Origin of the sequence: Brevibacillus dissolubilis (assembly GCF_006170445.1) — a bacterium.
Lineage (GTDB): Bacteria > Bacillota > Bacilli > Brevibacillales > Brevibacillaceae > Brevibacillus_B > Brevibacillus_B dissolubilis.
Genome location: NZ_VCNA01000007.1, coordinates 1 through 57,671, shown reverse-complemented (window position 1 = coordinate 57,671; position 57,671 = coordinate 1). Strand labels below are relative to the sequence as shown.

Here is a 57,671-nt window from a genome sequence, read left to right as displayed (position 1 = left end):
CAGCAGCTTCTTCTGGAAGATGACGTTCTCCCACATCAGATTGAGGCGTGCGTTAAGGTCATCTTTTACATCAGGCTTTTTACCAAGCTTGATGAAAAGGTAGCGGCTGTAAACCACGTGTGCGGCCAAGTAGAGGCCATACGCTAAGACAGCGAAAAACGCTATGAGGTTCAATAATGCCAACAAGGCTCTCAGCTCCTTCTCCTGCTACTTAAATTTTTTGTTTTTCAATTTATTCATCTTGTTTTATCTTATCAGAAGTGTCCGAAAAAATGAATGACCATTCATTCAAAATGTGCTGGTTTTTTTATGCGTGTGAATGGCGGGCTTCTGACAGGGTTTGTGAGTCAGTTCTGAACGGTCGCTCAGAAGGATTACATGATTGAATATAACATAAGTAAAGCGCTTACGCTATGGTAGTTTTTTGAGAAGCAGATTTGATTTATTGTATGTGGAAAACGGGAGATATAGCATCATTTAGACAGGAGAAACTTTTTTAATGTGGGTTTACGTGCGAGAATCCAGATGATCATGAATAAAAAACCGACATCCCTATGTGTAGGAAAATGTCGGTTTTTAGTATGTCTTCTATTACTATTACTGCAAAACTACGCCTGCTTCGGCTCCATCTCTTTCACTTGCTTCTTCTCCTCCTGCTCCTTGCGCACATCCGCGAGCGACTTGACCTTCGTCGCCTTGATCCGCTTGTTGCGCGGCAGGTCAATCGGCTCGAGGTTGTTGGCTTCATCACTCATCAGAGCAGCGATCCCGACAGCTTTGCCTTTGGCGGCTTGGCAGTACTCGCAGTTGGCCTCGTCATGTTTGTGGTACTCTTTCGGCTCTGGGTACGAGGTGATGACACCTTCGAAGTTGCGGAGCACCACTTTGTCAGAGGATTGAGAGATGATGTAATTCGGTGCGACCGGGATTTTACCGCCGCCGTGTGGAGCATCGACGACAAAGGTTGGCACCGCATAACCGGAGGTATGGCCGCGGAGCTGCTCCATGATTTCGAGTCCTTTCGATACTGGTGCGCGGAAGTGGCCGATGCCTTCGGAGAGGTCACATTGGTAGATGTAATATGGACGGACGCGGATTTTGACCAGGTCATGCATGAGTTTTTTCATGGTGTTGGCGCAGTCGTTGATACCGGCGAGGATGACGGATTGGTTACCGAGCGGGACACCTGCGTTGGCGAGCATTTCACAGGCTTTTTTAGCTTCTGGCGTGATTTCTTTTGGATGATTGAAGTGGGTGTTGAGCCAGATTGGGTGGTATTTTTTCAGGATGTCGCAGAGGTTTTCCGTGATGCGTTGTGGGAAAACAACTGGTGCGCGGGTACCGATGCGGATGATCTCGACATGCGGGATCTCGCGGAGGTTGCTGATGATATATTCAAGGATACGGTCGTTGATCAAGAGGCCGTCACCGCCGGAGAGAAGCACGTCGCGCACTTCTTCGTGAGTGCGGATGTAGTCGATGCAGGCATCAAGCTGTTTTTTCGGGACGCCCATACCGATCTGGCCGGAAAAGCGGCGGCGGGTACAGTAGCGACAGTACATCGAGCATTGGTTGGTGACGAGGAACAGCACGCGGTCTGGATAGCGGTGCGTCAGACCAGGTACCGGGGAATCCTCGTCTTCGTGGAGCGGGTCTTCCATATCATATCGGGTGCGTACCATCTCATTGGAGAGAGGTACGGATTGCATGCGGACAGGGTCTGTCGGATCGTTTTCGTCCATCAGGAGGGCATAGTAGGGTGTGATGTTGAGCGGGATGGTCTGGTTGGAGATTCGGACGCCTTCCTCCTCTTCTGGAGTCAGGTTGATTACTTGCTTCAGCTCATCGACGGTCTTGATCGTGTGGGTGAGCTGCCACATCCAGTCATTCCATTGTTCCTCGGTTACGTCCTTCCAAAGCTCTATGGTACGCCAGTCGCGAAGTGTCGTTGTGGTTGTGGTTGTCATCATGAATCTCCCCTTTTTCAAATGGTAATGCCCAGCACATGACGTGCACTCGTGAATAAGGAGGATGCAAAAGGCGTGCCAACATCGTCTGAGTATTCAGGAAGTTGGTCGTGAACGGGTGGAAAATGGTTGTGAAACGTGCGATGTGGCGGTGGTTGGCGGTTACTGTGGATATTTTGATTTGTGGGGTCGTGGTGTATGTACGTAGAAGAAGGGACAGCGTGATACTGTGGGGTGTGCCGAATTTCCGGCAGCCGTGGTGGGATGAAGCTTCGAGATGTGGCTGGGTTCTAGGTTGTTAATCAGGTTCGTTTACAAACTGCGTGCCGTTAATTTGGCTCTGTCCGCTCTTGCTGGGACAGCTTATATTGCAGAGTCTGACGCGGAATGACCAGCAGCTTGGCGGCTTGCAGGATATTGCCGTTGGTCTGCTCCAGTGCCAGATTGATGAGGGCTTCCTCCGTCTCACGGATGGCTTCACGTAGTGGACGGATCGTGAGCGGCAACGTAGAGGCAGCTGTGTGTCTTTGCTCAACGGCAGCCCAACCATCTGCAGTGGTGATCCCCGCCGCAGTGTACACCTCCGCCAACTCAACACGTGACATCATATGCGCGGGCAAATGCTCCAACTGAAGCGTATCCCCCTCCACCATATTCATCGCTGCCTCGATCACATGCTCCAGCTCCCGCACGTTACCCGGCCATTCATACACATGGAAGAGTCGCTGCACGTCCGGTGCCGCACCGTTGACCTGCATGCTGAACTTACGGTTGAACTTGCTGATAAAATGACTGACCAACAGCGTAATATCCTCTTTTCGCTCACGCAGCGGGGGTAGCTCGAACGAGACGACATTGATCCGGTAATACAGGTCGGCGCGAAGATTGCCTGCTTTCACAACCTTCTGCGGCTCTTCATTGGTCGCGGCAATGACCCGGACATCCACCTGCACAGACTGGGAGCTTCCGATGCGGCGGATCTGGCCGTCCTCAAGCACGCGGAGCAGCTTGGCCTGCAGATCTAAAGGCATACTGTTGATCTCATCGAGAAAAAGCGTCCCGCCATTCGCCAGCTCGAACAGTCCTGCCCTGTCATCGGCACCGGTAAAGCTACCTTTGGTCGTACCGAACAAGATGCTCTCCAGCAACGATGCAGGCAGCGCAGCACAGTTCTGCGCGATAAAAGGTCTGTCACTGCGCTCTGAGGCTTGGTGGATGGATTGGACGAGCAGCTCTTTCCCGGTTCCGGTCTCTCCATAGATCAGAATTGGTGAGCTGGTACGAGCGGCACGCTTGGCACGCGTCTTGAGCACATGCATGGAAGCGCTTTCGGTCAAAATGTCGTCGAACTGAAAAAACAGACGGTCGGACGGCGCTTGCTTAACGCGCTTGGATTTGCCGATCTGGGCCTGTAATTCGATTAGACGCTCGGAGAGTTCGCGCAGCTTGCCGATATCCTTGGCAATCTCTATGGCTCCTACCAGCTTTTCTCCCACTTGGACAGGCAAGGTCGTATTGATCGTCTCGACCCGGACACCGCGCAGGTTTTTGTAGGTCTGCCGCTTGTTGTAGATCGGATGACCCTTTTCGATCACCTGGAGCAACGTGCTGGTGTCTTTGTCCAGCGAGGGGAACACGTGCAGGAGCGGCTTGCCCAGCACTTCTTCCGGGGTCAAGCCATCCAGCTTGGCGATCACATGGTTATAAAAGATCGTCATGCCATTGGCGTCTACCACATGAATCCCTTCGTCAATGGCTCCAAGAATGGCTTGCAGCATTTCCACTGTATCTGACATCGGAATTTCTTGCACACACAGACCCCCTTTTATGGAACAAGATGCCAAAAATTCGGTCAACGCACTGCCGGATTTTTGGCATCTGTCTTATTTTTCAATCTGGTATGTCAAAAACAACGTGTAGATGATGTGACCGATGAGCCAGATCAGCCAACCGGCTATGGTCATCGCTTCTCCGCTCAGGAGTGAAAAGGGAAAATACAGCAGGAGGAAGGCGAGCATCCATGCCCCTGCATACTTGGCCACCGTATTCCCACGCGGACGCGGGTAGAAGAACATATACAGAAACGTGACCAAGATCGAGATGAGGAGATGAATGCCCAGCTCTACAATCGGATGAAGCCCTTCGAGGTAAGGAACGTAGCTGGTGTCGATGAGGACCTGAAATGTGCTGGTCTGAAATATGCCGTCGCACAACGCGAGAAAAGCGGCAAGAATCATCCCGGCAAGCAGGCCGTTGACGAGGACGAAGTTCATAGACGGGTCGCTCCCTTCGTATTAGTCATTCCATTCAGCTTGCAGCTCCAGCTCAAACGATCCGACATATTGCTTGTTCATCCACAGCTGGTACGCGATGCTGATTCGCTCAGGACGCTCCCCCTCGCTTTTGACGCTCAGCTTGGAGGTGTGCGTCTCCATCTCGAACATGCCATAGGGACTGTGGTAGACGGATTCGCTGGTGCGGCCTTTGACGAAAAGCTGTTTCATCTGGAGCTGTCCTTGGCGGATTAAGCTGACCATTCCGTCTTCGATCTTATAGACGGTGTTGACCGAGCCCGCTTCTTCCAGCTCTTCTTTATAGGTGAAGTACCAGCCGTTGCCTTTGGCTGTACCTTTTCCTTCGTGTGTCTGTTTGGTTTCATCTGTACGTCCATCTGCGGTCTGCTTGATGCGTACGTGGAGAGTGACTTCTTGCATGGTAGTGAATCCCCGCTTTTTCTGATGTTTTTCCCTATTATAACATAACCAAGGGTGTTATTTTTGACCCTGTTACTGTGCTTGGCTATGTTGCTCAACTTGAACTTGTTCCTCCGCTTGCCCTCCTTGGAGATTCAACATACGCATGGACACCACAATCCCGCCTCCCGCAAGCAGCAACAGACCTGCCAGGATCAAATACCCCAGACCCGCTCCTGTGTAATCGAGCATCAAGGTAAAACCTCCGATCAGGATCAGGCGCATCACCATCCCGACCGAATTCAGAAAGCTGAGCACACGGCCCATGAACGCTTTTGGAATCAGACCCATGTAGATATTTTGCCGGATCAGACGTGAAGCGGCATTGGCCCAGCCGACACAGGTATACAGGGCGCTGAACACCCAGCCGTTCGGGATGAGCACCAGCAGGATCAGACTGATCGAGAACAACGCAATATTTACAAGTAACGCATTACGGTCCCCCAGACTGCGAGCTACGAAAATACCCAAAAACCCCGCAGATGTAGCCCCGATCGCATACGTCATGTCGCTCAACGAAAAGATCAGCACATCCGCCTTCAAGGTCTGGCTGACGTATACGGGCGCCAGCAGATTGGAGGCCATGACCGCAATGAACGGCATCAGGACGGAGACCCCGAACAGCAGGAAGCCGCGCCTTTCTTTGACGAACAGCCAGCTTTTGTGGAACTGATCCATCCAAGAGGTGCGGCTCGCCTCTTTGGCTTCTGCGCCCAATGTGAACGTGTAGTTCATCCCAGACAGCATGATGAAGGCGAACAGGTACGTGAGTGCGTCCAAAAGCAGCGCGATATGAAGCCCCCACTTACTCAGGACGATTCCTGCCAAAGCACCCGCCAGCACGGCCGCCGTCTGCCCCTCGATCTCCAGCCAGCTGTTGGCCGACTGATAATATTTCTGGTCAAAGGTCTCCTGCACCAGCGCCGACTGTGCCGGATAGTGAATCTGGTAAGACGTAATCGTATAAAAGTAGATGGCAATCAGCATCCACTCTTGGTACTCACCGACGAAGCCCCAGGCCGCGAACAGGATCAGCACGGTGAAGCCCACGATATTCTCCACCTGCAGCACCATCTTGCGGGAAAAGCGGTCGACCAGCGTCCCCAGATACGGCGCAATGAACAACAGCATCACCGCTGTGATAAACATCGTCGAGCCTAGCAGATCAGCCGAGCCCGTGCTCTCGACCAGATACCACGGAATGCCGATCATGCTCATGCCTTGCCCGAAGCTGGAAAATAGGTTCCCGACAAACAGTTTACGAAAATCCCGGTGTTGAATGACTTCTTTCATCATGAGGAAGTGCCTCCGCTTCGTTGTAGTTCCGTGACCCTTATTGTAGTTGGCATAGGATCAACAGTAAATAACGGTTTTGGAGGAAAAAGTGATGAAGGTATTGCACCTAGTAAAAACATAAAAAAGAGGAGGAAAATCACCCGAGAGTGATTCCCTCCTCTTTACCGTTCATTTCAATACGATTTCTATTTCACAAAACCCAAGATCAGCTCACGGATGATCTTAGATGCGACGATTTGCGTCATTTCGCTGTGGTCATAGATTGGTGCTACTTCTACAAGGTCACAGCCGATTACGTTGGCACCATTTTGGGACATGAAGTGGATGGTTTCGAGCAGCTCACGGGACGTGATACCGCCTGCTTCCGTCGTACCGGTTCCTGGCGCGTGTGCAGGGTCGAGTACGTCGATGTCAATGGTGAGGTAGATCGGACGGTTGCCGATGGTTGGAAGCACTTGCTTCACTGGCTCCAGCACATCGAATTTGTAGAGGTGCATGTTTTCTTTGGCCCACTCGAACTCTTCTTTCATACCAGAGCGGATCCCGAAGGAGTACACGTTTTTGCCGCCGATCAGGTTGCATGCTTTCTTGATCGGGGTGGAGTGAGAGTACTCATAGCCTTCGTAGTTATCGCGAAGGTCGGTATGTGCGTCGAAGTGGAAGATCACGAGGTCGTTATACTTTTTGTAGACTTCCTCGATCACCGGCCAAGAAACGAGGTGTTCGCCACCCATCCCGATTGGGAATTTGCCGTCAGCCAGCACTTTGCCCACGAAATCACGGATCTGCTGCAGGCTGCCTTCTACGTTACCGAAACCGAGCGGAATATCGCCGGCATCGAAGTATTTGACCTCTTCCAACAGACGGTCGAGGTACGGGCTGTACTCTTCCAAACCTACGGATACTTCACGGATACGGGCAGGGCCAAAACGGGAACCCGGACGGAAAGATACCGTCCAGTCCATCGGCATGCCGTAGATCACCGCTTGTGCATCTTCATAGTTCTGGTGGCTGCGGATAAAGACGTTACCAGAGTATGCTTCATCAAAACGCATCTTGTCAGCCTCCTTATTTTTCGTCGCGAGTCAGCTCAGCCACGAATTTAGGGAGCTTGAAGACGGAGTGATGGATTTCTGGGGAGTAGTATTTGGTTTCGAGATCTTTGATTTTGGATGCATCTACTTCCAATGGATCGTACTGCTTGGAAGCGATAGTGAAGCTCCAGAGACCGGATGGGTAAGTTGGGATGCTTACGGTGTAGAGACGGGTCACTGGGAAGATGGATTTCAGGTCTTTGAATACGCGCTTGATCAGCTCACGGTTGAACCAAGGAGACTCGGTTTGTGCAACCATGATACCGTCTGGTTTGAGAGCGTCGAAGATACCTTGGTAGAAGCCTTTTTCGAAGAGACCAACCGCTGGACCTACAGGCTCAGTAGAGTCAACCATGATCACATCGTACTCGCCTTTGTGGTCGTGGATGTGTTTGATTCCGTCGATAACTTGTACGTCAACGCGTGGGTTGCCCATCAGTTCGCTTGCGATTTGTGGGAAGAATTCTTTGGAGCGCTCGATTACGCCGCCGTCGATTTCAGCCAGAACCGCTTTTTCAACGGATTGGTGTTTTACGATCTCACGGATCGCACCGCCGTCGCCGCCACCTACAACCAGAACCTTTTTCGGGTTCGGGTGGGTATTCATCGCGATGTGAGTGATCATCTCATGGTAAACGAACTCGTCCACATCAGTCGTCATCACCATACCATCGAGCACGAGCATACGGCCGAATTGGTTGGTATTGATGATATCGATTTTTTGGAACTCCGTTTGTTCACTATGTAAAGTTTCGCTAATTTTAGTTGTAATCCCGTGATTCTCGGTTTGTTTTTCGGTGTACCACAATTCCATATCGAAAAATCCTCCCTTTACATGAAAAAATCTAATTAAGAATGAGTGCAGGCATGCCTGAACAAGCACTCATGGTAAACACACATCAACAAAGTAATTATAGAGTTTCGCTTTCAAAAAGCAAGTGAAAATTTCCTGTATGCGCATAAACTGCTAGATCACGTATAAACCAAGTCGAATAAAGCCATACTGGGTAACTAGGATAAACCGTTTTTTCGGTATTGCCATCTTCGCTGTTATAAGTTACCCAAAACTGCCTATTCTATGTAAATTCCTTAGAGAGAAAGGACGTGTCCCCTGATGGAAGTCGTTCGCGAAACCCCGCTCTTACGCTGGTTGCGGGTGGTGAAGCGGTCGGTCAAACTGGGTCTTCTCCTGTTTGTACTCGCGATTTGTGCTCTTTTTCTGATGATTCTATATCTACGCTCACAACCACTGCCAGCTGCATCGATCAACCAGACCAGCACCGTCTATGCCAGCAACGGCGAGGTGCTCGATACGATTCATCGCGGGGAAAACCGCATCGTCGTCCCGCTGAAGGATATCTCCCCTTATCTGGTACAAGCCACACTGGCGATTGAAGACCGCTATTTTTATAACCATTATGGCTTTGACATCAAACGTACAGCGATGGCTGCTTATATCAACATCAGAGATATGGACAAATCACAGGGAGCCAGTACAATCAGCCAACAGCTGGCCCGCAATCTGTATTTGACCCATGAAAAAACCTGGAGCCGTAAGATTAAAGAAGCACTGATCACGGTTCAGCTTGAGTTAAATTACAGTAAAGACGAAATTCTCGAAATGTACATGAACCAAATCTATTACGGCGAGTCTGCGTATGGTGCGGAGGCCGCGGCCCAAACCTACTTCGGCAAATCCGCCAAAGATCTGACCCTGTCAGAAGCGACCATGCTTGCCGGTATCCCAAAAGGCCCCACCTACTATTCACCGTTCAACCACTATGAGAACTCGCGCAACCGTCAAAAACTGATTCTGGACGCCATGGAGAGGGATGGCTATATCACCGCTGAACAGTCAGAAGCCGCATATGCCGAGACGCTTGCTTTCAAGAAAAAAGAACAAAACAAAAAGACAAGCCCAGGTCCCTACTTCAACGATTACCTCGCCACTCTGGTGATTGAGCATTACGGGATCGCAGAAGAATTGTATCTGCACGGCGGACTGAAAATCTACACCACGCTCGATTACGACATGCAGCAAAAGGCCGAAGAAGTGATAGACAAGTACCTCGGCAAAAGCAATCCAGAGCTGCAGACCGCACTGGTCGCCATTGAGCCACAAACCGGGCAGATCAAAGCGATGGTGGGCGGTCGTGATTACACCAAAAGCCAGTACAACCGTGTGTTCAGCAAACGCCAGCCGGGCTCGTCCTTTAAGCCATTACTCTATCTGGCTGCACTCGAAAACGGCTTTACCCCGATCACCATGATGAAAAGTGAGCCGACGATCTTCACCTATGACGGCGGCAAGCAATACATCCCGAGCAACTTCGGCGACCGCTACGCCAACGACTACATCACCTTACAGCGGGCTATCGCCACCTCGGACAATATCTATGCAGTCAAAACCATCGATCAGCTGACACCCGGCAAGCTGGTGGAAGAAGCGAAAAAGCTGGGCATTACCAGCAAAATGCAGGCCGTCCCTTCACTTGCTCTCGGGACTTCCCCTGTTTCCCCGTATGAGCTGACCGCCGCCTATGCGGCCATCGCCAACAAAGGCGAAATGGTCAAGCCGATTGCCATCACCAAAATCGTCGACAGCGAAGGCAACATCCTAGTCGAGGAAAAGTCGGAAAAACAGCAAGTCGCCGATCCCCAAGCGTCTTTCCTGCTGACCCATATGATGCAAAGCGTCTTCGAACCTAACGGAACTGCCTACCGCGTCGCCCATCAGCTCAACCGCCCTGTCGCTGGGAAAACAGGTACGACTGACTACGACGCTTGGTTGTCTGGGTTTACCCCGCAACTGGCTACAACCGTCTGGGTGGGTTACGACGAAGGAAAAAAAGTGGACCCGATCAAAGATGCCCGACTGGCCGCACCGATCTGGGCTGACTTTATGGAAAGCGCACTGAAGGATCAACCGCCTACCCTGTTCGATGTCCCTCAAGGCATCATCTCCGTCTACATCAACCCGGAAAACGGCAAGCTGGCAACCGAACATTGTCCAGCCCCGCAATTGCTGTACTTCGCTGCCGGGACCGAACCGACAGATTTCTGTACGGAGCATCTGCCAAATCCATCGGACAAACCACAACCGCTCAAGCCGACGGAGAACCAGTCGTTCTGGCAACGGATGGGTGGATGGTGGAGCAGTCCGTAAGTTTGAGTAGCAGTTCAGTGGCTTACGGTTCGGTGATATGTTTGTAGCAACCGTTACCGTGGCTGACGGTTCAGTGATATGTCTGTAGCAATCGTTACCGTGGCTTGCTGTTCAGTAATATGTTTGTGAGCAAACTTAGTCTGCAATTCTGAGGGGATCTTGTAGGCCGCTCCAATGATGTAGCTGGTTTTCCAGTTAAATAAGCAAGACAAGAAAAAGACCGAGCGAGACCGATCTTGGATTAGATCGGATCGTCGGTCTTTTTGTGTTCAGAGGAGTGTTGGTAAGCCGAGGCTCACAGTTATCTCGGGCAATCACCGGTCTTTTCCGTACTTAGTTATTCTTATTCTGTTCGTTCGTGCTCTCGCCACCGCCGATTGTACCGTGGCCGTCTGAGAACAGGTGGTCATTCACAATTTGGATCAGACCTGCTTGGCTCAGATGATCCAGCACCTCAAACAGGCTTTCGCGGTGACCGGCAGGCAGTTTACGGACAAAGTTATTAATTTCTTGAGGGGTTGCGTTGTTGCGGAAATGGACCCCACCATGGCGGGCAAAGTGATCTTCTGCCCCAACCTGAATTCCTGGGGCAACGGTTTGGCGAACTTGGTTATTCATCGGCAACGCATTCTCCTCCTTTGCAGAAGTGGATGAAGGACTACGTTGCTAGTGTGCGCCTCCCTTACGTAATCATGACCTGTAAATAAAGACAAACGGGGAAAGACATGAGTCCTTCCCCGCTTGTTGACCTAGTGTACCGTTGTATACAATTGTACACCCCTAAGTTTACCTTGTTTTTCGTCAAAGGTACAATTCATTTTTTTATTTGTTCACAGACCGTTCAATTTTATTTACGATAAAGCTTCTTTTAATTCGTCCGAGGAGTTGTTGTACATGGCTTCATTGTTGTCGACGAGAAGCTTTTTAAGCGCTGCTTTACTCTTCTCGTCTAATTCGCTGAGCATGATACGGCGCTTCATGGAGTAGTCCATGCGGTTCACGTGCTCAGGGAGCAATTTGTAGCCACGGCGTGCTTCACGATCGATCTCCATATAGCATGCGGTCGCCCCAGCATAGTATGGGCCTTGTTCATTGCGGTCAACGGTTACCCAGATCAGCCAATATGGTTTGCCGTTCGGTGTGTCTTCTTTATTTGGGGTGAATTTGATGCCCTTTTCCACCACGCTTTTTGCATGCAAAGCGCCCATGTCGATGACAGCTTCACCTGCTTCCACATCAATAATGATAGAGGAAACTGCGCTCAAATCAAGCATACCCGCACCGTATCCGCCATGAACTTCGGTCTTGTTGTTACTGCTCAAAATGGTAAAACCACTGTTTTTATTATTATTAAAAATGTCCATCTAAAATGACCCCCAACTAAGATCAGTCTTCCTTTTATTGTACCCCGAATCATTCATCTTGTGCAATTTACCAACGTGCTGAACCATCATGCTTTTACCCAAGGTGGAGAGACTAACAGGGAGAATGCACAAAAGGGGGAACTCGCAAATGGCAGACCATCCGCGTGAAGCAGATGTACAAGTGAACCGTATCCGCCAACTGAATGAACCTTATCCTGCAGCCGCCAGAGTCATCGACGAGATCGTAGCGGAAAAAGCAAAACAACGTCCAGCAGTGCAGCCACATAGAAGTGTGGACGGTATCGATGCCAGCCTGCTTGTAAATCTGGAAACCGAAGCAGGTGGATTAAAGACCGGGGTTCCTTCCAACTATGAGACCAATGTCGGGGGCGCTACAAAAAGCATGACTGACTTTGAGGTGAAAAAATCACCTGGACGTTTGTAAAGTAGATCTTGTTCTTCCTAAGGGAGCTTCTCCAAGTAGTTTTTTCTGGATAAACCCGCCCGCTGGTTTGAAAAAAGCAGGCGGGTATTTGGTTTTACGCTGATATGTTACCTTATAAGCGACTTCCCCACCTTACATAACGCACTATTTTCCTCGACATCCATTGAAAAAAGAGCACATATACCGCAGTCGGTATGGAGTAACCGATCAAAAACATTGTATCTTGACCGTAAAACATAAAGACAGGCATCATCGCACCGGTTAGGATGGTCACCCCAAGTAAGGATACCAGTCTTTTTCTCAGAAACAGAGCGAGCAAGACACTGGGGACAAGCAGGAAATAGGTTAACGGTGACAGGGAAAATAAGCCGTCCATTCCCGCAATGACCCCGAAGTAAAACCCACCGAGTTGGATGGTGATATCCATATGGGGTCTCCTTGTCTGGTTTTGGTTTTTGTGCATACGGTGGGAAATCCCGTCTGCAAAGCCTTTCTTAGTTTAGTGTAACTTGCAGCTTTTTCGGTTCAGCTCCGGGAACCAGTTGCCATTGGCGCTTCTGTTCCTGTTGGTTTGTATCAGCATTGGCAAAGACATGTTGGATGGTGATCGTTCCTGTTGTGTTTGTGTCGTGTGGTTGTTCTTGGGGGAGGCTTGATAGAGGTGATTTCTTAGGTGTGGGGGAAGATTGAGTAATTGGAGCGGTCTGTAGTTCAAAAGATTCTGGGTTGTCCTTCCACAGAATGACGATGACATTATCGTGGCGGTCAATCTGGAATGGTTTGGGGGTTGTTTCACGCGAGTTGAGTGAATAACTCTCTCCTCGATGAGTGAGCACCAGATTTGTCATCTCGTCGTTCACAGTGATAATGGTATAGTGATAATTTTTCACATTCTCTGCAGATGTACGCATGCCTTTCTGCACGTCTGTAATCCCCAGCAAAAGATGGGCTACCTGCTGGATTACGTAAGGATTACGCGGGAGCAGGGAGTGTCCTTCTTGGATGTAGTAATCTTTGATAATGTCTTTCATTTTGAAACTTGCACTATGAATCGGTACGGTGTCATCACCGCCTTGATTGCCGAAGACCGGCTCAAAATGATTGTTGGCTTCGTGGAATTCATACCCGGTAAAAGTGAGTCTGCTGTCGCCGATGATCCGGTACTGAGGCACATAGATTTGCTTCGTCTCCCACTTCTCTTGTTTCAGCCCGGCTGACTTGGCAAGGGGGCGGTAGCTTACTTTAACACGGGGATCGCTGTTGATTTCATCGTAGTTCAGGGCTCGTTTTGATTTGGCTGTAACAAGTGTGAGGTAGCTTTGTTTTTTGACATAGTTCTTGGAGGGGAGCAATTCATATACAGCGGGAGCATATTGAGCGATCAGGCGACCGGTCTCATTGCTGAGCGGTTCATAGCCATAGGCGGAAATATTGAAATTGTGACCGAATTTGATCGCACGGTACGCATACGGTGAGCCGAGGAACGGAGTCCCCATGTAAATGATCCGCTTGGTCTTCTTCTGGTAGGAGACACTCCCCAGCAAGGTTTCCCGCACCAGTAATCCACCCATGCTGTGGACCACGATCTGTACCTGCTTGGCCTGCGACTGCTGTAGAGCCTGGTCTATCTTATTTTTCAGGAATACGGCATTGTCAGTAGCGCTAAACCTCCAGTCATACGGTAGCGCAAACAGGGTTTTATTTTTTTGATAACCCATCCGTTCCAGATGAGCAATCATGCTTTGGTATTGCTCGGAAGCTTCCTTCGCGGGAGCCATGTACGATAGATAGGCAATCGCTTTAAATCCTCCTTCATCAGCTTCCGGGTAAACCGTGACACGGTCATCAGTTGGAACCATTTTGACACTGTTTGCGCTTTTCGGTTTGAGTGTAAGTAACCTGCGGTGGTTGGTGTCGTTGGGATTCAGAATCATGCCCCCGAGATTGGGCCATGCCTCCATCGTGACCATTACTTCCTGACCGCCATGTACCTGCATCGGTGCCTTGGCCAGTAAGCGGGAGCCGCCAATACCGGGAATCAAGATGACAGGAAGGGTCTGAACCTGGGCAGAGAGTTTGTATGTATGGGTTTTGTATGCGGAACGCGAGCTCATGGCCACTTTTAAGTAATGGGTCCCTGCATCGCCGTTATAGCTGATTTTTTCGTCCTTGCTGCCTGCATTTTCAGACTTGGCAACCAGTTTTTTATTGGGGTCATAGAGATACAGATCAAGGTCAATACCGGTTGGAAAATCCGTAAGTGTCAGATCGATGGTGGAAGATAGAGTCGGACTTATTTTGTAGTAGTCCACATCACTCTTTTGATGAAGGTTGGCTACTTGCGGGGAATTGAGCGGGAATGGTTTGGCGGTGTCAAACGTATTGTTGCTCTCAAAAGGGTCAGGCTGTGTGTCAGGGGCCGTCGGCAGATAGCTTGCATTCACATGATAGTAGCCGCTCTTATGCGAGCTGTTCCCAGCGCCCTTGACCACGAGGTAATACCATTGGTTTTTCTCCGTGGTGACCGGTTCGATCCCTTCATCGGCCGAGCCTGATTTTACACTCTTGGCCAACTCACGCTGCTCTGAGTCGTACAGGTAAAGATCATAGTTTTGTCCGTTAGGGATCTGGGAGAGCTGGATTTTGATTTTACCGTTGGATGGGGCTTTAATCTTCCAGTAATCGAGGTCACCTGATTTTTGAATGCGTCCGTATCCGCCTTTTTCCGTTTGAATCCAGTCTGCTTTGGCTTTGGTGTCGTTGGGTTCTACTTCGTAGGTGCCGAGTTTTTTGGAGGAAGAGGCAGAAAAACGCGCAAATAGCTCATCGGAGTCAGCTGTGCCATACAGTTTGAGGTGTTCTTCGGCGGCTTTTTGCTGATGGTCTGTTGATACAGATGAGGAGGCTTGAGATTGGCTGACAGCCTCTTCGGCTGAAGCAGTTGGTGTTGTGTTGAACATCCATGCTTGTCCGACTCCGGCAACAATACAGGACAGACTCAGCACGAGGCTTACCCACGATTTCCACCATGTTTGGTTCAAAAAAATCACCCTTCCTTATTTTCTTACTTTAAGCGTAAAAAAAGACAGAAGGGTGTGCAAAAAAATTTTCGGCTTTGTTCAGTGTGTCGCGTTGTTACGGATACCCTGCCGCTCCCATGCGTTCCCGATGATAAAGAGGGTTACGCGGTATGGGTTGGGGCTTGCTGTTGCAGCTGATTTGACAGGATAGGCTGAGCCTTTTTGTGCGCCAAAGCCAAATTGGACATGGAAATAGACAGAAGCGCTCTTGTTGTGCTGAAGCCCTTTTCGCTTGTCTCCCATGATCGGGGTATCGATGCCCTGCTCCCTCATGCCTAGTCTGTCGACATATTGCTCAGGCCCTGCCCATAGGACAGGGGAAACCGCCCCCAGGGACAAGGTAGAAATAAGCGGTGTAGCTTGTCTTCCGGTCTCCGACATCCAAGCTGTGGCAGCAGTAATCACGGGGTATTTTCCACTGACAGGATGACGGTGAATCGGGTTTAGTTTTACACGGGCTAAAATACGTTCTCCTGCATAAAAATCAAGCGGTTTGCTCTGCTGGTAACGGTCGCGTGCATGGTATTGGGCCCATTCAGCCGTATGTGCAAGCTCTCCGGTAGCGTTCGGCTCGAACACCTGAAAAGTGGCTTCCTCCCCTGTTACTTTGATCGTGAATTCTTCTTCAAGAGTGATCGTTTCACTACCGCTTGTGCAAGTTTTTGCCGCAGATGCAGAATCTTCTTCAGCAGATGGTTCACATTTTTTAAAATTCACGGTCATCTTTACCCGGTAAGGAGCATCAATGAGAAAATCCTCGACCTTAACCTTGTAGGGAGGGCGCCCTTCTATAGATGATCCCCATGTGGTAAGGTTGGGAGCCGTGGTCCTGGTAGAGATTTTTTGCTGGAGAGGCAGCTTGGGATTTAGCGCAAAGGTAGCGGAAATACCTGGTCCTCCCATTGTCATCGGTACGGTTGTCGGCCATTTGGTCAGTGGATTGGTTTTGGTTACCCATTCCGCTGGATCTGCCATTACCTCGACATCGCTGTATTCTGGTTCTTGGTATTTGGCCAAAAACTCCTCTTCCTGCTTCTCAACCGCCTTCATTATCTCATCGTCAACCGCAGAAAAAGCCTGTTCCAGCTTGGTTTGATCAATCTCTACTTCGATTTTTACCGGTTCTCTTTCCCAGACTCCATCGGCTTCCCCCTGCAGCAGACGGTTTTCTGAATCATACAGCCTCAGCTTTAATTTTCCTCCATCAACTTCCCCGCCCGGTTGGCATGTAGGGCAGGCAGAAGGTGGTGGCTGCGGGGTATCTGTTCCGACGACCACCGTAGCGCTGAAGGTACAGCCGCCCGAGTTAGGAAATGCTACAGGATCATCTACTTTGGCCGTGACCGTATACGTACCTGGTGCAACGTTTTGCAGGACGTACGCCTCTTTTTCGTTAGGGCCCAATGAGTTGGGGAGTGTCCCAGACCATAATGCGTCGATCAGCTTGGACTGCCAATCAGCAACGGTCGGCGCGAGGCTAAAGCCCAGTAAATCGACTTTATCGGCTTGGATCGTCACGGTCTTGCCGTTCACATCGTACGTCCAGTCGTCTCTGACCGAATCAAACATATGCAGATAGATACCTGAGCAATCCGCGTGATTATCCACAATCAGCTTGAAGGTAAACGTGCAGCCCTGAAGCGAGGGATACCGTGGGTCTGTTACTTTTGCCGTCACTGTATAGGTTCCTTCTGGTGTATGGCGGCCCACAAACATGGTTGGAGAGGCTGAGTGATTGTAAATGACAGAAGTCCATTCGGCTTGCAAGACATGGGTCTCGTCATTTTCTGTCATGACAGAAAATCGGTTGTCCGTAATAGCCAGACGCCACTCAGCGAGATTGACTGTGCGGATTCGTTTGGTCGTGCCATTGACATTTGGCGTGATCTCACCGCTTACACTGTCATAAAGATGCAGGTACAGATCGGCACAGGTTTTGCTTTTGAGCTTGATCACCAGTGTTTTTGTGCAGGTGACACCGTTTATTTTTACCGCCGCTTCAAGGGTATATTGGTTCTCTGTTGCTTCGTTGAAGGTATGGGTAAAAGGATTGGCTCCGGCAACATACCGGGAGACTTGACCGTTATGTTGCAGTGACCAGTTGACGGTAATATTAGCCGCACTGCCTTTGTAGGTCGCATAAATTGCTGCAGCATGAGCTTCCCCCGTCTCCAGCTGCAGCTCATAGGTGTCACTGCCTGTTGCAGATAAAGCAATCGGCTGACCATTGATACTTGCGACCAGTTGGACTTGCTCACAGGGGTTTCCTTCTATCAAAACCGTATATGCTTTCGTGCATATCACACCATTTAACTGAATGCGTACCGTTAGTGTATACATAGTGTCTACCGTATCTGCAAACGTGTGCGAAAAAAGGTTGCTTCCCGTCCCGGTCTTAATTGGTGTCACCGCGCCTTCTTTGGTTAACGTCCAATCTGTACGGATTCCTACCAGATCTGCATCGTTTTGAACTACCCAGCTGACACTTGTTGGGACATCTTTTGTCAGTCGCAGAGGCTCTTCTGGCAGCAACTGCTTCGTCTGCCCATTTACCGTTGCTTCCACGTGCGTTTGCGAGCACAGGACATTTTCTACCTCCACAGTAATCTTCCAGCTGCAATCAGACGGCCAATCGCTGTTGCCCAGTGCTTGGTAGTCAATCCATACCTCGTATGTACCCGGCATATCAAACTCAACCACATACTCCGCCGGGTATGCTTCTGAGGTTGGCAAATACAGATGGTCGGTTGTTCTCTGTACCCATCTGATTCGGTCCCGTCCTCCACTTTGGTAGTCTTCCGCTTCCATGTTCATCGTGAAAACAGTTCCGTCCGGCTTCTTAATCTTCCAGTAAACAAAAGCATTTTCACGAGGATTCTCTTCTGTTCGATAGGTGGCATACAGGTCTAAGCTTCCGTTGAAGGGTAAAAGAATCTTTTCCCCCGAGGAAATTAGTTTTTCTCCCGGTCCATCCAGCCAGACTTTTGGACATTCGTTTTGCTGTTGTGTCTCCCAGGTAAATGTTTTTTCCCAGCACTGTGCTCCATCGCTGCTTTTGAACTGGATCAGGAAAGGGCCAGAACCGGAGGAAACCGGAAGCTCCAGATAATGTTTCGGCTGACTGTTCTGCGCAACACCGTTAAGATAGAAGGTTCCCGTTACCCCATTGGGAGGTTGAAACGCGATCGTATCGATATCGGTGTCAAGCCCGTAGCTTGGCTGTCCAGTGGAAAGCTGCGTGTTTTGAGAGGTTCTTCCCATGAGGATGATACCCATTTTCCACGCTACAGGTGTACACTCAACCGGAGGCTGGGCTGGATTCAAAACTTTTTCCCAACATTCTGTGCCGTCTGTAGATTGGTAGGACAGCGTGACCGGACTTGTGACAGTGATGTTGGCAAACGACAATCCGTTTCCACGCTCAACTCCATTGACAGTCAGCTTTCCTACTTTGGCAAAAGCAAGCGTCACTTCGCTTTTTCCCACTGGCATGGTGTACGTCCCGACACTTGGCAACACCAGCTCGCTCTCCCCTAATATCCGCAGGGTTGCTGTCGTCGGGATGCACGTTCCCGCTGTGCCCACGGTAAAAACTTTGCGGACAGGATACGTCGCGGATGCCCTTCCCTGGTAATCACTCACAAACAAGGTCACCTCGTACATACCTGGTTCGGGAGGGATAAAGGTATAGGGATCGCTCGTGTTGTCCCAAAGCTCTCCCTTTTGACCTGGGGGCTCTATGATGGTGTAGTGAGATACTTTGTCCGGGTTTGCAGGGTCTGCCGGGTCGATTTTTCGCACTGTAAAGTTGTCAATGACGACGAAACGGGCGTAGGCGGAATACGCCTGGGCTTGCCCTGTGATAGCAACCGATTGATTGAGAGGATAATTCGTGAGCAGAGGGCCGATTGTTGCTGTCGGGACAGGGGTTTGTTCAAAATTGGCGTATGCTCTGTAACGCTCGATGCCTGTGGAACTGACTGGACGCAGCCCGTTGTCAGCCCCCTTGCCGCCGCAGAGATTGATGAGCTGGGCAAGGGAGACGACTTCGAGGGTAGAGCCATCTTTGAGCGTAATGATGTAGGCTGTGATCTGGCTGGTGATAAAGCTGAAATTCCCGCCCAGCTTGTTGATCCAAGCGGGCATAGTGTCGACGCGAATCATTGGGTAGCCGTTATTGGCGCTGCCCTCTTGTTGGAGGGAATAATCGACGAGTGCGATTGCGTCTTCGTTTTGGATGGTGCCGTTGGGAAGCGGGCCGGTGACGGTGATGTCCATGTGGTGCATGACGAATTGGTGGCGGAAGTCTAGATTGATGGGGTTAAGGCCATTCCCTGAGTCAATTGCCTGAATAACCCCTCCATTGCTTCTGTCTGGAAGTGAACCATCTGGCATCAGAGACTCTTTGTCTCGATTTATTACGAGAGCTACACCAGACCCTAGAAACTGATTCGGTATTTCTGAAGACGCTTCTATAAAATTTATGTTGAATAATTCTTCAACTAGAATTAATAACGAACAGATAACAATAATAATTCTCCACTTACTTGTTCTCATTTATTTCTATTGTTCCAGATATTTGAATTACTATATACCCGATTCTGCTCATCAATGGCTTGTAGATTAGGAAGATTCCAAACGAACAATACAGTTGGTCTTCCTAAATGCCCTCCCTGCATGATAATTTTCCCGTTACTAGGAACAGAAAATGCTTGTCCACTATTTAAAACAAGTATGTTCGAGCCGTCTGGTTTTACGTTTACCGGATGAAAACTCACACCCACTCCGTTTTTACTTGCTTCTTTCGGTATATTATTGGGCACTTTGCCATATACTTTCCCTGATTTTACGTATAGGGATTTTTGAAACTCTAAATACCAATTTTGTGCTTCAATTAAGTCTTTACGGATATCATTAATCAAGAATAAAGTATGAACTGCCTCTCCCCTCGTAAATTTATCCCCTGGCAATGCCATTTTAAAATAATAATTATAATCCGAACTAGCCTTTCGATTACCCGAACTATACAATCCCCGCTGAAACTTATAGCTTGCCTCCATCAAATTGCGCTTATAGGTAAATTGCAACGGATCATACGTCTTATGCCCCCACGCATTCGTAATCCACGCCGCAGCCTCATACCTTGTAATCCTCCCATCCGGATTCACCTTGATATCCGGCGTAAACCATCCTGCTTTTGCGACCATCTCATACACATCTTTGGCCCAGTGTTTAGCCGTTGGAGGATGCGGGGACTTCTCTTTCAACCCCTGCACTTTTACCAATGCAGAGAGAAACTGTGCTTGGGTCACGGTCTCATCTGGTCGGAATGTACCATCGGCGTACTTCCACATCAGCTTGTTATTAATCGACCAATCGATCCAATCCTTCGCCCAGTGTTGGCTGTAGTCAGAGGGCTTGGCAACCGGTTTGGTCGCACTCGCGGTAACAGGCTTCCCCGCACTTGTTGCCCCCGTCTTGGATGGAACAGCGGCTTTTGCAACAGGTACTCCCCCTTCTGACGTAGGGTCAATCCCACCTAGCCCGCCAATCCCCAGACTCCCTACCACCAGCGCAGTCACCACCAACATCCTTGCCGTCTTCGTAACCCACTTCATTCGTTTCATCCTACTTCATTCCCTTCGATTCTTTTTCGTTGTCTAGTACCTCTTCTAATCGTTGCATCATATGTATCGCCTCTTCTGTCAGCAGGCTCTTTTGTTTCCCTAAACCAGGTGTCTGTCCTTGCGTTTGGGTTGGGGCTCTCCCCACTTCTTTTCCATCCGAAGCATCCGAAACATCCAAATCATCAGACCACGACACCCATGCGACCGCGTCCCGCAGTCCGAGCACCTGCCGCTTCTCCCGGCCATTCACACCCAGCATGATGAACCTGGCTGCCTCCTCTGCCGTGATGGGCTCATCCGGCTTGATCTGACAGGAGCAGTCGATCAGCTGATGGGCCTTGGCTGTCGCGTAGATGCTGGCGGCTTTGTGGTTTTCCGCACCTTTTGGAGTAGCTCCCGGCGTCTCTGGGATCTTCAGTGTCATCAGCACAATCCGTAAAAATTCAGCCTGCGTAATCGGCTCATGCAGCTGTTCCTCCCCCCATGTCAGCCCGTGTAACCTGACCCACGCCATCTCAGCAGACCCGTTGGCAAAGACCGAATCGATCCCCACACCATAGCCGCTCCCTTCGCTGCCGTACCAGAGACTGGTCACGACACTTCCGCAAGCAAAAGACAGCATCGTCACGGCAACGAGGAGCACCCATTTGCCTACACTGCGTTTCCTATTATCCTCTCTGTTAACAGAATCCCTATCAGAATTCCTATCAGGATGCCTACCAGGAATAACAGGAGCGACTCTCACAATCCGTTCAAAATCAGTATCGGACGGAACGACTGCCTCAGCCTGTCCTGCAGCTGACTTGGAGGCCGCATCTGAATCCACGTCTGAATCCGAATTGAATCTGATACCCGAACCAGCCGCCACCAATACAACACCCCTTTCCATTCCCTCCACCACCGCTCCTGCGGGCTCACAACCACTTCCATACCGTGCTTTTTCCTCCATGCAGAACCTCCCCCTCTGCCAGACCGCTCTTCATCTGCAAAACCTAACCCACCTCACGAACCATCATCATATGGAAAATCATAAACAAATTCCCTGTAAGTGACCACCCCATTCTCCCAAGTTTTTTCTTTCGTCTCTATTATGGCGCATCATGTTGGGACAAAAAAACAGATTGGCCGCGTTTGACCAATCTGTTTTATCCTAAAAATCTATCTTCTATGATGTTATTGGACGATAGCCTGTGACATCTGCTTGAGTTCTTCGATGAACATGAGACCTTTTTGGATCTCTTCTTCTGTATACTTCTGTTTGCTCTTGAGGGTGAACACCTTGTTCTTCATCTCTTCATAAGACAGGTGCTCGAAGTAGAGGATCGTAGAGACCAATTCGAGAAAGCGTGAATTCTCTCCATTCATGCGGGTGATCAGGGCCTCGCCCATACCCAGCTCCACTTCATGAAAGCGTAAAAAATCGTGTCCCACGTCGCTGAGCGTGTAACGATACACCTCGATGGCTCCTTTGGTTTCCCACTGCTCGTCCACCAGCCCGAGGCTGCACAGCTCATCCATCCGAAGCGTCAGCTCCTCAGAATAAGGTCCGAACATATGAAACTCGAAACGCTCCTCAAAATCGACCTGCATCTTCTTGGCGATATACACCATCTTCTGCAGCTTCTTGCGTCCCTTCACCTCGCCGACAATTTCGACAAGACGCATGATTTTGGCGTGTTCTTTAAGCATCCGACATCACAACTCCTAGACGTTCTCTGATCTTCATAGCCACTTCCACCGGCAGTTCATTCAATGTATCTTCAGGGTAATACAGCTTGTAGTCAAACCTGCGCTTACCACAGATCGATTCGACGATCTCTGATTTTCGGGACAACTCTGTCAGCTCACCATTGGGCATGAGCAGCATAATCGGGATGCGCTCCTGATCCTTGCCCGGACGGTAAAAATCATACGGCAGATCAGACGTGGAATCTACCTCCACATAGTAGTCGGTGTCAATGCCCGCTCCACGGAACAGCTGCCTGATCTCTTCTGCTATCTTAAATTGCATCGGATTAAATTCGACGTATTGTAAGAGATTCCTGTCTAAAAATCTTGCACACAGGTCGGCCAAAATCTGGTCGGATTCCATCCGCCATTGATGCATATAAAAGTATACAACCGACTCGTCCAACGCCAAATAGTCCGAAAGTTTTATCTTCCCGTCAAAAAACGGCAAGAAATTCTTAGGCTCAATGGCAAACGGATAGCCCTCTTTATACAGCTCCTGCGCCCGTTTGAAAATCTTGCGCAGCACCACTTCTGCACTGCGGGTAACCGGATGAAAATAGACTTGCCAATACATCTGATAGCGGGACATGATGTAATCTTCCACCGCGTGCATCCCGCTGGCCTTGATCACGACGCCGTCTTCATGCGGCCGCATGACGCGCAGAATCCGCTCGATGTCAAAATTCCCGTAGTTCACCCCGGTGTAGTAGGCATCGCGCAGCAAATAATCCATACGGTCAGCATCGATCTGGCTGGAAATGAGGCTGATGATCAACTTGTTGTCATGGGTTTTCGCGATGACATCGGAGACCTTTTGCGGGAAATCATCCCCCATCTGACGCAGGATCTGGTTGATCTTGGTCTCCCCTGTGATAATCGCGCGCGTCCAGTCCTCATGATGAAAGCGGAACACCTTTTCAAAAGAATGCGAGAATGGACCGTGACCCACATCATGGAGCAGGGCAGCGCACATGCACAATAGCTTCTCTTCGCGGCTGAGCTGAGCCCGTCCCTCAAACGTCTCCAAGATTCGACGCATGATTTCATAGACTCCCAGCGAGTGGTTAAACCGGCTGTGTTCGCCTCCATGAAAGGTCAGATAGCTTGTCCCCAACTGCCGTACCCGGCGCAAGCGCTGAAACTCAGGAGAATCGATCAAGTCCCAGATCAGCTTTTCCCGAACGTGGACATAGCGGTGTACAGGGTCTTTGAATACTTTTTCTTCATGTAAGAGCTGCGGTTCTTGCATAACGATACTCCCTCCTTCGTTTCGCATTGCGTATCATTTTCCAATACCCATCATTATACCAAATCATCGGGCGAAAAAAGTCCCCTACCCTTCGACAAAGAAGGAACGAGGACTTTTTGCACAGATGCAAAATGACTTATGCTTCGAGATTGGACTCAGCGTAACGCTCTGGATATTTCGCCATTTTCTTCTCCAGCTTCTTCTGTTTGCGCTGGGCCATTACCGTATAGAAGGACGGTACGACGATCAGCGTCAACAGTGTAGAGAAGAGCAGGCCCGAGATGATGGTGACCGCCATCGGGGTAAAGAGTGCATCCCCGGAAAAGGCCAGCGGCAACAGCCCGGCAATCGCTGTCATCGAGGTCAGCAGGATCGGACGCAGACGTGCTTCACATGCTTGGATGACCGCTTCCTTGAGCGGTACACCTGCGTGGCGTGCCTCTTCGATGAACTCGATCAAGACGATCCCGTTACGGACGACAATCCCCGCAAGCGAGATAACACCCATCATGGTCATAAAACCAAGCGGAGTGCGGGTGATGAACAGACCGATCATACTTCCCGCTGTAGCAAGGTAGACCGTGCTCATCACCAGAATCGGAATGCTGAGCGAGTAGAACTGCATCGCAATCAGGATGATGATCAGGAAGAATACAATGACAGACAGTTTGCCCATGTCGATAAAAATATCGGTCTGCTCAGAGGTCTCCCCGTCGAATTCATAACGGAAGCCTTCCGGCAACTCCATCTTGTCGAGCATTGGTTTAATCTCATTGATGACTTCTGTAGCAGTGCGGTCTCTGACTTGGCTTGTGATCGCCACAGCGCGAGCCAAGTCACGGTGAGCGATTTCACTGATACTAAAAGAAGGCTTCACATCAGCCACCTGGGAAACAGGGATTTGCTGCCCCATCGCATTAGTGACGGTCAAGCGTTGGATTAGGACGGACGGGTCTTCATCCTGCTTGCTCAGATAAAGATTGATGTCATACAAGTCTTTTCCGCTGTCAAACTCACTTACCTTAATCCCATCTGTCACCAGACGGAGGGTGCGGCTGAGTTCGGTATAGTTGACCAGCTTCTGATCCATCATTTCTTGATTCACTTCAAATTCAAGCGCGTATTGCTCAATCCCGAAGCTGTCTTTGACGTCATACGTACCTGGGATTTTGGCTACTTTATCTTTTACTTCTTGCGCTACGGTGCGAAGCTGTTCAAGCTCTTCTCCATAGATGCGGATGACAATCGGATCACCAACCGGCGGACCGGCTTGGAGTGCTTCTGGATAGACGCTGGCACCAGGGAACATGGTCTTGAATTCTTGGGTCCACGGCTCAATCAGCTCGCTTACCTGGGTACCCTCTTCGGCGATGACAACAAGCTGTCCAGCATTGGCACCTGAACCATTGGCAGTGTCTCCCCCGAACATTTTGGGTGCGTCGCCACCTGCGTAAGAAGCTACTTTTTCAATCCCTTCCTGCTTTTGAATCCAAGCAGACACTTCCTGTACAAGACGGTTGGTCTCCCCGACGCTGGTACCAGATGGTGTCGTTACGTTCACCATGAACTCTGGACGCCCTGCATCCGGGAAAAGCTGAACCGGGGTAAATGGAATCAGCACATACCCGGATGTACCGATAATAACCCCGATCATCCCGACGAAGAGCGGGCGCTTGAGCACCTTCGGCATGACGCCGGTTGCGTACCAGTTGGTCAGGCTGTTCAGCTGCTTACCCAACAGACCTGCTGGCTTGCGGTAATCTGTTTTGCCTTTTTTGCGGCTCTCATGCCATTGGCGGAAGATTGGGATGATAGTCAGTGACATGATCATCGACGCCAGCATGGTCAGCGTGATGAGCATCGGTACCGGACGGATAAACTGTCCGGAGTTGCCACTTAAGAACATCAATGGGCCAAATGAAGCAATCGTCGCAAGAGTTGCGGTGATGATGGAGATGGACACCTCTTTGGAACCGCGCACCGCTGCTTCAAATGGCTTCTCTCCCAAGACAGAGAGTCGGCGCTCGATGTTATCGTTGACCACCACGGCGTCATCGACCAGAATCCCCAGTACGATGATCAACGCGACGATGGAGATCATGTTGAGCGTGATGCCAAGCGACGGAAGGAAAATCATCCCTACCGCAAGCGAGATCGGTATCGCCAATGCCACCACAAAAGAAGTCGTCAGGTTCAGACCCAGTGTACATACAATCAGGACGGCGATGACGGCAATGATCATCTCGCGGGAGAGGTCACTGAACAGCTCGTGTACCCGTTCGTTTTGGGTATAGATCAACTCTTTTTTCGCGTAGGCTGGCAGATTCTTCTCAAGACGGTCTGTCATGTCCATGACGCGCTGGTGGACACTTGGCACGTCACTTCCGGTCTCTGCGTTGATGCTGATCGTCGCAGAAGGCTTGCCGTTGTAGTAGGAGTAGTACTCCATCTTCTCAGGAACGAACTGTACGGTTCCGATGTCCCGCAGATAGATCGGGTAGCCTTGCTGACTGCGGGAAATGATCACGTTGTTAAGCTTCTCGACCTCATTGAGATCTTTGATCTTCAACTGATAGCTGCGGTTTTTGGAGTCAAGATTGCCGAGCGGAATTCGCTCATTCTGTGCCTTGACCGCCTGCATGACTTGACCCCAGGAGAGCCCGTATGACTGAAGCTTCTGGGTGTCGATATCGATGCGGACTTCCATTTCCGGAACCCCTTGCACCGTTACGTCTGCCACCCCTTTGATCGTGCGCAGCTGGTCCTTCCATTCCTTGAACAAATCTCGCATCTCAACGAGCTGCTCAGGCGTGTCGGTGTAAATTGCAAAGCTTTGGATAAAAGAACGGTTCAGGTCATCATTGATGATCGGCTGGTTGGCATCATCCGGCAGGTCAGCCTCGGCATCCTTAACCTTTTTGCGTACTTCATCAAATGTCTGCTTATAATCCACATCGTCCGTAACCGCGATGATGATCGAGGAGATCCCAAGGCTGGAGGTGGAGTTGATGTACTTGATGCCTTGGACTTCTTTGATTTTGGACTCGATTTTTTTGGTGACGGTCTGCTCCACTTTTTCAGGAGATGCGCCCGGATACGGTGTAACGACCGTCGCCATGTTGACGATGATATCCGGGTTCTCCTGCTTCGCCAGCTGGAAGAAGGTGAAAGCGCCCATAATCACGATCATGATAAAAAAGAGAACAGTGATTTTTCGCTTTTTGACGATATATTCGATCACTTGTTGGTACCCCCTGCCACTTGCACGAGGTCTTCGTTAAACAAGCGATCCATGCCTTTTACAATCAGTTGGTCTCCTTCGTTAAGACCAGAGACAATCTCTACTTTGTTATCAAAAAGTTCACCCAGCTTCACTTGCGTCTTGATGGCTTTCCCGTCCCGCATCACGAATACATACGGCTCTGTTCCGGTGCTGATCACAGCTTCGATCGGCACGTAGATCCCAACAGCCCCTTGAATCGCACGGCTGGCTTTGACCACTTGGCCGGTGTACCAATCCTGCTTGGTGTTCGGTACGGTTACTTCCACACCGATTGTACCTGTGCTTTGGTTGGTCGCTGGATGGATCTTGGTTACTTTGCCTTCACGGCTGTCTCCGTAGAGGTTGAGGATGACGGCATTGCCCACTTTCCATTCAGAGATGTCACGGTCTGGCACTGGCAGGATCACCTTGAGCGTATCTACCTTGGCGATCTGATAGACAGGCGTGCCGACATTGATCAGTTGGCCGACAGAGGTCTGCTTGGCGATGATGGTGCCGTTGATCGGTGCTTTAAGCTGGGTTTTTTCTAAGGTGAGTGCGGCTTGGTCTTTGCTGATGACAGCCAGATTGTAGCTGGAGCGGGTCTGGTCTTTGACTTCCTGACGAGCGCCCTGGGTAGTCAGAGAGAGTGCTTCCTTGGCGGTTTGCAGGTCTTTTTCCGCCAGCTTGAGCCGGTTCTCAGCTAGTTCGTAATCGTTTTGTGAGACAGCCTTTTCTTGGAACAGCTTGGCGGTGCGGTTGAATGCGTCGAGTGCCTGCTTGTAGCCGATCTCTGCTTTGGAGACGGTGGCTTGGGCGGTGGCGATCTCTTGCTCACGCGCACCGTTCATCACCTGCTCCAGACTTGCTCCGGCTTGGTTGACACCTGCATTGGCTTTCGCCAGCTGGAGGTTATAATCAGCAGAGTCGATGCGGGCCAGAACCTGCCCTGCCTTGACATTGTCCCCTTCGTTGAACTTGAGTTCGGTCAAGCGTCCCCCCACTTCAAACGAAACCGTCGCCTCCTCGAACGGCTGCAAGGTTCCAGACAGCTCCGAAATTCGTGACTGCTGTTCCTTTTTTACGGCAAGGACTGCGACGTTCTTCACCTCTGCTGCCACTTGTTGCCCGGCCGCCGGCTCGCTTGCATTGCTACAGGCTGATGTAGTCCCCAGTACGCTGGTCAATAAGACAACGGTAAGCCATTTCTTATTCATCTCGTATTTCTCTCCCCAATTACTATTTCGTTTACTTAGGTAAATACGTTGTAACCATTACATTATTTCACTGATTTTCCAAACTCATCACCAAAATATCTGCCACTTGCTCATGCATCTGTTCCTCGGTGATCGGAAAACACTGATCCTTCATGCGGTATAACACGATGAACGCAGTAATGTAAGAGGCTACAAACATGTGGGCCAGCACGACATAATCGGCTTGGCGAATCAGTCCGCGCTCCTGATACTCTGTCAGCTTCTTGACCAGCTCTTCCTCGACCATCATCGGCAACCCGGTAAACGCACATCCCAGTTCAGGACGATTCAGCGCTTCGAGCATGCTGATCATCATCAGTTCTTTTTCATCGTTAAGCTTTTGCACAAAGGTCTTGCCGTACTGGATCAGCATCTCTCGGAGGGTCGGGTATTCGGCCTCAAGGGTCTCTTGCAGCAATGGACGAATTGCCGTCATCTCCTGCACAATCGCAGACAGAATCCCTTCTTTATTGCCAAAATGGCGGAAGACCGTCACTTCATTGACCCCGGCCATCTCAGCAATCGCACGCGTCGTTGCTCCCTTGTAGCCACGCATGGCCATCAGTTCGCGGGCTGCTGTCAGAATGCGGTGTCGGGTCTCCTGCTCTTCCCCTCTCCCCTCTGGAGACGAAATTGGTCCTTCGTGTGACATGTTTAGCTCCTCCAAACATGCAAGCACTTACTTGCTATTGATTTTCACAGGAGAATTATATCTCTGTACGTGGATGCATGTAAATACTTGCACTCACAAAATATTTCGACACGCGAAGAAAAATCTGCTGATGAAGGTATGAGGATCAAATGAACCACAGCCATTATTTTTATCCAACGATTGACAATGCATATTATAAACTAATACAATTACGATATAAGTTGTCGTAATTTAAAAAGGGGGCGTTGGTGATGGCCAACACACGTGGATTTTGGATGCAGAGATGGCACTCTTTACTGGGCTTGGTTCCTGTTGGGGCTTATCTCTTGGTGCATTTGATGATTAACTACCAGGCGACTCGGGGGGAAGAAGCCTTTAACAAAGCGGTCGAGATGGCCGAGAGCCTGCCGTTTTTGATCGTGCTAGAAACCGTACTGATCTATCTGCCGCTCCTGTATCATGCGGGATATGGACTGTATATCGCGTTTATCGCCAAGCATAATACCAGGGCCTATGGGCATTTCCGCAACCGGATGTTTTTCTGGCAACGGATCACCGGGATGTTCACGCTGGCTTTCATCGTCTGGCATGTGTGGGAGACGCGGATTCAATACGCACTTGGCAACAAGTCACTGGACTATCAAATGATGGCGGATATTCTGCAGAATCCGTGGATGGTGGCGTTCTATCTCGTCGGGCTACTCAGTGCGGTGTTTCATCTCTCCAATGGTCTGTGGTCGTTTCTCGTACACTGGGGGATTACGGTGGGGCCGCGTTCCCAGCGGATGGCGACTTATGTGACGATGGGGCTGTTTGTCGTCGTATCGGTGATCGGGGTACGTGCTCTCTTCGCATTCATTCCTTAACGACAATACACGTCGTAATTGTCGGATTCTCTTCGCTTTGTTACAATGACGGTAATTGGATGAGGAGGGAGACAAGCACCCGACGATGAAGAATTCCTTGAGTCTTGAGTATGCGCTGCACAGTCTCGTCTTTTTGTCCCTGGTCCCGCGGGGAAAGACGCTGACGATCAAACAATTAGCCCACCTCCTAGGAGTCACCCCTACCTATCTGGCCAAAGTCTTCACCCAGCTCACCAAAGCTAGTCTGGTCAACAGCACCGTCGGCAGCAAAGGCGGCGTCCATCTGGCCCGGCCTGCGGAGGAGATCAGCTTCTATGATGTGTTTCTCGCGATCAATGGACGCTCTCATATGTTTCAATGCGCCGGAATCCGCACCAAGGGAAAAGGCTATGTTCCCGTTCCCGGCATGTGCGAAGTCCACATGACCATGTGGGAAGCCGAGGAGAAGATGTATGAGCACCTGCGCGGCAAAACCGTGGCAGAGATGGCCGATGTGGCGATCAAACGGTTTCAGATCGAGGATGAGGAAGTCCGGCTGAAGGCAATCGAGCAATTGCTGGGCAGCCCGCTGTGATGCCGAGCAAGATTCCGGGAGCATCTGATCTGATCCGCAAAGGCACGGCACCAGAGAGCCGATCCCGCACAGCAAAAAACCCGTTCCCTCTATCCCCTGCACCATAGCACGGGAGGCGTGAACGGGTTTTTACTTGTACGAAAACGGTAATCCGATTACACAGACACCTGAAACACATCCGTGATAAAGCTCTTCATATCCTCAGGCAATCCAGCGGTAAAGGACAGCTCCACGCTGGTGACCGGATGGACAAAGGAAAGCCGCTGCGCATGCAACGCCTGACGCTTGAAGCCAAGCTTCTTGCCGCCATATAGCGTATCCCCCGCGACCGGATGTCCGAGCGACTCCATATGTACGCGGATCTGATGCGTCCGGCCCGTTTCTAAGCGAAGCTCCACCAGAGAGCAGGCTTGGGATCTGGCAAGCACACGGTAGTGGGTCACGGACGGCTCACCTGCGGGGTGTACCTGACGCTTGGTCGGATGCACGGCATCTCTTGCAATCGGCTCATCGATTGTACCTGCATCCTGTTCAAGCGAGCCTGTCACCACAGCCAGATAGCTACGCTCCAGACCGCCTTCCCGCAGCACCTTGTCAGCCAGCTGATGGGCATAGCTGCTTTTGGCGATCAGGACAGCACCGGTCGTCTCTTTGTCGAGGCGGTGCACCGCATGCGGCTTGATGATCTGTCCATGCAACAGCCAGTGATGCTGCAGGACGTGTACCAGCGTCTCCGTCTGCCGTTCATTCACCGGATGTACCATCATCCCAGACGGCTTGTTGACCACGATGAAAAAATCATCCTCATACAGCACATCCAAGGCCACATCCAGCTTTTGACCCGGCAACGGTGGTGGTGTCTCTTCCGGGAACCGCTCACGCTGATCGGCAATGCGTACAGAGACCGTATCTCCCGCTTTGACCTGACGCTTGAGGAAAGGCGCTTTGCGGTTGAGTTGGATCCCCTTGCTGCGTGTCAGCCGTTGCAGCATCCGTCCAGAGACAGCAAGCTTATCACGGGCAATCTGTTCGACAGTCATACCTGCTTCTGCATCGGTGACAACGAATTCCAGCCATTTTTTCTCTGCCATGTTTGAATCGTTCCTTTTATCCTTTGAGGTTTTCTGGATTGAGTGGTTGCAGGGATTCTGGGACGAACAGGCCGTCTTTACGGATTAGGACGCCGTCAAAATAGATTTCGCCCCCACCGTAGTCTGGACGCTGAATGCTTACCATATCCCAGTGAATTGCACTTCGGTTGCCATTGTCGGCGACCGTATAAGCCTGACCCGGTGTGAAGTGGAAGCTGCCCGCGATTTTTTCATCGAACAGGATATCGCTCATCGGGTGCAAGATGTATGGGTTGACTGCAATCGCGAATTCGCCTATGTAACGTCCACCCTCGTCGGTGTCGAGGATTTCATTGAGACGCTTGGTATTGTTGCTGGTTGCGTCGATAATTTTACCGTTTTCAAACGTCAGACGGACATTTTCAAAACGGGTTCCCTGATATTGGCTTGGTGCGTTGAATGTGATCGTACCGTTGACGGAATCACGCACCGGCGCGGTAAAAATCTCACCATCCGGAATATTCAACTCACCCGCACAGATGATGCTTGGAATGCCCTTGATCGAGAAGGTCAGGTCGGTGCCTGGGCCCACGAGACGGACTTGGTCGGTTTTCTCCATCCATTCTTTAAGTGGCTGGAAGGCCTTTTCCATTTTTCCATAATCAACGGAGCAGACATCGAAGTAAAAGTTCTCGAATGCCTCGGTGGACATGTTGGCATTCTGCGCCATCGCGGACGTCGGATAGTTGAGCAACAGCCACTTGGTATTGTCGACGATATAGTCGTTGTTCGGTCTCAACACGGTGCGGATGATACCGGACTTCTCCGGTGGTACGTCGGACAGCTCGGCATCGTTGGTCGGGCCGTTGATGACGATATAAGCCTGGATGTCCTTCCACATCTGCTCTTCCCATTTGCGCTGGAACTCGACGCGCGCTTCGTCGGTGCCAAGCGCCAATTGGCGTTGCAATCCTTGGTGGAGGTAACGGACGAACGGGTACGCCCCGATCTCATAGGCTTGCTTGATCAATTCCTTGGCAAGAGCCTCACCTGTCCCACGGATATCTATCATCAAATTTTCTTTTGGTTGGAGCTTTACTGAATGTGCAAGAATATTCTTCGCTAACGTTTGCAGACGGGGGTCGATCATTGGTGTACACCCTTCCTTTCCAGTCTTTCCTTGTCACCCTATTGTAACATATTACCGCTGTCTGCGTAGAAATCCGCGGAACCAGTCTCCTTGGTAGCTGAGAGTGCCCACATCCCCCTCGACGATCAGTCCGAACTCCCGGTCCTTGACCTGCAGCTCGATGCGCTCCCCGTTCTCTTTTTCGAAGGTGACAAAGTAATAGGTCGTGGAGCTGTGCATCGGCACATTATCTTGGGTGTGCATATGTCCCTTCACCTTATATCGCTTGGCGACGACCTTGACCTCTACCGTGAGCAGTGGGGCAGCCGCATTGCTTATGCCCTTCACCACAGCCATCACCACAGTGAAGAGGATGCCCGCCGTCACCAGGATGAACACGACCTGAAAACCCACTGGTGCCCCGCCGAAAAAACCGGGCTGCGTCCCTAATTCCACCATCACGATCCCCCTCCTGTAAACCTTTTCATCATCATAACAAAAAATGTCTTGCTACGCTTACAGGATTTGGGTAGTATAGGGATAACCCAAAACTACATGAACAAGAACGGAGTGTTGATCCATGACTAATCCTGTTGTTTCAATGATTTAGGTGGCCCCTGCTCGGGGGTCATCCCCGACAACCATCTATATCTCTTGAAATGACAGGATGTCAGATCGGCTCCGTTTCCATAGATTCGTCGATGGAAGCGACAGGGCAGTTCTTTGCAGCTTTTTTGTACCTTTTAGCAGGGTAAGCAAAGACTTGTACCGTCGCTTTCTCTCGTCATACCCGCCATAGGCGCGTAGGGCGAACGGATGGGAGCAGACTGTACCGCTTCTGATCCGTTCGCCCTTCTTTATTTGGTATCGAAACGTCGCCAAACCAGAGGGCAGACTGACATCCTGTCGAGCAAGAGGTAATCACTCATCATGATAAAAGGATTGGAGGCTTCCCGCATGCAGTGGCTTTCTTGGAATATGAATTTAAAAGTACGTCTGATTGGTGAAACGATTTTTCACCTGTTTTTCTGGATGTTCTTCCCGTTTATGAGTCTTCATTTTGCTGCGTCATTTGGAAAGGATATGGCAAGCCTGCTGCTTGTAGTGCCACCGCTGCTCGGGATGATTGCCAGTCTGATCGGCGGTCAAATGGCCGACCGGATCGGCAGGCGTCCGACCATGCTGTTTGCGAACGTACTGGAGGCTGTGGCCTTAGCACTGTTTGCCTTCTCCCACACGCCGTGGCTGGATTATATCGCGTTTATCCTGCTTGGGATCGGCGGCTCGATCTATTGGCCGGCCAGTGAGGCGATGGTGGCGGATTTGACCAGTGAAGAGGAGCGGCGTGATGTGTTTGCCGTCTTCTACATGGCGATGAACATCGGGGTCGTCGGCGGGCCGTTGATCGGTGCTTTTTTCTTCGAGCATCATCGGTTTGGACTGATGCTGACCAGCTTTATCGTGGTCGTGGTCTTCCTTGTCGTATTGTTCGTCATGATCAAGGAAACTTTGCCGGAATCAGCCAAAAAAGCGTCACAGTTGAAACCTAAACAGGGTATCCTGCGTCAACAGGCAGAGAATTACCGCGTGATCTTCAGTGACAAATTGTTTGCCATGTATATCTCAGCGGGGATTCTGCTGTCGATCGTCTTCATGCAGATGGATATGTATATGCCGGTGTATATCAAGGAATCCGTGCCTGAGCAGACCTTGCTCGTCTGGGGGGACTGGTCGTTTTCCCTGAGCAGCATGGAGATCTTCGGCTGGATGGTCGGGATCAACGGGCTGATGGTCGTTCTGCTGACCACACCGGTGACACGTCTGTTCTCCGGTTGGAGTGACCGGGATGGCTTTATCCTCTCATCCCTGTTGACTGGTGCCGGGCTGTTGATGATGGTCTTCTCGACGAACGTCTGGTATCTGTTCTTCTGCATGGCAGTGTTTACGTTTGGTGAATTGGTGCGGACCCCGATTGCACTCGGATTCGTCAGCAAATACGCACCGGAGGATAAGCGCGGGCAGTATATGGGGGCTTCCACCCTGCAGTTCTCGGTAGGACGCTTCCTCGCTCCACTGGTGATCGGGATGTCGAATTGGATGACACCGCTCAGCGTGTTTGCGATCATCGCGATGTTTGGCGTGTTCAGTGCGGTGCTGTATTATCGTCTGTTCCGCCATGTAGATATGAAGCGGTCATCTCAATCAGCCACAGGGGCAGTCAACCAGCCCGAAAAAGAACCGAATCCTGCATAAGAAACAGAAGGCTGAGGAGAATTCCTCGGCCTTTCTATCGTCAGAAGCGCGTCAGGTACTGATGACTACCACCGACCGCCATGTGTACAAGCTCCATCTGATCCTTATAACTCCATGGGTTAAATCCTCCCCACCGCGAATAAGATATACTGTCCGTGATCACGCGAGCGGTGAGGGGGGAATGTCATGACGACCAAAGTATTTGTCAGCTCTGTCTCACGGGGGCTTGAAGAGATCCGCCATCAGATCGGCACGTACCTTACCACCATGGGGCATGAGCCGATCTTGTTTGAGTCTGACTTTTTTTCCAAGACACGCCCCTATTCGATGGTGGACATCTGTCTCAAAGAGGTGGAGCGCTGTCACATCTATATCCTGATCGTCGGCAAGGAAGTGGGCTTCAAGGTCGAAGAGGTGCAGAAAAGCATCACCCATCTGGAGCTCCGCAAAGCACTGGCGACCAACAAGACCATCCTTGTCTTCGTGAAGAACTACATAAAAGATGTCTACTTTCACGAATTTCAGCGCGTTTTCCGCGAGTTGAAAAGCAGTGACTATTACATAAAAGAAGGACGCATTCCCTACTTTCATGAGGTGTACAAGAAAATGGGCAATCACTCGCTGCCCAAAGAGGTGCTTGAGATTGTCCATGATGCGTATCAGGAGGTTCCCTGGCTGTTTTCCTTCGAGACGGCAGATGATATCAAGACGACACTGCGGATGGAATTTAGCTCCCTGTTAGAATCCTACATTGAGTTGCGCAACAAAAAACAGATCCGCTCCATCGACGATATCCTGCTCGCCTCGGAGCGGTTTCGTCAGATTGATCTGTTTCTTAATGACATCCGGCCTTTTATCAAGGAGGTCCGCACTTATACGGAGCTGTCGCAGATTCTCAAAAAGGTGCAGGCCAACCTCAAAGGCGGCATCGTCTACTATGATGAGGGCGCACATATTCTGACTGAGATGGTGGCGGTCGGCAACTGCGACGGTACATCCGTATACCGCTTCGACGGCAAAAACACCCTTCACCTGATCGCCCAGACCGGACTTGCGGGCGGACAGGAGCAAAGCCCGTTGGACGATCATGATTCGTTCGTCTCGACCGCGTATCGGGAGGCCCTGAGTGGACAACTCTCGCCACTGGATCACGAAGATCAGCCGTATCTCACGTCCTCCATGCTCTTTTCCACCAACAAAGTCATCTATATGTGCCATGTCTTCGCCCCTTATGTCTTCACGACCCACTTCCCGATCGAGAGCCTTTTTGTCAGTTGGGAGGTTATTCGTCTCAGAACCAATGAACTCTATACGGGTATAATGAACATAAGAGCAAACAATGACGTGATTTCTTATTTGAGTTTGTTCTTACGGGGAAGGGAGGATGGCAATGAGTAAATTCAAAAGCCTGGGCAAAGTCTCCGTCACACACCAAGACATAACCAAAAAACAGAGCGAGCAGCTGCAAAAGGCATCCCAAGGGCTTTCCTCCATAGAGAAGAAAGCCGGTTTCTTCGGAGCAATCGGAGGTTTTCGCCGATCGATCGGCTAGGCAAGCCCCCCGTCATGAAAAAAGCTACACTCTCCCTTCCCCAGGGAATGTGTAGCTTTTTTGGTCTGCTCATCACGTTACATCAGTCTGTGTCGTCTAGCTGCACGGTACATTCTGTGGTGTAGACGGCCCGTCCGGAGATCGCTACATCATAGGTATCGTTGTGGTCAATTACTTTGACCAACAGACTTCCTTCGCGTCCGATCTCATTGCCTTGTTCGATGTGGAGCAGGTGGATTCGGGCTTGTTCCTCTTGCCCGCACAGGTATTTGGCATAATACGCCCCCATCACACCAGATGCCGTACCTGTGACAGGGTCCTCGGCAATCCCCGAATAAGGAGAGGAAAAATGCCTCCCATGCATATCCGCTTTGGGATCATAGGTCTCCATACAGATCGGGTGAAGCGAAGCACGAGGCTGTTGGGTGAGAATTTGCGGGAACCGCCCGTTATTCGGTTGCATGCGGGTGAACGGCTCCAGACCGCGAATCGGTACGATCAATGTCCAGACGCCCGTGCTACCATAGACGATCGGCATCGAGTCGTCGATGTCCTCCACAGACAGCCCCATGGCATCCGCCACGTCTGCAACCGATCCTTCAAACGGGATAAACTCCGCTGGCTTCTGCTTCATCGTCACCAGGATATCGCCATCAGGAAAACGGTCTACCCGCAGGCCAAGCACTCCTGCTCTCGTCTCCTGCGTCAGCTCCAGCACGTTACCGCCGTTGACCTTGCCTTCGTTCTTGTCCTTGTCCGGCAGCAATCCCCGGCTAACCAGTGCAGAGACCGTAGCCATCGTCGCATGTCCGCACAAGTCCATCTCATACCCCGGTGTAAAAAAACGCAACCGGACATCTGCCACATCAGAAGGCAAAACAAAGGTGGTCTCATTAAACCCCGCTTTATGGGCAATCGCCTGCATCTCCTGATCGGTCAAACCCTCTGCATCAAACACAATCCCCGCTGGATTTCCCTTATGCGGAACGGTGGTGAATGCGTCGTATTGAATGATTGTGATCTCTCTCATCGGTGTTCTCCTCTTGATCCAAAAATAAACTTCCCCGCGTACAGCTTGGAGTCTATCGAATATTCGACACCCCCACCCAATACTGCCCATCATAAAAAACCATCAATCTCATAGTAAAACCCCCTCTGGCTAAGATTTCGCTTTCATTTCATCTCTCCCTTTTTTATTAAAGCAGGTTCCCCACCGAGAGAGCGTGAGAATGATCTGTTTGTAAGAAGACCGGCCGAACGAAGAGAGGGAAAGGCGACTGGAAAACAGATCATTCTCACGCTCTCCTCTGGAGAGCCACCTATGCCAAAAGAAAAAAGGCTGCCGATTTCATATCGACAGCCTGTGGCTATAGGTAACTATGGCACCAATCTACGGTGTCGTCGGTGTCGGTGTCGGCGTAACCACCGGAGTCAAATACTCCGTAATCGTGAACTTCCCGCTCAACCACTTATACGTATCATCATAGATCGCCCGGATTTTCGGGTCTTTGCTGTTGTACGCCAGCTGAAGGCTTTTCGAGCCATAGTAATACGCATGGATTTTATCTTTATCGATCCCAAGTCGGTGCGCCGCGATCAACTGATTGTAGTAGATGCGGTAATACTTCGCATCCCTCGTCATCCGCTCATCACCCTCGATCTCGATGCCCATGCCGTATTTATTGGCGGTCTCCAGGGTCGTCTCCATCCGCTCAATCGGCTGCTCCTGATTCGCGTAGAAGTTCGGCTGCAGGAATGCATAGTCGAAGCCCATGCTCTTCCAATCGCCTACACCAGAGGAACCGAAGTACGGAATCCAGTAGAAATGAAGTCCTTTTTCGTGCACGATCTGGGAAGCATGCTGCATCAGCTCACGCTCTTTCGGAATCGCATCCTCGATCAATTCAGCATACCAGTAGATCCCTTCCAGACGCAGGTAAGACGGATTGGCCGCTTCCCAGCGCTTCAGCACCTCATTGAGATACCACTCCATGGCTTCCGTACGGTATTGATACGCTTTTTCTGCTCCTACCCGTGATGCTTGGAAGGTCAGCGGGTCACGATCCTCTTCCAATTTACCGAATTCGGTAACATTCGTATTTGGATACGGCAGGGTCAATACCACTTTTTCCTTCATCGGGTTATTCACCAAGGTGCCGCGTGCTTTGTTGTACTCCTTCATCGCTTCATTGAGCGCATCGATCTGGCGACCCGACTGGAACAGATCGTCGAGGTAGTACTCCCAGCCGGCACGGGTGGCTGGCATGTTCGGATACGGCATGAAAAGCACACTGTCAAACATCTGATCCATCACTTTGCCCTCTGGATTGATATAGCCGACCAGCGGCATGAAGTCTTCCTTGCGCCATGTGCCCAGCTCCCCGTAGCCGCCGGAGAAGGCAAGCACCAGATTTTTGATCCGGTCGTTGGCTTTTTTATCCTCAGGCATCGGCCCAGGTGCTTGGACAGGCGGCAACAGAACAGTGCGATCCTGCTTGATCACTTTCTCATGACCGTACACCTGCAATTCCCGGGCGAAGACGAAGACCTTCACCGGAAAACGGACACGTACATACTTGGCCTCCACACCCGGAAACGTCAAGCTAAGCGTACGGACAACTACCTGTTCTGTGTCAGGTGCCACCGCATGTGTTGCTTTTCCTGCCGATGACCAAACCTTGCCGTCACGGGAGACTTCCACTTCCATATATGGCGGCAGCGTGATCCCGGCCTTCTTCTCCTGCTTGAAGGTAAGCTGTACCCGATCCAGTGTCTTCACCTGATCAAGCGTAACCGTCACCTCGCGCCCCGCTTGACGCAGATAGCCTGTCCACGTCTCAGAGTCAGCGACCAATCCACCGACAGGCCCTGGATATTTCTTTTCCATCTCGTTAAAAGAAAGGTCGCTCGGGTCTGTCGCGCGTACGCCGACATGCTGGCCCAAAGAGAGGTTGACGATGCCATTCTCCTTGTCATATGGATCGACAAGCGGCTTCGTCTCACCCGGCTTGGATGGAATGGACGGAGTGGTCTCGCCTGATTTCGGCTGCGAACCTGTTGCACTGCCCGAACCTGTCGTACCGTTCGTTCCTGTTGGATTGCTGTTCACCACAGGTATACTCGTGCTCGTCCCGTCTGCCTTTTGCCTGTCTCCCTCTGGCTTAGGAACATTGGTTGCCGGTCGTCCATCTGGAGTGACTTCCACGGGGATTGCCATGGTTTTATTCCCCACGGTCACCGTCAATTGCCCTGTCCCTTCATTAGGCCCGGCGACGAACGTACCGTCCGCCAGCACCCGCCCAAGGTCTGGACGGTCGAAGGCATAGACCGGGGTGTACGGCAGAAGGTCACTTCCTTTTGGGAAAACCGTAAGCTTCTGCGTCGTACCTGCGAGCACGGAGACTCTGGCTGGCTGCACGGTGAACTCGGCTTGATCTGCCTGCTCCAGTCGACGCAAGACGATACGTTCTGCGATGATTGCCGCATCGGCACGGGTCACCTTTTTCCGCGGGGCAAAATTACCGTAGCTCCCGATCATCCATCCTTGGCTGGCTGCCTGTCTGACCCCTTGCTTGGCATAATCAGCGATATCTGCTTCATCCGAAAAGGCAGGCGGCTGTGCAGTCTTGTCCGAATCAGAAGTATCTACGCCAGTCTGTTGCATCATCCGGTCGATCAATACAGCCAGATCCTGACGGGTAATCGCGTCATTCACCCCGATGGTTCCATCCGGACGCCCTTTTAACAGACCCGCATCGGCAAACGCTTTGAGATAAGGGGCCATCGCCGGATTCTCCCCAAGGTCTTTAAAAGCAGCCGTAGATGCACTGCTTGGCTGCAGTCCAATCGCTTTTGCCAGCAGTACCATCACGTCCTGGCGCGCCATCGGCTGGGTTGGGTTGTACTTCTTGGCTTGGTTGGGTTGGATCAAATGCAGGGTCAGCAGGTGGCTGATCGCCTTTTCTGAATAATGACCTTTGACATCAGCAAAAGCTGTCGCCGCCGCAGACGGTTTCAGCTCCACTGTGGTCTGTCCTTTAGCCGCCGCAGACACAGGCACAGCTTGCACCAGCGGCAAGACCAGCGCACAAGCCAATGTCCACGTGATTGTTTTATGAAAATATTGACGCAATCCCATATTCCTCTTTCTCCCTTTCCTTCTGCCCAAATCTCACAATGGGTAAGACGATCAGGCTTGGTCTAGCGTTACAATCGTTTCCGTTTTGGGACGCGGTGGACGCGGACCGAAGAACTGGTAGTAGTCTACTTTGATGTTTCCGTTGTACAATTTACGCTTTTTGCTTGCTTCCCGACCAAAATGCTTTTCGAACTCCTCATCAGAGGTCAGCACATAATACGACCAGGTATCCAGCTTACCAAAGGCCTTGCCCATATCCTGATAAAGCTTGACGATCTCGCGTTTATCGAGCAGGCGCTCCCCGTACGGCGGGTTGCAGATGAGATAGCCGTACTTGCGCTTGGAGCTCATATCACGCATGTCCAAGCGCTGGAAGTGAATCGAATCCTCCACACCCGCTTCCCCTGCATTGCGTCTTGCTACCTTCAGCATCTCATCATCAATATCGGTACCGATGATCTCCAGCTCGCGGTCATAGTCAGCCAGATCATGAGTCTCTGCACGGGCATCACGCCAGATCTGTCTTGGGATGATCGGCCAATTCTCACTGGCAAACTCACGATTCATCCCTGGAGCGATGTTATGCCCGATCAGCGCCGCCTCGATCGGAAGCGTACCCGAACCGCAGAATGGGTCCATGAACACACGGTCAGGCTTCCAGCGGGACAGCAGGATCAGAGCCGCAGCCATCGTTTCCTTGAGCGGAGCCGCCCCGATATGCTCACGGTAGCCGCGCTTATGTAAGCCAGAGCCGCTGGAGTCGATCGTCAGCGTGACGATATCCTTTAAGAGCGCCACCTCTACCTTATACAACGGGCCGCTCTCCTCAAACCAGTCTGTTTTATACGTTCTCTTCAGACTCTCAACGATTGCCTTCTTCACAATCGCCTGACAATCCGATACGCTAAAGAGAGTCGACTTTACAGATTTGCCCTCCACAGGAAAAGCCCCGTCGACCGGAATCCAATCCGACCATGGCAGTGCTTTGGTCTGCTCAAATAATTCATCAAATGTGGTCGCCTTAAATTCTCCGATCTTGATCCGTACCCGATCGGCTGTGCGCAACCACAGATTCGCCTTGGCGATCGCAGCCAGATCGGCGCGAAACGTTACCTTTCCGTTCTCCACCGTCATATCGGTGTATCCCAGATTTTTCACTTCGTCAGCCACGACGGATTCCAATCCAAATGTGGCGGTGGCAATCAATTCAACTGTTTGCATGCTTATTCTCCTTGGTCATTTCCGTTATGGTAATATCATACCCTAATGATGCCCCATATTTCACCGTGGAAAAAGCAGTTTCAAATGCTTTTGGAACAGGAAATCATAAATGAATTGAGAAATGATACAGCATAGAGAAAACTTTATGCCATTCCTCATGGGGATGCGATCGGAAAGGGAGACAAAGTGATGGATACACAATGTGACGCGTGCCAAGTATCGGAGAGAGGTTATACCCTGTATTTCAAAGGGGATCTGAATACCGACTGGATCAAAATCTATCTCGGTTCTTATTCCAGCTCCAGTTGGTTATCCATCAATGACCGGATGCATTGGGTGGAGGAGTCCATCTTTTACAATATGCTTGATTACATCACGAACCATCTGTCTTCGCATGAGATTCTCGCTGTCATGTCCAAGCGTACCGACCCGTTGGCTGCGTTGGATCAGTTGAAGCCAGTCGCCCAGTTCCTACAGGAGCGCGAAGCAGATTGGATCGACAGTCTCATCACAGAGCAATCCATCCTGACATACTATCAACCCATCGTCGGCTTCCAAGATCAGCAGCCCGTGATTATCGGTCATGAGCTTCTTTCGCGCGGAATTGACAAACAAGGTGGGATTATTCCACCATTCCGAATGTTTGAAGCCGCCAAAATCCGGAACCGCCTGTTTGCGCTCGACCGTGCCTGCCGGATTACCTCTGTGAAAAATGCGTCAGCTATTCCCAATCAGCTCGCCTTCATTAACTTTCTCCCGACCGCCATCTATACACCGGAGCATTGCCTGCAAAGCACGCTCGAAGCAAGCCGCCTGTCAGGAGTCAGACCAGAGCAGCTGGTGTTTGAAGTCGTCGAGTCCGATGAAATCAAAAATGTCGACCATCTCAAATCGATCCTGCAGTTCTACAAAGATCACGGGTTCAAATTCGCTCTCGATGATGTGGGCACAGGCTACACCAGCTTGAGTCTCTTATCCCAGCTCGAACCAGACTACGTGAAGCTGGCACTCGAATTCACCCGTGGTGTCAGTCAGGACCGGGGCAAGCAGCGGATCGCCCGATCTGTCCTCCAGCTCGCCCATGAGATGAACTCCCAGGCTCTCGCCGAGGGAGTAGAGGATCAAGAGGATCTCAAATACCTGCTCGATATGGGCTACGACCTGTTCCAAGGCTATCTGTTCGCCAAGCCGCAGGCACATCCGCTGCTCCAGCTGGCTAACTGATGATCGTCCCATACACCAAATCCCAAAGCACCATGCAGACCGCAGAAACCTGACATGGCTGATTGGGATTTTTTTCATATCAATAGGCTATTTCTTTTTCATTTTTTTCCGAAACCTGCTAGAATTTATTTCGTAGTACATAGCAAGGATATTTTTAGCCAAACGAATGGAGGAATTACGAATGGGTTTGTTTGATATGTTTAAAGGTGATAAAGGCGAAAACATGACGCCACACCTTGCATTTGCCTGCTCGCTGCTCTATATGATGGGCTCCGACGGCGAGATGGATCACGAAGAGATCGGTCATCTCCTCTCCGTACTCGGTGGTGAAGAGCGTGGCGGCGTTATCGGTGTAGGTGCCAACAACCGTGCCCTGCTCGAGCGCGCGATGAAATACACCCGCAAAACCTCTCCTGACGCTTTCCTGCGTGAAGCTGCACCAATCCTCACAGACGCACAAAAAATGTGCATCCTCATCAATCTGATCGATTCTTCTCTCGCAGACGGTCAGCCTGAGCGTCAAGAGCAAGAGCTGTTTGGCAAATTCCTCAATGCATTCGGAATCAGCGAAGAGCGTTTCCGTCCATTCTTCGAGGTAATCGTACTCAAAACCGACCGCTCCGTGTTCCTCAACCAGAACCACCCGAAAAACCAACCAGGCTACCAAGTAAACCTGAGCGTACACTAATCCTTTTCATAGAAAACAGAAAAAATCTGGCCCTCCCGCGTGGAGAAAGCCAGATTTTTTTGTGTTCAGAAAAGCAGACCGATTGGCACTACAAGAAGAATGGATTAGTTCGTCCAGCTCCAGGTGTAGCTGCCGCCGCCTGCTGGTACGGAGTAGTTCTTGTTGGAGCCACCTTCCCATACCACGTTGCCGCTGCCATCTTTCTTGATCGCTTTGAAGTTGTAGGTACGGTTTTCACCGAGGTAGACGGTCGCCTTCCATACGCCGCTGGTGTTGGTCAGCTTCGCCGGGTAGACAACGGTATCCCATTTGCCAAGCTCCCAACGGTCACCGACTACATAGACGGTCTGACCAGTTGTAGCATTGGCATTGTTCACCGTGAAGGTCACAGGTACTGGGTTGAGTGCGACGGCATCACGGAATGGAGCCATCTCAGAAGTCACTGTACCGTTGCTGTTGACGATGTTAGCCATGCGCAGGAGGGTGAAGCCGCTGAAGTTGTAGTTGTAGAGCATTTCCGCTACGTTTTGATACTTCTGGTTATCGTTGACGATGGCAAGAGCATTTTCACCGTTGACCGCGATGCCTTTGGAGTTCGCCAGGTTGGCTACGTTGATCACGAGTGATTTCGGTGCAGAGTAGTAGGGAGCGGTATTCGCTTGGCTGTCGTTCATCTCCAGGCAAGTGAAGGTCAGGTCAAGGTTGCTTGCTTTGAACTGATCGAGGATGGTGCTGTAGTTGTAGTAGCCAGCGCCGTACTCAGCAGAGTGTGGCATGCTTGGATCGTTCATTTTCCAGTGGATGCCCGCGATTTTCGCGCCGATGCGTACGCCGAATGTGGTGTCAAAACGGCTGTGGGCCTTGGAAGCGATGCCAGCGAGGTGCTTGCTCAGCACGCCTTGGTACCAGTTCAAGAAGTCTTTGCCGTAGTTGGACTTATAGCCGTTGATGAAGAAGTTGTCGCCGTCAGTTGGCGGGCTGATTTGGGAAAAAGCAGTCAGGCTGGTACCCCAAGCGGTGTTGAGAGCAGAGATGGTACCGTATTTGGTCTGCATAGCCGCACGGAAATCATTTTTCGCGGTATCGGTGTAGGCTTGCAGCTTACCACGGCTTGGGTAGGACCAGCCTGCAGCCGCATTGTAGGATGGGAAGCGCAGCTCACCCGCAGGACCGCCGCTCAAGTAGATCTTGGCGATGATGTCTTTATAACCCGCGAAGTTGCTTGCAAAGGAAGCATACAGCTCATCGTATTGAGTCTGCGTACCAGACCACCAAGGGGAGAGGGACTCACCGTTGACATAACCGGACTCATCCTTGAATTTCATCTGGTCAGCTGTACCTTGGGACCAAAGCCAGTTCGGAAGCGGTACGTTGCAATCGTCACCGACGTTGCCGCCGCATTGGTGGGTGGAGATGATCGGTACCCATTTGAGGCCGGCTGCACGGACGGTGTCTGCATAGGTTTTGTAGTAGGTCCAGTTGAACTGGTTGTCACCAGCGGCCTCGACATCGCCCCACCATACGTCAGTTGTAAGCGCATATACCCCGTTGTTTTTGAGGGTGGTCAGTTGGCTTTTGAAAGCAGTCCAGTCTGTGATCTTAGTCAGCGGAGCCATCACATAGGTTTTGTAATCACTTTTTACGGTGGCGGAGGCTGTATTCATATTGCCGGCAAAGATACCTGCAACTACAGCCAAGGACAGCGTCGCAAGAGAGCTTTTCTTGAGGCGGTCTTTCCAAGTGTTTTTCATCTGAAAATCCTCCTTTAACATTTGAAATGAAGTATTGCAAAGCGCAGAATAATCTGGATGTTAAAATTTCGTGAAAACGTTTGCATCATAAATTTATAGAATTTACGGGCGATTGTCAACATTTTATGAATCATGTAAAAAAAACCTGCACGCGTCTGGGGGAGGCATGCAGGATCGTAGCGTTTTTGTTCGGATTGTCTCTTATTTGAAGAACTCTCGCAGGAGGTTGTTGACACCGCCTACAGAAGCTTTGATTTGTTTGCCGTAAAATTGCATCAGGGTCTGGAAGGCTTCCCGCTTTTTCGGAGTATAGGGATACCAGTTGATTTCAGAGGCTTTTTTCCCTGGACTCTCGATGATCGAGGTGACGTGGCAGAAGGTGATCAGGCCTTCTTCACCATGATAGCGTCCCATGCCGCTTTCTTTGATCCCGCCAAAAGGCAGATGGGGGTTGGCGACGCTGACGATCACATCATTAATGCAAACGTTACCACTCTCAATCTTCCCGGCAACTCGGCGGGCCTTGGTGGTATCGCGTGACCAGACACTGCTGTTGAGGCCAAACGGGGAGTCATTAGCCAGACGCAGGGCTTCTGATTCGTCCCGGAACGGCATGATCGGTAGCACTGGCCCGAATGTCTCATCGTTCATGATTTTCATCGTATGATCCACATTGGTGAGCAGGGTAGGGGGGAAGTGCAGGGTCTTCTCATTGAGCCGCTTGCCGCCTGTGAGGATGGTCGCTCCTTTGGCGACTGCGTCTGCGAGATGCTCCTCGACGATGCTTAACTGATGAGGAAACGTCATCGAGCCCATATCTGCTTCCTCCCCGGTTCCGACACGAAGCTGTTCGGTCTTGGCCTTGACGATCCCGACGAAGCGGTCAAAGATAGAGCTCTCCACATACACACGCTCGACCGCCATACAGGTCTGCCCGGCATTGGTGAAGGCTCCCCAGACCGCCGCATTGGCTGCACGCTCCAGATCAGCGTCAGCGAACACAATCATCGGGTCCTTCCCGCCTAGCTCCAGCTCGACCGGAATCAGGTGCTGTGCGGCTTGGGCCATGATCTTTTTGCCTGTTGCCACACTTCCTGTGAAAAAGATCTTATCCGGCTTGGCATCGACAAGCGTCTGTCCGACTTCCTTGCCGCCATGTAAGACTTGTACGACGCCTTCTGGGAATCCCCCTGCATTCAGGATCTCCTCCATAATCAATCCGGTCAGGGGAGTCACCTCAGAAGGCTTGAGCAGCACCGTATTCCCGGCAATCAAGGCGGAAATCGCAGGCACCATCGCCAGCTGGAGCGGATAGTTCCATGGCGAGATCACCGCCACTACCCCCATCGGACGGTACTGAATCTCTGAGCGTCGGCCAAACAATACAATTGGCGTTCCTACTTTTTTCGGTGCCAGAATCCCCGCCGCATGCTTCTCATAATGCTTCATAAAATCAGCCGTCGTAAAAATCTCCGTCATCATCGCTTCCAGCAGGACTTTCCCCGTATCCTGCACGATTTTTTGTGCGAGCGTCTCCATATGCTCAACCAGATATTCACGGACACGCGCTACATAGCCGAGCCGTTGCTCCAGCGGCATATCCCGCCATGCAGGAAAAGCCTCTCTGGCCCGCTTCATCGCCGCCGTAATCTCCTCGGATGTCTTCTCCTGTACCTCGCCGATCACTTCACCAGTGGCAGGGTTGAGTATCTCGATCATTCCCATTGCATACTACCTCCGTTCCTCGATTTCATTTTGTCTTATCCCTAACCAAACCTATCTATTCATAGAAGCTTCCTGGGCTATTGTGTATCTATCATCGTATTCGTTTAAGTCCATTCGTTTAAACTTTTAAACTATTAATCTAAAAAATATTGACTCACCACATCAGAAGCCCTGTTCAGCAAGTCAATTCTGGTCTAGCATTCCTCCACCGCTTTCATCAAATCCCGCAATTTATCCAAGGAGTGATCCAGCTGGAGAGAGTAATAGTTTTCGGTGGCCCGGCGTTCCACCGTCACAAGACCGACCTCACGCAAAATTTTGAGATGATGCGAAATCGTAGGGCGGGACATCGGTGACTGCTCTGCGATCTGATTCACGTTGAGGCTTTCGTGCTGCGCCAGCAACAGAATGATATCCTGCCGGACCGAATCTCCCAATGCCTGAAAAAGAGGGGTGCAGGCACGAAACAATTCCAATGCTTGCTGGTGCGCTTGTTCATTTCCGTTTTTCATAAGCACCTCTTTGTTCGTTGGTAAGTTTAAACCTTTGAAAAGTATGGTAATATGCTTTAGGTCTAATGTCAAGGGGGGGTGGGGCGGGGCGGGAGATGCGGACGTTGGCAAGCTGTTCGCCATTCTTGAAGACCCGGAGGGGGGCATGACTGTCCGCTGCAGATATTTGATTGGGGCAGGGGGCAAAACGATTATTCGATGATGTATATTCGTTGCCCCTAGAAGTATTCCGAAGAAGCAATCCCAATCAAATCTCTTCCGCTGAGAGGGTCTTCAAAGAGGCTTACATCTTGCCAACGTCCACATCTCCACCAGCCATGGGGGATAATAGAGAAAAGAATTAAAAGAACAAGCATATGATGATTATTGGGCTAATTCATGGGGTTATGTAAGTAATGACGGAGGAGGCACTGCGGAATGGCAACAACGAAGCTTTGGATGTTTGAATGCTTTGTTATTGATATTTGATGTTCATGTATTGATGTTTTTGATCCGTCGATCTTTCGATCGTCTTTTTTAGGCTGGTACCCGCCCCAGAGAGTGAGGATGAACTGTTTGTAAGGCGACCGGCCGAACGAAGAGAGGGAAAGGCAACTGGAAAACAGTTCATCCTCACTCTCACCCCCGAGTACCCACCAAAACAAAAAGGCTGCCGATAATAATCGACAGCCGATCAAATCTCTATAAAATTATTGAGCCATCAAATGCTTTTCCAACTCATCCAGCATCAGGTTCGCTGCTTTTACACCACCAGCAGTGTTCCAGATCACGTCATCAACCTTGATTGCCTTATTGTTTTTCACAACGTTGAGGTTTTTCCAGAGCGGATCGTTGGTCCATTCTTCTTCGAGCTTGGTTGCTTTTTTGTCACCTGTTTCGTAGGTGAAATAGAACATGATGTCGCCGTCCATTTCAGGGATGCGCTCTTTGGTTACTTCCGCAGCGAAATCATCTTTCTTCTGAGAATCTGGACGTTGCAGACCGATTTGTTCGAAGATGGTACCAGCAAAAGTTTGGTTGTAGTAGATACGGGTGCGGCCAGCCATGAAGCGAACGAGGGAAACCTTGGTGTTCACCTTGTCGCCGAGGGTGGTTTTCAGATCTTCAACACGCTTGTCGAAGTCACCGAGTACTTTATCGCCTTCAGCCTTTTTGTTCAGAGCTTCTGCATACAGCTTGAAGTTCTTTTTCCAGTCACCGCGCAGTGTTTCAGAGAAAACAGTTGGAGCAATTGCGCTCAGTTGGGTATATACCTTCTCTTGACGCATTTTGTTCCCGATGATCAGGTCTGGTTGCAGAGCAGCAATCGCCTCGATGTTAGGCTGTGCTTCTTCACCAAGTACGGTTACATCTTTCATTTCATCTTTAATGTGTGCATACCAAGGATCGCCGGTAAAGGATTTCACCGCGCCCACTGGCTTCACGCCAAGCGCGAGGAGTGCTTCGGTACCTTCGTTGGTGAGGATAACCACTTTTTGTGGGGTACCTTTAATTTTGGTTTCACCCATCGCGTGTTTCACTGTATATTCTTGTGGCGCATCCGTTGCTGCAGCTGGTTGTTGCTCAGGAGCCGGAGTCGCCGCTGGCTGTGTACCGCAGCCAGTCAGTGCGAACATCGCCGCAACCACTGGAGCAATCACACGGGTCAGCGATTTTTTTGTAAAGAATGATGACTTTTTGAACATGATCGTTCCCCCTACACTTGATAACGATTATCAATATCGACTATAATGGTATCTTGTAAGGGTTCAATCTGTCAACAAGAAAATGATAATGAATCTCAGCCTCAATCATAGAAACATATAGGCTGATGCACACATACTATGGGAGAAGAATTTCAATGATCAAAAACCTCTTAGGAAGCACGCCATTAAAACTTGGTGGATTATTCGTATGTTTGGTTCTTTTACTTGCCGGTTTGATCGGCAGTGTCATCTTTGGTGTGGTCGATACCAGCTGGCATGTCGCGATCGATGCCTATACCCAGTTCGACGGCAGCAATGAACACATCGTCATCCGGGAAGTGCGGGTGCCGCGTGCATTGATTGCCGGGGCGGTGGGGGCGAGCCTTGCAATTGCAGGAGCACTGCTGCAGGCGATGACGCGCAATCCACTCGCTGACGTCGGGATTTTTGGTATCAATGCCGGGGCATCGTTTGCCATCGTGTTTGGGGCGGCGGTTTTTGCGATGAACTCGCTCGGGGAGTTCACGACGCTGAGTTTTATCGGTGCGGCTCTTAGCGGGGTGCTGGTTTATTTTCTCGGTGCGCTTGGCCGGGAGGGGATTACACCGTTGAAGCTGACATTGGCCGGAGCTGCTGTGACTGCGATGTTCTCCTCTTTTACCCATGCGATCCTCGTCACCAATGAGCAGGCATTGAATGATGTATTGTTCTGGCTGGCTGGCTCAGTCGCGGGACGTAAGCTGGAGATGCTGACAGGTGTTTTTCCTTATATGCTGCTTGCATGGATTGTCGCTTTCCTGATGGCACGGCCGATCAATACCTTCATGATGGGGGAGGACGTCGCCAAGGGGTTGGGCCAGCGAACCGTACTGGTCAAGGCTCTCGCCGGTCTTTTGATTGTTCTGCTCTCAGCCTGTTCGGTCGCGGTGTCAGGACCGATCGGCTTCATTGGTCTTGTCACACCGCATCTCGCACGCTACCTGATCGGTTCAGACACTCGCTGGGTGCTGGTCTACAGTGGATTTCTCGGTGCGATTCTCTTGCTTTTCGCTGATATCCTGGGCAGATTTATCGCAATGCCGGGTGAAGTGCCGATTGGCGTGATGACCGCATTGATGGGCGCACCATTCTTCATTTACGTTGTACGAAAAGGGCTGGTGCGTGCATGAAAAAACAACTGGTCATCCGTAACGAATCCTTCTCCTTTTTACTGGAACGCAAAACGCTGTTAACTACGACCATTCTCGCGATCCTGACGTTTGCCGCATTCGTCGTCAGTATCGGAACCGGCGAAATGTATATCTCACCGATAAACGTTATCAAAACCTTGTTCGGCGCGGGAGAAAAGCAATACGAGCTGGTCATCGAGACCTTCCGTCTGCCGCGTATTCTGGTGGCACTTCTGATCGGGGCGGCGCTGTCCGTGTCCGGCTCGATTTTGCAGGGGATTATCCGTAATCCGCTGGCATCTCCTGATATCGTCGGGATTACGCACGGCGCTTCGGTGGCTGCGGTCGGACTGCTTACCCTGTTTCCAACGGTCAGTGTCTTCTGGCTGCCGCCTGTCACCTTGATTGGTGCAGGGGTTGTCGCCGCCATCATCTATCTGCTGGCGTGGAAAGACGGTGTCACTCCAATCCGTCTCGTCTTGATCGGGGTAGGGATCAAAGAGGTCATGGCCGCGATCACCTCCCTTCTGGTCGTCACCAGCCCGATCTACCTGACTCCCAAGGTACAGATCTGGATCACCGGGACGGTCTACGGCTCCAACTGGGAAAATGTCTCCGTCCTGCTCCCATGGGTAATCCTCATGCTGATCCTGACCATGATGTACGGCCGTACGGTCAATGTCCTCCAGCTTGGTGATGATATCGCCGCTGGAGTCGGCAGCCCGGTCTCGCGTCATCGTCTGATCCTCCTGTTTTTCTCCGTCGCGCTCGCGGGTGCAGCGATTGCCATCGGCGGTGCGATCAGCTTCGTCGGCTTGCTCGGCCCGCATATTGCCCGCAAGCTGGTAGGCCCGTCTTTTGGCGGTTTGTTGCCGGTATCAGCCATGGTTGGTGCCTTGATCGTGATGCTGTCCGATCTGATTGGACGCACGGCCTTTTCCCCGCTGGATCTTCCGGTCGGGATCTTCACTTCCGCAATCGGCGCTCCATTTTTCATCTATCTGTTGTTCAAAAATCGGAATCAGTAAGGAAAGGGGACTGCTCACATGGTAGCCTTGGAAACCCAGAATCTCACCTTAACCTACGGTGAGTCTCTCATCATCGACCAACTTAATCTTCAGATTCCCAAGGGAAAAATCACTGTGCTGATCGGCAGTAACGGCTGTGGCAAGTCCACGCTGCTCCGTTCTATGGCCCGCCTGCTGAAACCAAAAGAGGGCAACATCCTGCTCGACGGTCAAGCGATTGCCACCACACCGACCAAAGAAATCGCCAAGCGTCTCGCCATCCTGCCACAGTCACCGACAGCCCCTGAAGGCCTGACGGTACAGCAGCTGGTCAAACAGGGCCGCTATCCGCACCAGAACTGGCTCAAGCAGTGGACGACAGAGGATGAAGCGATGGTGAATGAAGCGCTCGAATCCACCGGGATGACCGAGCTGAAGGACCGCGCTGTCGACTCACTCTCCGGCGGCCAACGCCAGCGTGCCTGGATCGCGATGACACTGGCTCAAGGCACGGAGACGATTCTTTTAGATGAACCGACCACCTATCTGGATATGACCCACCAGGTGGAGGTACTCGATATCCTGTTCGAACTCAACCAGACTCAAAAGCGCACGATCATCATGGTGCTGCACGACCTCAATCTGGCCTGTCGCTATGCCGACCACATCGTTGCGCTCAAAGACAAAACCGTCTACGCCCAAGGACACCCCACAGAGACGATCACTCCAGACACCGTCCGTGCCGTCTTCTCGATGGACGCCGAAATCATTCCTGATCCGATCTATGGTACTCCGATGTGCATCCCTTACAGCCGGGGACGCATAGGGCGAAAAGGGGGGACACAGCCACATGCACACCACGTTGCAATTAGCACCGCTGTTGGACAATTTGCGTGATAGGGGCATGCATATCCCGTGTTACGTCGATGACCCCACCGACACCGGTGAGACCATATCGATTCAAGAGTTGATTACTGACTCCGAGCGTTTGGCTTTCCTGATCAGACGGGTGGCCCGCCGGATGAAGTCGGAGAATCTCGTCGCCGCCGCTTCACTTTTTCAAAAGCGCTACGCAGGATCTCTGCTCGCCACCGTCCTGACCCCGATGTCGACGATCGGTGTAGGCATTCTCGCTGACTGGCAAAAAGCCAAAATCCGCATCGTCAACGACCTCCCATCAGGTCTCGTCCTGCCGAATAACTGCCCGGTCATTCTGCTGTCCGAGCGGATGCAGGAGGAATACCGTTGCCATTGCTGTCTCGAATGGCGCGAAACCGAAAGCGAAGAGACGCTTCGCCAGAACGTCTTCCAAGCGGTTTTTCACAACAATCTCTGGATGATGATGACCAAGATCACCAAGCTGTTCGGTCTCTCCCCAAAAGTGATGTGGGGCAACATCGGCAACTACTGTGGCTTCCTGTATGAAAAGCTAGACCAAGAGCCAGCCTATCAGAGCCATGCCAACCGTGACCGCCATATCATCCACCGAGAGCTGTCCTATGATGGCCAATCACTCGAATCCACATATCAAGTGGTTACCTTTAAAGAAGTGGCACCTACCGCATGCAGCCGTGTCCGTTCCACCTGCTGCCTCTGGTATCAATTCCCCGACGGTGGCCCTTGCATCACCTGCCCACGTCTGAGCAAATTAGAACGTGTTGAACAACTTCAATTGCAACATACCTAACCAAGCCTATTCCCCGTACCCGCAACGGGGAATTCTTTTTTGCCGGATTTCCTCAAGACGTGAATCGTTTATTTGGCTGGCATAATATACATAAAAGGAAAATAACTAAGAGATGGGACAGACGTAACGATGAAAACGATGATTTCGCTTGATTCTGTCGAAAAGACGTTTGGTCGCCAGATTGTGATTCCATCCTTCTCCCTATCCATCTATTCCGGCGAGTTCTTGACGCTGCTCGGCCCCAGCGGCTGTGGCAAAACTACCCTGATGCGCATGATCGCAGGTTTCGAGACACCTTCAGCTGGTGAGATCTATCTGGATGGTCAGCGGGTCACAGATGTTCCGCCCTATCAACGCGACATGAATATGGTGTTTCAGCATTATGCTCTTTTTCCCCATATGAATGTAACGGACAACATCCTGTTTGGTCTGAAAATGAAAAAAGTCCCCGCCGCCGAACAGCGCACCCGACTACAACAGGTATTGGAGCTTACCCAGCTAAGCGATCTAGCCAACCGTAGACCTAAGCAATTATCCGGCGGCCAGCAGCAACGCGTCGCCATCGCCCGCGCCATCATCAACAACCCCAAAGTGCTCCTGCTTGACGAACCACTCGGCGCCCTCGACTTTCAACTCCGCAAAAGCCTGCAGCTGGAGCTGAAGAACCTGCAAAAAAATCTGGGTATCACGTTCGTCTATGTCACCCACGATCAAGAGGAAGCGATGTCCATGTCAGACCGGATCGCCGTCATGAACCAGGGCCGGATCGAACAGCTCGGCACCCCCGAAGAGATCTATCACCACCCGCACAACCGATTTGTCGCCACCTTTGTCGGGGAGAACAATATTCTCACTACTAAGAGCGGAGTACACAGGGGAAGAACCTTCGCGATCCGCCCGGAAAAGGTAATCCTCGCGCCTATCTCAGGCCGTGCACCACTGTCATCACCCTTACCGTCATCCTCCAATCCATCTACATACTCATCGCCCTTACCGTCATCCTCCGCCCCATCTACACACTCACCACGTCACACTCCGCCTTTTCCACTTTCACCATCCGTCCAGCCAACTAACACTCCACCCGTCCCCCACCACCATCTCGGCACCATCCAAGACATCTCTTTCCACGGCAACCTCCACAAAATCTTCGTCAAATTGGACGGGGAAGAGTCCATCGTCATGGCTCATCAGTACGACACCCCATCTTTTCAGCCCGGCCAGCAGGTCACCATACACTGGCATCCAGAAGACGAGGTGATCCTGCATTGAACAACAAAGGCAAATACCTTGCCTACCCATCGCTCATCTGGCTCACCTTATTTTTCCTGTTCCCCCTGATGATCATCGTCCTGCTCTCCTTTTTCCAACGGGGTCTCTACGGCGATATCATCTACGAATGGACGCTGGCCAACTATGCCCGCTTTTTTGAACCGCTGTATCTGCATATCTTTTTCGATACCATCATCATCTCGGTTCTGACGACCTGCTGTTGCCTCATCCTTGGTTACCCGCTGTCCTATATGATTTCCCGAATGAGCTCCTCTTGGCAAAATATCTGGCTGCTCCTCGTGATGATCCCGTTCTGGATTAATTTCCTCGTCCGCTCCTACGCCTGGGTGATCATCCTGCGTTCCCAAGGGCTTCTAAATACATTGCTACTCCAGCTTGGGCTAATCGATCAGCCACTGTCGTTATTGTATAACCCGACAGCCGTCCTGATCGGATTAGTCTACACCCTCCTGCCCTTCATGGTTCTGCCCATCTACGTCTCGCTGGAGCAGCTGGACAGACGCAAGCTCGAAGCCGCCTATGACCTCGGCGCCACCCCGTCAAGAGCCTTCTGGCATATCACAGTTCCACTCACGCTGCCCGGCATCGTCACCGGCTCTATCCTCGTCTTCGTCGGCACCATCGGCATGTTTGTCGTCCCCGAAATCATGGGCGGGGCCAAATCCTCCATGCTCGGCAACGTCATTCAAAACCAATTCCTCTCCGCACGCGACTGGCCTTTTGGCTCGACCCTTTCCATCATGGTCATCCTTTTCTCGCTAATCCTCATCTATCTCTATAACCGAGCCGTCCAAGCACAACAGGACGAAAGGGGGTAAACTCGTGAATAACCACCAGACTGACCATCACCATAACAACCCACCACACCGCAAAAACCGAAAACACCCCCAGAACCTCCGCCATCGCCTGCTCTTTGGCTACTCACTCGCTGTACTCGGCTTTCTATACCTGCCCATCCTCGTCCTGATCCTCTATTCGTTCAACGACTCTCGAATCAATGCTGTCTGGTCGGGCTTCACCGGCAAATGGTATCTCGCCCTGCTCGATAACAGGCGGGTACTCGAAGCCCTTTTCAACAGTCTTAGCATCGCTGTCACCACCACCATCATCGCCACCATTCTCGGCACACTGGCCGCTATCGCCCTGCACCGCTACACCTTCCGCTTCCAAAAGACCTGGAACAGCCTCTTTTACCTCCCCATCCTCATTCCGGATATCCTCATGGGTCTTTCCCTGCTAGTCCTCTTCAGCCAACTCGCCATCCCTCTGGGCAAAACCACGATCATCATCGCCCACATCACGTTCAGTCTTTCCTTCGTCGTCGTCATCGTCTCCGCACGCTTGGCAGGTATGGGCAAAGAACTGGAGGAGGCTGCCCAAGACCTCGGCGCCTCCCCCCTGCATACATTTCGCTATGTCACACTTCCCCTGATCAGTCCCGGAATCATCGCCTCTGCCATGCTTACCTTTACCATGTCACTCGATGACTTTGTAATCAGCTTTTTCGTCTCCGGCCCCAATTCCACAACCCTGCCCCTCTACATCTACGGCTTAGTCAAGCGCGGCGTCAGCCCGGAAATCAACGCCCTCTCCACGCTTCTCATCGTCACAACCATCCTCTTCATCGTGCTTGCTGAATTTTTCCGGCGAAAAGACACTGACGACGACACCAAAAAACAGCTTCCCTTTTGACCCCGGCTTACCGTTTAGATATCAGCTTCCCGTTTAGATCCCAGCATACTCTGTTGATCCACCTTCGCTGTTATTACATGATTCATCCACTTGACCCACCCCAGCCGTTTGCCTACCCCAATCACAGTCAGGAGGAATATCTCAATCATGAATGTCTTACAAAAACTCGCCCCATTTCTTTTCACCGCGAGTTTGCTGACCACTGCCGTGACCGGCTGCCAATCCCCTCCCGAGACCCTCAACATCTACAGCTGGGCCGACAATTTCTCACCCGATGTCATCGCCGATTTTGAAAAGACCTACCATGTCAAAGTCAACTACGATGTCTTCTCCAGCAACGAAGAACTGTACGCCAAGCTCAAAGCCGGCAGCTCCCAATACGACCTAATCCAGCCCTCCGATTACATGGTAACCACCATGATCAAGCAAGACATGCTGGAGCCCCTCAACAAAGAAGCCATCCCCAACCTGCAAAATATCAGCTCCACCTTCCAGACCCCGCCCTATGACCCCGGCAACCGCTACTCCGTCATCTACACCTGGGGCGTCACCGGCATCGCCTACAACACCAAGTATATCCGCGACCCCATCGACAGCTGGGCAGACCTCTGGAACCCCGCTTATAAAAACCGGGTTGTCGTCCTCAACGATCCCCGCGAAGCTCTCGGCATGTCCCTCATCAAAAACGGCTTCTCCAACAGCACCCAAACCCCCGCCGAACTCGCCACCGCCTACCAAGACCTCAAAACCCTTCTCCCCAACCTACTCGCCTTCGACACCGACAACATCAAACAAAAATTCATCGCCGAAGAAGCCTGGATCGGTACAGTTTGGTCCGGAGACGCTGCCTTCATCTACGCTGAAAACAAAGACGTTGCTTTCGTCCTCCCTAAAGAGGGCGGTACCATCTGGGCAGACACCCTCGCTATTCCCAAAGGAGCCAAAAACAAAAAATGGGCCGAGGCCTTCATCAACTACCTCCTCGAACCAACCGTAAGCGTTAAAAACTATGAAGATATCGGCTACAGCAATCCCAATGAAAAAGCCTATCCCCTCCATACTTCTGAGTACCGGCAGAATAAGATGATTTTCATTGAAGCTCATGACCTGGCCCGTACCGAGTGGATCGAAGATGTCGGTGAACAGCTTAATCTATACGACCGCTACTGGACGGAGCTAAAAACCGGGCGATAATTCATCCGCCTCTGTATAAACTGTGTACACGAAAAAAGCTCTGATATCTATATCCGCCACATCGCGTGATATACATATCAGAGCTTTTCATTTTCATTCTTCCTTGAAAACTGGAAGCAAGCATGCAAGTAATGTGGATAAGTCCTCGACCGATTAGTACTCGTCAGCTCCACGCGTTACCGCGCTTCCACACCGAGCCTATCAACCTCATCGTCTATGAGGGGTCTTACTAGCTTGCGCTATGGGAAGTCTCATCTTGAAGGGGGCTTCACGCTTAGATGCTTTCAGCGCTTATCCCGTCC

At 51.1% G+C, this 57,671-nt stretch carries 47 protein-coding genes and 1 rRNA gene (1 of these 48 running past the window's edge); 17 read left to right on the top strand and 31 right to left on the bottom strand.

The window, feature by feature from the left end; genetic code table 11:
• The 8 genes from FGI41_RS14335 to speE all read right to left on the bottom strand — a co-directional run.
• On the bottom strand, nt 1-186 hold the beginning of the coding sequence (locus FGI41_RS14335; protein WP_139491038.1) for a heterodisulfide reductase-related iron-sulfur binding cluster. 1,884 nt of this gene lie to the left of the window's left edge; 186 of the gene's 2,070 nt are visible here — the first part of the coding sequence; the start codon lies at nt 184-186; the stop codon falls past the left edge of the window.
• Nucleotides 187-608: 422 nt separating this feature from the next.
• Nucleotides 609-1,967, bottom strand: coding sequence for a lysine 2,3-aminomutase (gene kamA, locus FGI41_RS14330; protein WP_139491245.1), 1,359 nt, complete (start codon nt 1,965-1,967; stop codon nt 609-611).
• Between the two features lie 329 nt (nt 1,968-2,296).
• A complete protein-coding gene (locus tag FGI41_RS14325; RefSeq protein WP_139491244.1) occupies nt 2,297-3,769 on the bottom strand; it encodes a sigma-54 interaction domain-containing protein in 1,473 nt (490 codons plus the stop codon).
• 81 nt (nt 3,770-3,850) lie between these two features.
• The gene (locus FGI41_RS14320) at nt 3,851-4,240 is read right to left on the bottom strand and encodes a hypothetical protein (RefSeq protein ID WP_139491037.1); all 390 of its coding nucleotides are present in this window, start codon (nt 4,238-4,240) and stop codon (nt 3,851-3,853) included.
• A 21-nt stretch (nt 4,241-4,261) separates the two neighbouring features.
• Nucleotides 4,262-4,681, bottom strand: a complete 420-nt coding sequence (locus tag FGI41_RS14315; protein WP_139491036.1) for a YwiB family protein — start codon at nt 4,679-4,681, stop codon at nt 4,262-4,264.
• A gap of 72 nt (nt 4,682-4,753) precedes the next feature.
• Nucleotides 4,754-6,013 (bottom strand): MFS transporter, encoded by a 1,260-nt coding sequence (locus FGI41_RS14310; protein ID WP_139491243.1) that lies wholly within the window; start codon nt 6,011-6,013, stop codon nt 4,754-4,756.
• A 188-nt stretch (nt 6,014-6,201) separates the two neighbouring features.
• The gene (gene speB, locus FGI41_RS14305; RefSeq protein ID WP_139491035.1) at nt 6,202-7,071 is read right to left on the bottom strand and encodes an agmatinase; all 870 of its coding nucleotides are present in this window, start codon (nt 7,069-7,071) and stop codon (nt 6,202-6,204) included.
• A 13-nt stretch (nt 7,072-7,084) separates the two neighbouring features.
• Nucleotides 7,085-7,924, bottom strand: a complete 840-nt coding sequence (gene speE, locus FGI41_RS14300; protein ID WP_139491034.1) for a polyamine aminopropyltransferase — start codon at nt 7,922-7,924, stop codon at nt 7,085-7,087.
• A gap of 300 nt (nt 7,925-8,224) precedes the next feature.
• On the opposite strand from speE, the gene FGI41_RS14295 reads away from it, so the two are divergent.
• The gene (locus FGI41_RS14295) at nt 8,225-10,276 is read left to right on the top strand and encodes a transglycosylase domain-containing protein (RefSeq protein WP_139491033.1); all 2,052 of its coding nucleotides are present in this window, start codon (nt 8,225-8,227) and stop codon (nt 10,274-10,276) included.
• Between the two features lie 333 nt (nt 10,277-10,609).
• Here the strand turns inward: FGI41_RS14295 and FGI41_RS14290 are convergent, their stop codons facing one another.
• Together FGI41_RS14290 and FGI41_RS14285 are read right to left on the bottom strand one after the other, a co-directional pair.
• Nucleotides 10,610-10,894 carry a hypothetical protein gene (locus FGI41_RS14290; protein WP_139491032.1) on the bottom strand — a complete coding sequence of 95 codons (285 nt, stop codon included), beginning with the start codon at nt 10,892-10,894 and terminating at the stop codon, nt 10,610-10,612.
• A gap of 233 nt (nt 10,895-11,127) precedes the next feature.
• A complete protein-coding gene (locus FGI41_RS14285) occupies nt 11,128-11,640 on the bottom strand; it encodes a YwhD family protein (RefSeq protein ID WP_139491031.1) in 513 nt (170 codons plus the stop codon).
• 148 nt (nt 11,641-11,788) lie between these two features.
• Here FGI41_RS14285 and FGI41_RS14280 point away from each other — a divergent pair, with 148 nt between their 5' ends.
• A complete protein-coding gene (locus tag FGI41_RS14280; protein ID WP_139491030.1) occupies nt 11,789-12,085 on the top strand; it encodes a hypothetical protein in 297 nt (98 codons plus the stop codon).
• A gap of 112 nt (nt 12,086-12,197) precedes the next feature.
• Here FGI41_RS14280 and FGI41_RS14275 read toward each other — a convergent pair whose 3' ends face one another.
• The 10 genes from FGI41_RS14275 to FGI41_RS14230 all read right to left on the bottom strand — a co-directional run bounded on the left by FGI41_RS14275 (nt 12,198) and on the right by FGI41_RS14230 (nt 28,942).
• Nucleotides 12,198-12,512 carry a hypothetical protein gene (locus FGI41_RS14275; protein WP_139491029.1) on the bottom strand — a complete coding sequence of 105 codons (315 nt, stop codon included), beginning with the start codon at nt 12,510-12,512 and terminating at the stop codon, nt 12,198-12,200.
• A gap of 67 nt (nt 12,513-12,579) precedes the next feature.
• Complete coding sequence (locus FGI41_RS14270) at nt 12,580-15,126, bottom strand: lipase/acyltransferase domain-containing protein (RefSeq protein ID WP_139491028.1); 2,547 nt, start codon at nt 15,124-15,126, stop codon at nt 12,580-12,582.
• Between the two features lie 78 nt (nt 15,127-15,204).
• Nucleotides 15,205-19,560, bottom strand: a complete 4,356-nt coding sequence (locus tag FGI41_RS14265; RefSeq protein ID WP_139491027.1) for a hypothetical protein — start codon at nt 19,558-19,560, stop codon at nt 15,205-15,207.
• A gap of 158 nt (nt 19,561-19,718) precedes the next feature.
• Entirely contained in the window at nt 19,719-20,783 is a 1,065-nt protein-coding gene (locus FGI41_RS14260; protein ID WP_176560279.1) for an S-layer homology domain-containing protein, read from the bottom strand.
• Between the two features lie 10 nt (nt 20,784-20,793).
• Nucleotides 20,794-21,741: a hypothetical protein gene (locus FGI41_RS14255; RefSeq protein ID WP_139491025.1), complete on the bottom strand. Its 948-nt coding sequence runs from the start codon at nt 21,739-21,741 to the stop codon at nt 20,794-20,796.
• A 224-nt stretch (nt 21,742-21,965) separates the two neighbouring features.
• Entirely contained in the window at nt 21,966-22,481 is a 516-nt protein-coding gene (locus tag FGI41_RS14250; protein WP_139491024.1) for a YwgA family protein, read from the bottom strand.
• A complete protein-coding gene (locus FGI41_RS14245) occupies nt 22,474-23,772 on the bottom strand; it encodes an HD domain-containing protein (RefSeq protein ID WP_139491023.1) in 1,299 nt (432 codons plus the stop codon). The genes FGI41_RS14250 and FGI41_RS14245 overlap by 8 nt, the downstream gene beginning before the upstream one ends.
• A 136-nt stretch (nt 23,773-23,908) precedes the next feature.
• Nucleotides 23,909-27,013, bottom strand: coding sequence for an efflux RND transporter permease subunit (locus FGI41_RS14240; protein WP_139491022.1), 3,105 nt, complete (start codon nt 27,011-27,013; stop codon nt 23,909-23,911).
• Nucleotides 27,010-28,251, bottom strand: coding sequence for an efflux RND transporter periplasmic adaptor subunit (locus tag FGI41_RS14235; protein WP_139491021.1), 1,242 nt, complete (start codon nt 28,249-28,251; stop codon nt 27,010-27,012). Before FGI41_RS14235 ends, FGI41_RS14240 begins: the two co-directional genes overlap by 4 nt.
• Nucleotides 28,252-28,318: 67 nt before the next feature.
• A complete protein-coding gene (locus FGI41_RS14230) occupies nt 28,319-28,942 on the bottom strand; it encodes a TetR/AcrR family transcriptional regulator (RefSeq protein WP_139491020.1) in 624 nt (207 codons plus the stop codon).
• 251 nt (nt 28,943-29,193) lie between these two features.
• Here FGI41_RS14230 and FGI41_RS14225 point away from each other — a divergent pair, with 251 nt between their 5' ends.
• Complete coding sequence (locus FGI41_RS14225; protein WP_139491019.1) at nt 29,194-29,808, top strand: succinate dehydrogenase cytochrome b558 subunit; 615 nt, start codon at nt 29,194-29,196, stop codon at nt 29,806-29,808.
• Nucleotides 29,809-29,893: 85 nt separating this feature from the next.
• A complete protein-coding gene (locus FGI41_RS14220) occupies nt 29,894-30,382 on the top strand; it encodes an RrF2 family transcriptional regulator (protein WP_139491018.1) in 489 nt (162 codons plus the stop codon).
• A 155-nt stretch (nt 30,383-30,537) separates the two neighbouring features.
• Here the strand turns inward: FGI41_RS14220 and FGI41_RS14215 are convergent, their stop codons facing one another.
• The 3 genes from FGI41_RS14215 to FGI41_RS14205 are packed head-to-tail and all read right to left on the bottom strand — an operon-like array spanning nt 30,538 to nt 33,040.
• Entirely contained in the window at nt 30,538-31,473 is a 936-nt protein-coding gene (locus FGI41_RS14215; protein WP_139491017.1) for an RluA family pseudouridine synthase, read from the bottom strand.
• Nucleotides 31,474-31,489: 16 nt separating this feature from the next.
• Complete coding sequence (locus FGI41_RS14210) at nt 31,490-32,602, bottom strand: aminopeptidase (RefSeq protein ID WP_139491016.1); 1,113 nt, start codon at nt 32,600-32,602, stop codon at nt 31,490-31,492.
• A 51-nt stretch (nt 32,603-32,653) separates the two neighbouring features.
• Entirely contained in the window at nt 32,654-33,040 is a 387-nt protein-coding gene (locus tag FGI41_RS14205) for a DUF2500 domain-containing protein (protein ID WP_139491242.1), read from the bottom strand.
• Between the two features lie 498 nt (nt 33,041-33,538).
• On the opposite strand from FGI41_RS14205, the gene FGI41_RS14200 reads away from it, so the two are divergent.
• From FGI41_RS14200 to FGI41_RS25000, 3 genes are all read left to right on the top strand, one after another.
• Nucleotides 33,539-34,834 carry an MDR family MFS transporter gene (locus FGI41_RS14200; protein ID WP_139491015.1) on the top strand — a complete coding sequence of 432 codons (1,296 nt, stop codon included), beginning with the start codon at nt 33,539-33,541 and terminating at the stop codon, nt 34,832-34,834.
• A gap of 186 nt (nt 34,835-35,020) precedes the next feature.
• Nucleotides 35,021-36,232, top strand: coding sequence for a DUF4062 domain-containing protein (locus FGI41_RS14195; protein WP_139491014.1), 1,212 nt, complete (start codon nt 35,021-35,023; stop codon nt 36,230-36,232).
• On the top strand, nt 36,225-36,386 hold the full coding sequence (locus tag FGI41_RS25000; protein ID WP_176560278.1) for a hypothetical protein: 162 nt from the start codon (nt 36,225-36,227) through the stop codon (nt 36,384-36,386). The genes FGI41_RS14195 and FGI41_RS25000 overlap by 8 nt, the downstream gene beginning before the upstream one ends.
• An 82-nt stretch (nt 36,387-36,468) precedes the next feature.
• Here FGI41_RS25000 and FGI41_RS14190 read toward each other — a convergent pair whose 3' ends face one another.
• The 3 genes from FGI41_RS14190 to FGI41_RS14180 form a co-directional block, all read right to left on the bottom strand.
• Entirely contained in the window at nt 36,469-37,416 is a 948-nt protein-coding gene (locus FGI41_RS14190) for a PhzF family phenazine biosynthesis protein (RefSeq protein ID WP_139491013.1), read from the bottom strand.
• Between the two features lie 360 nt (nt 37,417-37,776).
• Entirely contained in the window at nt 37,777-40,524 is a 2,748-nt protein-coding gene (locus tag FGI41_RS14185; RefSeq protein WP_139491012.1) for a DUF4855 domain-containing protein, read from the bottom strand.
• Between the two features lie 51 nt (nt 40,525-40,575).
• Nucleotides 40,576-41,745, bottom strand: a complete 1,170-nt coding sequence (locus FGI41_RS14180) for a THUMP domain-containing class I SAM-dependent RNA methyltransferase (RefSeq protein WP_139491011.1) — start codon at nt 41,743-41,745, stop codon at nt 40,576-40,578.
• A 189-nt stretch (nt 41,746-41,934) separates the two neighbouring features.
• Between FGI41_RS14180 and FGI41_RS14175 the strand changes: the two genes are divergently transcribed.
• Entirely contained in the window at nt 41,935-42,969 is a 1,035-nt protein-coding gene (locus FGI41_RS14175; RefSeq protein ID WP_139491010.1) for an EAL domain-containing protein, read from the top strand.
• A 181-nt stretch (nt 42,970-43,150) separates the two neighbouring features.
• Nucleotides 43,151-43,657: a tellurite resistance TerB family protein gene (locus tag FGI41_RS14170; protein WP_139491009.1), complete on the top strand. Its 507-nt coding sequence runs from the start codon at nt 43,151-43,153 to the stop codon at nt 43,655-43,657.
• Between the two features lie 104 nt (nt 43,658-43,761).
• On the opposite strand, the gene FGI41_RS14165 is transcribed toward FGI41_RS14170, so the two are convergent.
• The 4 genes from FGI41_RS14165 to FGI41_RS14150 all read right to left on the bottom strand — a co-directional run bounded on the left by FGI41_RS14165 (nt 43,762) and on the right by FGI41_RS14150 (nt 49,330).
• Nucleotides 43,762-45,408: a family 14 glycosylhydrolase gene (locus FGI41_RS14165; RefSeq protein ID WP_139491008.1), complete on the bottom strand. Its 1,647-nt coding sequence runs from the start codon at nt 45,406-45,408 to the stop codon at nt 43,762-43,764.
• Between the two features lie 201 nt (nt 45,409-45,609).
• Nucleotides 45,610-47,133, bottom strand: a complete 1,524-nt coding sequence (locus FGI41_RS14160) for an aldehyde dehydrogenase family protein (RefSeq protein ID WP_139491007.1) — start codon at nt 47,131-47,133, stop codon at nt 45,610-45,612.
• A 194-nt stretch (nt 47,134-47,327) separates the two neighbouring features.
• On the bottom strand, nt 47,328-47,645 hold the full coding sequence (locus tag FGI41_RS14155) for an ArsR/SmtB family transcription factor (RefSeq protein WP_139491006.1): 318 nt from the start codon (nt 47,643-47,645) through the stop codon (nt 47,328-47,330).
• 689 nt (nt 47,646-48,334) lie between these two features.
• Complete coding sequence (locus tag FGI41_RS14150; RefSeq protein WP_139491005.1) at nt 48,335-49,330, bottom strand: ABC transporter substrate-binding protein; 996 nt, start codon at nt 49,328-49,330, stop codon at nt 48,335-48,337.
• A gap of 158 nt (nt 49,331-49,488) precedes the next feature.
• Between FGI41_RS14150 and FGI41_RS14145 the strand changes: the two genes are divergently transcribed.
• From FGI41_RS14145 to FGI41_RS14110, 8 genes are all read left to right on the top strand, one after another.
• Entirely contained in the window at nt 49,489-50,499 is a 1,011-nt protein-coding gene (locus tag FGI41_RS14145) for a FecCD family ABC transporter permease (RefSeq protein WP_438358027.1), read from the top strand.
• Nucleotides 50,496-51,527, top strand: coding sequence for a FecCD family ABC transporter permease (locus FGI41_RS14140; protein WP_139491003.1), 1,032 nt, complete (start codon nt 50,496-50,498; stop codon nt 51,525-51,527). Before FGI41_RS14145 ends, FGI41_RS14140 begins: the two co-directional genes overlap by 4 nt.
• Nucleotides 51,528-51,545: 18 nt before the next feature.
• Nucleotides 51,546-52,403, top strand: a complete 858-nt coding sequence (locus FGI41_RS14135; protein ID WP_139491002.1) for an ABC transporter ATP-binding protein — start codon at nt 51,546-51,548, stop codon at nt 52,401-52,403.
• A complete protein-coding gene (locus FGI41_RS14130; protein ID WP_139491241.1) occupies nt 52,357-53,193 on the top strand; it encodes an IucA/IucC family C-terminal-domain containing protein in 837 nt (278 codons plus the stop codon). The genes FGI41_RS14135 and FGI41_RS14130 overlap by 47 nt, the downstream gene beginning before the upstream one ends.
• Nucleotides 53,194-53,322: 129 nt before the next feature.
• Entirely contained in the window at nt 53,323-54,462 is a 1,140-nt protein-coding gene (locus FGI41_RS14125) for an ABC transporter ATP-binding protein (protein WP_139491001.1), read from the top strand.
• Nucleotides 54,459-55,301, top strand: a complete 843-nt coding sequence (locus FGI41_RS14120) for an ABC transporter permease (protein WP_255298471.1) — start codon at nt 54,459-54,461, stop codon at nt 55,299-55,301. Before FGI41_RS14125 ends, FGI41_RS14120 begins: the two co-directional genes overlap by 4 nt.
• 88 nt (nt 55,302-55,389) lie before the next feature.
• Entirely contained in the window at nt 55,390-56,175 is a 786-nt protein-coding gene (locus FGI41_RS14115) for an ABC transporter permease (protein WP_139491239.1), read from the top strand.
• 147 nt (nt 56,176-56,322) lie between these two features.
• Nucleotides 56,323-57,369 (top strand): polyamine ABC transporter substrate-binding protein, encoded by a 1,047-nt coding sequence (locus FGI41_RS14110; RefSeq protein WP_139491000.1) that lies wholly within the window; start codon nt 56,323-56,325, stop codon nt 57,367-57,369.
• Nucleotides 57,370-57,502: 133 nt separating this feature from the next.
• Here the strand turns inward: FGI41_RS14110 and FGI41_RS14105 are convergent.
• Nucleotides 57,503-57,671: ribosomal RNA gene (locus FGI41_RS14105) — 23S ribosomal RNA — on the bottom strand; the annotation flags it as partial.

Bases quoted from the DNA above. Each gene is read 5' to 3' on its own strand.
- kamA (WP_139491245.1), bottom strand. From the start codon at position 1,967: ATGACAACCACAACCACAACGACACTTCGCGACTGGCGTACCATAGAG.
- FGI41_RS14320 (WP_139491037.1), bottom strand. From the start codon at position 4,240: ATGAACTTCGTCCTCGTCAACGGCCTGCTTGCCGGGATGATTCTTGCC.
- FGI41_RS14315 (WP_139491036.1), bottom strand. From the start codon at position 4,681: ATGCAAGAAGTCACTCTCCACGTACGCATCAAGCAGACCGCAGATGGA.
- FGI41_RS14310 (WP_139491243.1), bottom strand. From the start codon at position 6,013: ATGAAAGAAGTCATTCAACACCGGGATTTTCGTAAACTGTTTGTCGGG.
- speB (WP_139491035.1), bottom strand. From the start codon at position 7,071: ATGCGTTTTGATGAAGCATACTCTGGTAACGTCTTTATCCGCAGCCAC.
- speE (WP_139491034.1), bottom strand. From the start codon at position 7,924: ATGGAATTGTGGTACACCGAAAAACAAACCGAGAATCACGGGATTACA.
- FGI41_RS14295 (WP_139491033.1), top strand. From the start codon at position 8,225: ATGGAAGTCGTTCGCGAAACCCCGCTCTTACGCTGGTTGCGGGTGGTG.
- FGI41_RS14290 (WP_139491032.1), bottom strand. From the start codon at position 10,894: ATGAATAACCAAGTTCGCCAAACCGTTGCCCCAGGAATTCAGGTTGGG.
- FGI41_RS14285 (WP_139491031.1), bottom strand. From the start codon at position 11,640: ATGGACATTTTTAATAATAATAAAAACAGTGGTTTTACCATTTTGAGC.
- FGI41_RS14280 (WP_139491030.1), top strand. From the start codon at position 11,789: ATGGCAGACCATCCGCGTGAAGCAGATGTACAAGTGAACCGTATCCGC.
- FGI41_RS14275 (WP_139491029.1), bottom strand. From the start codon at position 12,512: ATGGATATCACCATCCAACTCGGTGGGTTTTACTTCGGGGTCATTGCG.
- FGI41_RS14265 (WP_139491027.1), bottom strand. From the start codon at position 19,560: ATGCCAGATGGTTCACTTCCAGACAGAAGCAATGGAGGGGTTATTCAG.
- FGI41_RS14260 (WP_176560279.1), bottom strand. From the start codon at position 20,783: ATGAAGTGGGTTACGAAGACGGCAAGGATGTTGGTGGTGACTGCGCTG.
- FGI41_RS14255 (WP_139491025.1), bottom strand. From the start codon at position 21,741: ATGGAGGAAAAAGCACGGTATGGAAGTGGTTGTGAGCCCGCAGGAGCG.
- FGI41_RS14250 (WP_139491024.1), bottom strand. From the start codon at position 22,481: ATGCTTAAAGAACACGCCAAAATCATGCGTCTTGTCGAAATTGTCGGC.
- FGI41_RS14245 (WP_139491023.1), bottom strand. From the start codon at position 23,772: ATGCAAGAACCGCAGCTCTTACATGAAGAAAAAGTATTCAAAGACCCT.
- FGI41_RS14235 (WP_139491021.1), bottom strand. From the start codon at position 28,251: ATGAATAAGAAATGGCTTACCGTTGTCTTATTGACCAGCGTACTGGGG.
- FGI41_RS14230 (WP_139491020.1), bottom strand. From the start codon at position 28,942: ATGTCACACGAAGGACCAATTTCGTCTCCAGAGGGGAGAGGGGAAGAG.
- FGI41_RS14225 (WP_139491019.1), top strand. From the start codon at position 29,194: ATGGCCAACACACGTGGATTTTGGATGCAGAGATGGCACTCTTTACTG.
- FGI41_RS14220 (WP_139491018.1), top strand. From the start codon at position 29,894: ATGAAGAATTCCTTGAGTCTTGAGTATGCGCTGCACAGTCTCGTCTTT.
- FGI41_RS14215 (WP_139491017.1), bottom strand. From the start codon at position 31,473: ATGGCAGAGAAAAAATGGCTGGAATTCGTTGTCACCGATGCAGAAGCA.
- FGI41_RS14210 (WP_139491016.1), bottom strand. From the start codon at position 32,602: ATGATCGACCCCCGTCTGCAAACGTTAGCGAAGAATATTCTTGCACAT.
- FGI41_RS14205 (WP_139491242.1), bottom strand. From the start codon at position 33,040: ATGGTGGAATTAGGGACGCAGCCCGGTTTTTTCGGCGGGGCACCAGTG.
- FGI41_RS14200 (WP_139491015.1), top strand. From the start codon at position 33,539: ATGCAGTGGCTTTCTTGGAATATGAATTTAAAAGTACGTCTGATTGGT.
- FGI41_RS14195 (WP_139491014.1), top strand. From the start codon at position 35,021: ATGACGACCAAAGTATTTGTCAGCTCTGTCTCACGGGGGCTTGAAGAG.
- FGI41_RS25000 (WP_176560278.1), top strand. From the start codon at position 36,225: ATGAGTAAATTCAAAAGCCTGGGCAAAGTCTCCGTCACACACCAAGAC.
- FGI41_RS14190 (WP_139491013.1), bottom strand. From the start codon at position 37,416: ATGAGAGAGATCACAATCATTCAATACGACGCATTCACCACCGTTCCG.
- FGI41_RS14185 (WP_139491012.1), bottom strand. From the start codon at position 40,524: ATGGGATTGCGTCAATATTTTCATAAAACAATCACGTGGACATTGGCT.
- FGI41_RS14180 (WP_139491011.1), bottom strand. From the start codon at position 41,745: ATGCAAACAGTTGAATTGATTGCCACCGCCACATTTGGATTGGAATCC.
- FGI41_RS14175 (WP_139491010.1), top strand. From the start codon at position 41,935: ATGGATACACAATGTGACGCGTGCCAAGTATCGGAGAGAGGTTATACC.
- FGI41_RS14170 (WP_139491009.1), top strand. From the start codon at position 43,151: ATGGGTTTGTTTGATATGTTTAAAGGTGATAAAGGCGAAAACATGACG.
- FGI41_RS14165 (WP_139491008.1), bottom strand. From the start codon at position 45,408: ATGAAAAACACTTGGAAAGACCGCCTCAAGAAAAGCTCTCTTGCGACG.
- FGI41_RS14160 (WP_139491007.1), bottom strand. From the start codon at position 47,133: ATGGGAATGATCGAGATACTCAACCCTGCCACTGGTGAAGTGATCGGC.
- FGI41_RS14155 (WP_139491006.1), bottom strand. From the start codon at position 47,645: ATGAAAAACGGAAATGAACAAGCGCACCAGCAAGCATTGGAATTGTTT.
- FGI41_RS14150 (WP_139491005.1), bottom strand. From the start codon at position 49,330: ATGTTCAAAAAGTCATCATTCTTTACAAAAAAATCGCTGACCCGTGTG.
- FGI41_RS14140 (WP_139491003.1), top strand. From the start codon at position 50,496: ATGAAAAAACAACTGGTCATCCGTAACGAATCCTTCTCCTTTTTACTG.
- FGI41_RS14135 (WP_139491002.1), top strand. From the start codon at position 51,546: ATGGTAGCCTTGGAAACCCAGAATCTCACCTTAACCTACGGTGAGTCT.
- FGI41_RS14130 (WP_139491241.1), top strand. From the start codon at position 52,357: ATGCACACCACGTTGCAATTAGCACCGCTGTTGGACAATTTGCGTGAT.
- FGI41_RS14125 (WP_139491001.1), top strand. From the start codon at position 53,323: ATGAAAACGATGATTTCGCTTGATTCTGTCGAAAAGACGTTTGGTCGC.
- FGI41_RS14110 (WP_139491000.1), top strand. From the start codon at position 56,323: ATGAATGTCTTACAAAAACTCGCCCCATTTCTTTTCACCGCGAGTTTG.